The organism is Amycolatopsis thailandensis, assembly GCF_002234405.1.
Taxonomy (GTDB): Bacteria; Actinomycetota; Actinomycetes; order Mycobacteriales; family Pseudonocardiaceae; genus Amycolatopsis; species Amycolatopsis thailandensis.
In genome coordinates this window covers 1-57,425 of the sequence record NZ_NMQT01000062.1, presented here as the reverse complement: position 1 = coordinate 57,425, position 57,425 = coordinate 1, and the positions used below count along the sequence as shown (strand labels likewise).

Genomic DNA, 57,425 nt, shown 5'->3' with positions numbered 1-57,425 from the left:
TCCACACCTGCGCCGCCGCGCCCGGCCGCAACTGCCGGACGAGGTCGGGCAGCGCGACGTGCAGCACCGTCGCGTCGACGGCGACGAGGAAGAGCCCGGCGCCGAGCACCGCCAGGAGCGGCCAGGCGCGGTCGACCGCTCGCTCGGCCCGGGCCGTGGTCACAGGAGTCCCGCCAGATGCCGCGCCACGACGTCGACGTGCGGAGGGTCGACCACCGACAGGTGATGCGCCTCGACCGGCACGATCTCCAGCTCCGGGCACAGCTCCGCCCAGCCCGCCGCGAGATCCGTGCGCGAGTACCGCGGCTCCATCGCGAGCCCGGCCGCGTACTGCTCGACCGCCCGGTAGAGCACGACCCGGCCGTCGTAGCGGCGAGGTGTGGCACGTTCGGCCGCCAGCGTGTCCAAAAAGGACTGACGCTGATGCCGGAGCACGCCGGGGCTGAGCAAACCGGCCTCGGCCACCCGTCGCATGGTCAGCTCGATCTGCTCCTCTTCGGGCAGTGGCGCCAGTTCCTCGTGGCCCAGCCGTACTTCACGGCCGTAGGTCCCTTCGACGTAGCCGGTGAACCGCAGGAACCGCCGGGCGGACGACGCGCGCGGGTCCAGATCCGGCTCCGGGAGCGGGAGCATGGTGTCGATCAGCGCGACGAATTCGACCTCCTCGCCTTCCTCCGCGAGGCGTGCCGCGACACCGTAGGCCAGTGCTCCGCCGAACGACCAGCCCGCCAACCGGTACGGCCGATCCCGGCGCTGTTCCCGCACCAACGGCAGGAGTTGCTCGACCCGCTCCTCGATACTGACACCGGGAACGCGCTCGAACCCGACGCACGGCACCGCGGTGGGCAGCCGGTCCAGCAGCGGCCGGTACACGGTGCAGGTGCTGCCGCCGGGGTGGAACAGCAGCAGCGGCGCGATCCCTTCTTCGCCAGGAGTGAGGACGTGGACCGGTCCCCGCTCCTCTCGGGTGTCGAGGACGGCGCGGGCGACGTCGGCGATGGCTGCGAGGGAGTCGTGCCGCCGGAGTTCGGCGGCGTCGACAGGCGTGTCGAGTTCGGCGCCGAGCCCTTCGGCGAGCAGGTCGGCCAGCCGATCGGGTGTGTCGCTCTCGCTCAGCCGGACATGAGTGCCGCCCGCGTCGGTTCCGGTGTGCTCGTGCCACAGCCGCAGCACCAGGCGGTCGGCCGCGTCCCAGGCACGGCCTCGGGCCGGACGTGGATCCTCGTCTTCGCGCGGCGCGAGGTCGCGGCCTAGGTCGGCGAGGGTTGCGCCCCGGAGCACGGCGACGGCGTCGGGTTCGGTGCCGAACTCCCGGCGGACGGCCTCCCTGATCCGGTTCGCCATCAGGGAATCCAGCCCGAGTTCGACGAGCGGGACGTCGGCGTCGATGCGGTCGGGCCGCAGCCCCATGACGGCGGCGACGATCTCGGTCAGCCGATCACCGCCGCCGCTCCGCACGGGTTCGGGTTTCGGCGCGCGCGCCGCGAACGACGGCGGCTCCTCGGCGGCGGTGTACCAGTGCCGTTCGTGCCGCCACGGCATCGGCGGGACGTCGACCAGACGGGCGCCGTCGTCCGGATCGGCGGTGGTGATGCGCGTGCCCGCGCAGTACAGCTCGGCCGCGGCGGCACCCAGCGCGCGGACCTCGTCCTGACCGCGGCGCAGCGTCCCGGTGACGACGGCGTCGTGGATCCCCTCGGCCGCGAGCGTCCGCGCCACCGAGCCGCGCAGGATCGGATGGGGTGACACTTCGAGGAAGACCCGGTGCCCGTCCGCGGCGGCGGCCGCCACGGCCTGCCGGAACCGGACCGGACGGCGCAGGTGCGTGGCCCAGTACCCGGCGTCGAAGTCCGGCAGCTCCCGCGGATCGGTGAGAACCGTGTCGTACCAGGGCACCGTCGGACGGCGGCCGCCCAATTCGACGAGCGCCTCCCGGAGCGCGGGCAGTACCGGGTCGACGCGGGCGGAGTGCCCGGCGACCTCGACCGGCAGCCGCCGGGCGGTCAGCCCGGCCGACTCCAGTTCCGCGACGAGCAGGTCGAGCACGGTCGCGTCCCCGGCCACGGTCAGCTGACCCGGCGCGGATTCGACGGCCAGTTCGATGTCCGGGTACAGCTCCAGCTCCTCCGGAGCCAGCTCCACCGCGGCCATCGCGCCGCCCGGGCCGATGGTGCCCAGGAGCCGCGCGCGGGTCGCGACCAGGTGGACGGCCTCGTCGGGAGTGAGCACGCCGCTCACGACGGCGGCCGCCGCGGAGCCGAGGGAGTGCCCGACGACGGCCGCGGGCCGGACACCGAGCGCCTCCCACTGAGCGGCCAGCGCGATCTGCGTACCGAAGATCGCCGTCTGGGTTTCGGGCAGGGACAGGGGACCCGCGGTGGTGAGCAAGGCGCGCAGCGAGCGGCCGGTGTGCTCGGTGAACAGGTCGTGCAGCTTGTCGACCTGGGCGGCGAAGGCGGGCTCGGCCCGCAGTAGTCCCTGTCCCATCCCCGGCCATTGAGAGCCGTGCCCGGAGAACACGAACACCGGTCCGTCGGTGCTCAGGGCGGTGCCGGTGACCGCTCCGGCGGGCAGCGGATCGGCCTCGGCACCGACCGCGCGCAGCAGTACGGCCAGTTCGGCGGTGTCCCCGGCGACGACCGCGGAGCGATGCGGCCCGCCGTTGTCGCGCCGGGACAGCGTGTGCGTGACGTCCGCGAGGAGGAGCGACGGTGTGGCCTCCAGCCAGCTCGCCAGCTGCGTCGCGCGTTCGGTCAGCCTGTCGCGGGTGCGGGCGGACAGCAGCCCGATCCGGACGCCCGCGCGGTCCGCGGCCGGTTCCAGCGACGGCGCCTGTTCGACGACGACGTGCGCGTTGGTCCCGCCGAACCCGAACGCGGACACCCCCGCCGTGGCGCGGCCGGACCGGCGCGGCCACGGCGTCGGCTCGGTCACCACCTTCAAGCGCAGGTCGTCGAACGGGATGTGCGGATTGGGCGCGGAGAAGTGCAGCTGGGGCGGCAGTTCGTCGCGGGACAGCGCGAGCACGACCTTGATCAGCCCGGCGATTCCCGCGGCGGCCTCGGCGTGCGCGATGTTCGTCTTCACCGAGCCGATCAGCAGCGGGGCGTCGGCGGGGCGGTCCTTGCCGAGAACCGCGCCGAGCGAGCGGGCCTCGATCGGGTCGCCCAGCAGCGTGCCGGTGCCGTGCGCCTCGACATAGTCCACAGTGGACGGGTCGAGCCGGGCACCGTGGTACGCCGTGCGCAGCATGTCCTGCTGCGCGACGGGGTTCGGTGCCGCCATGCCCTGTGACCGACCGTCGGAGTTGACCGCGGTGGAGCGGATCACCGCCAGCACCCGGTCGTCGTCGTACTCGGCGTCCGCCAGCCGTTTGAGCACCACGACACCACAGCCTTCGGCGCGCGCGATGCCGTCGGCGTCCGCGGCGAACGTCTTGCACCGGCCGTCCCCGGCGAGCAGCCCGGCCGCGGCGAACGCGGCCGTCGGCCCGGGCAACAGCATGAGGTTCACCCCGCCCGCCAAGGCCAGATCCGCCTCGCCGTCGCGCAGCGCGCGGACCGCGTGGTGCACCGCGACCAGCGAAGACGAGCACGCGGTGTCCACCGCCATGCTCGGTCCGCGCAGGTCGTAGACGTAGGAAAGCCGGTTGGCCGAGATGCTCCCGGCCGCGCCGGTGGCGGTCCACAGATCGACACCGCCGCCCGACATCGTGAGATGCCCGTAGTCGTGCGTGGAGATCCCGGTGAACACTCCGGTCCGGCTGCCGCGCAGGGAGGCCGGGGCGATCCCGGCGTGTTCCAGCGCGGCCCAGGCGACCTCCAGCAGCATCCGCTGTTGCGGGTCCATTGTGGACGCTTCACGCGGGGTGATGCCGAAGTGCTCGGCGTCGAACCCGGCCACGTCGTCGAGGAAGCCGCCGACGACCGGCGCCGCGTCGGCGTTCCAGCGGCCCGGCGGCGCGGTCCGGACGGCGTCCCGTCCGCCGCGCAGCAGGTCCCAGAACTCGTCGAGGCCGTTCGCCCCCGGCCAGCGGCAGCCGAGACCGACCACGGCGATCGGGTCGGTCCGGCGGCGATCGGTGCCCGTCGGTTCCGGCTCCGGTTCGGCGCCGCCGGTGAGGGAACGGGCGAGGTGGTCGATGGTCGGGCTCTCCCACAGCAGGGTGGCCGGGAGCGGGGTGCCGAGCAGGTCTTCGAGATCGGCGGCGATACCGACGGCCTGACGGGAGGACAGGCCGTAGTCGCTGAGCGGACGGTCGGCTTCTAGCCGGGAGGGGTCGACGCCGGTGTGTTCGGCGACCGTGTCGAGCAGCCAGCGGCGGAGAGTGGGGGTGTCGAACGACGGGTTTCTCATCGCACCAAGGCCTTTCCGTAGTCGCCGGCGAGGTAGCGGTCGCGGCAGGCGCTCCGCGCGATCTTGCCGCTGGAGGTCCGGGGGACCAGGCCCGCCGGGACGAGCACGACGTCGCGCAGCGCGAGGCCGTGCGCGTCGGAGACCAGCCGCCGGATCGACACGGCGAGCGTTCGTTCGTCTTCCGTGGTCAGGGCGGTGTGACCGCGGTGCTCGGCGACGATGACCGCCGCTTCGGTGTCCGTGCCTTCGACGGCGAACGCGGCGACACTGCCCGGACGGATGTCGCGGTCGGCCGCGGCCGCCGTCGCTTCGACGTCCTGCGGATAGTGGTTGCGGCCGTCGACGATGAGCAGGTCCTTGATCCGGCCCGCGATGTAGACCTCGCCGTCATGCCGGACGCCGAGGTCGCCGGTGCGCAACCAGGGCCCTTCCGGGAGCCCGTCGTGCTCGCCGGTCAGCCGGGCGCCGAAGGTCTCGGTGCTCTCCAAGGGTTTCTGCCAGTATCCGGTGCCGACGTTGGGTCCGTGGACCCAGATCTCACCGACCGAGCCGTCTTCCAGCGCGACGCCGGTCTCCGGGTCGACCAGCGCGACCCGCTGCCCCACCGGGACACCGCAGGCGACCAGCCGGAGTCCGTCGTCCGCCAACCGTGCCGTCCCCGCTCCGAGCGCGGCGCGGTCGAACGTGGTGACGCGCGGCGGAACACCGGAACCGGTGGTGACGAAGACGGTCGCTTCGGCGAGCCCGTACGAGGGGCGCGTCTTCTCCGGCCGGTAGCCGGAATCGGCGAAGGCGGCGTGGAAGCGGTCGAGGACGTCAGGGTTGATCGGCTCCGCGCCGTTGACGATCCCGGCGACGCGGTCGAGGCGGAGCTTGGCACGGTCCTCCCCACGCACCCGGCTCGCGGCGTAGTGGAACGCGAAGTTCGGGGCGGCGCTCCAGCTTCCGTTGAAGTCGCCGAGCAGTTCCAGCCAGCGCACCGGACGTTCGATGAAGGCCAGCGGATCCATCAGCGCCGACCGCATGCCCATCGCCAGCGGCGTGATCAGGCCGAGCACGAGACCCATGTCGTGGAACAGCGGCAGCCACGACACCGTGGTCCCCGCGGCCGGGTCGATGCCGAGCCCCTGAACCGCCTGGCTGACGTTGGCCAGCACGTTCGCGTGGGTCAACACCACTCCGGCCGGGCTGCGGGTCGAGCCGGAGGTGTACTGGAGGTAGGCCACGTCGTCCGGGACCGGGTCCGGAGCAGGCCACGAGCGGGCCGGGCCTTCGGACGGCTTGTCGGCCGCGACGACGGCGACGCGCTCGCCGCCGGGCAGGCCGGCGAGGAATTCGCGGACCGCGTCCTCGGTCGTGGACGTGGTGACGACCGCGGTGGGGGAGCAGTCGGTCAGCACCGCGGCGAGCCGTCCGGCGTGCCCGGGCAGCCCGGGGTCGAACAGCGGCACGGCGATCGCGCCGGCGGTGATCGCGCCGAGGAAGGCGACCACGTAGTCGGCGCTCTGCGGGCACAGCACGGCCACCCGGTCACCAGGCCGGACGGGCAGCGCGCTCGCGACGGCGTCGACGCGGTCCCGGAGCTGCTTCCAGGTCAGGGTCCGCCGCCGTCCGGCGCGATCGGTCGCGAAGTCGGCGAAGGTCAGGGCGGGCCGGTCGCCGTCGGTGTCCGCCCAATGCCGGAGGCAGGCCTGGAGGGTGGGGCCGGCCGTGGCGGGCAGGTTTTCGGGGGCCGGGGACATGGCTTCTCCTCGGGGTCGGGGTGCGGCGGGGTCTTGCGGGGATTCAGCGGCCGAGCGGTCCGGCGGCGTGCTGCCAGGCGGCGATGGCGAGCGCGTCCAGGTCGAGGCCGGTCGTCCCGGCGTCACGGACTACGACCAAGACGTCGTCGGCGGCGATGGCGACGGTGCGCAGGCGCAGCCCTGGCAGCTCGGGGGGCTGCCCTGGCAGCGTCAGGAGTTGTTGATAGGAAAGGGTTTTCGCGCCCGGAACGGCGGGCGCGGGATGGACGGTGACGGTCGACAACGCGGTACCGGCCGCGTCGTCGACCGTCACCTTCGAGCACCGCCCCGCCTGCGCGGCCCATGCCGCCAGGTCGGGCGGGTCCGTCAGGCGGACGACCAGTTCGGACACCTGGCCGCCGGGGACGGCGGACTGGAAACCCTGGCCGGCGGCGCCGTCGCCGACCAGCCTGCCGTGGACGACGTCCTCGCAGCCGCCGATGTCGACCCGGCTTTCTTCACGGTCCTGGTCGGACTGTGCCGCGGTCAGGTCGAAACCGTCGCGCGCGGACGCGTGCGGGACGCTCTCGGGCGGCAGCAAAGCGGCGGGCGGAACGGCGGGAGAAGGTGGCGTCGCGGCCGCCTGAATCGATTCTCCGGACGCGCCGGAAATGGTGGCCACGGCTGCGGCGGAGACGACGAGCGCACGAATTCGGGCAGTCATGAATAGCCCTTTCGGAAGGGTCCTGAGGGGGTCACGGTCCCTTCGGTGGGACGCAAGCGCCGGGGTCGCTTCAGGGGATGCCGAACCCGGGCGGCACGACGAAGGCTACGACGGGAAATCGAATACCGGAAGGCATCAAGAGAACGTAAATGTCCTTCGTGTACTGGGTGTGACCTGCTGCTTCCGGACTTTTCGCTGGTGCACGACACGGTCTGGTACTGCCGTGCCAGTGTTGTTCACTGTCCGTGAGTGGCGGGTCACCCTGATGGGGGAGGTGGATGGTTTTCTTGTTTCCCTGGCATTCATATTGTCCTCCCGGATTGTGGGCGGGACAATTGCCTGGAGGGCACTCTTCCGCTTAACGTGTCGACACCTCCGGATTCCTTTTATGGGTAATCGCCGTCACATTTTCGAATTCTGTCGAACGACCGGGACAAAGGATCACGTATGCGCAATACTTCGAGGCGGCCACGGGTCGTCGCGGTGCTGGCGGCCGTGGCGTGCTTGCTGCCGAGCGTCACCGTCGCCCCGGCGCGGGCCGAGAGCGGCGTCCCGGACGCCCGCGCCGACGACGGGTCGCACGTCGTCGCCCAGACCACTGTGGACGGTGACCCGCGGATGCTGGATCTCACCGTCCGCTCGGTCGGCGTCGGGAGTTACGCGATGGTGCGGCTGATCCTGCCGTCGCGGTGGGCCGCCGAACCGGACCGGAAGTGGCCGGCGGTGTACCTGCTCGCCGGGGAGACGCGGCTCCAGGACTATCGCGGCTGGACCGCCAACACCGACATCCGGAGCCTGGCCGACGACTCCGGTGCCCTGGTGGTGATGCCGGGCTCCGGTTCCGCGGGATTCTTTTCCGACTGGTGGAATTACGGCAAGGACGTCGTCCTGAACCAATGGGAGACCTTCACCGCCGTCGAGATCCCGCAGCTGATCGATCGCGGCTATCGCGGGGACGGGCGGCGGGTGGCGGCCGGGCTCTCGCTCGGCGGCTACGGCGCGGTGGAACTGGCCGCCCGAAGGCCGGGGGTGTTCCGGTTCGCCGGGTCGTTCAGCGGCAATCTCAATCCCACCGGCCAGTACGGCGAGCTGCTGACCAGCGCGATCGTCGCGTCGGCCCGGCAGGACCCCGAGGCGCTCTGGGGTGACCGGCGGCGCGAGGCGTCCCGCTGGGACGCGCACGATCCGCTGGTGAACGCCGACCGCCTGCGCGGAACCGAGCTGTACCTGTCGACGGGCAACGGCCTGCCGGGACCGTTCGACGGGAAGCTCCCGATCGACGTGCTGCCCGGCGCGATGCTGCTCGAATTCCTGTGCTCCGGCCAGACCACCGCGATGGCGGACCGGCTGAACCGCCTCGGCGTCCCGGTCACGACCGACTTCTACGGCCCGGGCACGCATCACTGGGCGTACTGGCAGGACCAGCTGCACAAGACCTGGCCGCGGATGCTGCGCGCCCTTTCGGCACCGGTGAAGGCGGGGGAGACGTCGTGAACCGTCCGTCCTTTGTGGTCACCGGGGCTTCGAGCGGGATCGGCCGGGCCTGCGTGACCGAACTCGTCCGCAGGGGCGCGCACGTCTGGGCCAGTGTGCGCACCGACGCGGACGAAACGGAACTCGCCCGTATCCATGGCGAAGCGGTCACCGTCCTGCGGATGGATCTCCGGGATCCGGCGTCGATCGTGGCGTGCGGGGAGAAGGTCGCGGCGGCGGGGCCGTTGCGAGGGCTGGTGAACAACGCCGGGATGGCACGGCCCGGGCCGCTCGAACACGTCCCGCTCGAAGATTTCCGGCAGCAACTGGAGGTCAACGTCACCGGCCAGCTCGCCGTCACCCAGGCGATGCTTCCCGCGCTGCGCGCCGAGCCCGCCGCCAGGGTGGTGACGGTCGGCTCGATGGGCGGGCGCATCGCCGGGCCGATGGTCGGGCCCTATCACACGTCGAAGTTCGCCCTGGTCGGCTTGACCGACAGCCTGCGCGCCGAACTGGCGCCGTCCGGGATCGACGTCGTCCTCGTCGAGCCCGGCGCGGTCGCCACCGCGATCTGGCCGCGTGCCCGCGCCGCCGCCGAAGAGGTGCGTGCCGCCCTGCCGGAGGCCGCGCGGGAAAGGTATGCGGCGCAACTGGACGAGGCCGAACGCGGTGCGGAGCGATCCGCGCGGAACGGCGTGCCGCCCGAGCGGGCGGCCAGGGTGGTGGTCCACGCGCTGACCGCCCGCCGTGTCGCGCCGCGCTACCTGGTCGGCCGGGACGCCCGCGTCGCGGCGGCGCTGGCGAACCTGCCGTTCCGTCTCCGCTACCGGTTGACGGCGGCGAAGCGGTGACCAGGCTCGTCGTGATCGTCGCTCCCGGCTCGCGGGGCGACGTACAGCCGTGCGTCGCGCTGGGGCGCGGGCTTCACGGTGACCGGGTCCGGGTGCTGGCGGCCGAGCGATTCCGGTCCTGGGTGACCGGGCACGGTCTGGAGTTCGCGCCGCTTTCGGCGGATCCCGGTGAGATCCTCGGTTCGGACGGCGGCCGCGAATGGACCGAGGGCGGGCGCAATCCCGCGACGTTCCTGCGCGGCCTGCGGGGTGCGCTGGCCCCGGTGCTGGAGCGCCTGCTGGCCGACGTCCACAAAGGAGCGTCGGGCGCGGACCTCGTGCTGGCCCCGACGCTGGGTTTCCTCGGCGCGCACCTCGGCGCCTCGCTCGGCGTCCCCGACGTCGAGCTGCACTATCAGCCCAGCATGCCGACGAAGACCTTCGCGCATCCGCTGCTTCCCTGGGCGGCGAAGGTCGGGCCGTGCGGCCGCCGGCTGAGCTTCCGTGCCGTCGACACCGTCGCTTGGCAGGTGCTGCGGCCCGAAGTGGATCGCTGGCGGGGCGAGGAACTCGGTCTCCCGGCGGCCGGTTGGCGCGGTCCCCGGCGGGCGGAAACCCCCGTGCTGTGCGGGTTTTCCGACGCCGTGGTGCCCCGGCCGAAGGACTGGCCCGCCAGGGTCCACGTCACCGGGTACTGGTTCCTCGATACTCCGGCCGAGTGGCGGCCGGAGCCGCGCCTGCGTGATTTCCTCGCCGCCGGGCCGCCGCCGGTCTACGTCGGTTTCGGCAGCATGCGGCCGTCGGAGGCGGAGCGGACGTTCGCCGCCGTCCGCACCGCGTTGCGCCGGGTGGGGTTGCGCGGCCTGCTCGCCGCCGATGTCGAGTCCGAAGACGATCTGCTGGCGATCCAGGACGTCCCGCACGAGTGGCTTTTCCCGCGTACGGCGGCGGTGGTGCATCACGGCGGCGCCGGAACGACCGCGGCCGCGTTGCGCGCGGGTGTCCCGGCGCTGGTCTGCCCGGTCTTCTCCGATCAGCCCTATTGGGGTGACCGGGTGTCCCGCCTCGGCGCGGGACCGCGTCCGCTGCCGCTGCGGGAGCTCACCGCGGACGCTTTGACCGCGCGGCTGCTGGAGCTGTCCGGCAACCTCCTCTTCCGGCGCGGGGCACAGTACGTCGGCGCGCGGCTGCGCGAGGAGGACGGGGTGGCGCGGGCGTGCGAAGTGCTGCGACGGGTGGGTTATTGAGAGGCAAGGCGAATATGGCGTGATCGAGTCTCCTGCCGAGCAGAGCTTTCGGCGGTCGGCCCTGAACTGGTCCTTGGGAGCAGAACGCGACCTCGACCGTCGACAAGAGACACTCCTCCCGGCCGGGACGACCGTTTTGGGTGCTTTGCGTGGCTTTGTGAAGGGGTCGTGAGTGATAAAGAGGGTTCTAACCCTCTTTATCACTCACGACCCCGCGAAGAACAGCCCATACAGATACAAATCGGACGCTCAACCGTCGCTCGGTGTCCCATGTGGACACTCGGTGGATTTCGTTGCGAGGTACGTGGCGAGGCGGCCGAAGCAGGACTGCCAGCCCTCGACGTGGCCGTCGCGATCCGCCACTGTCTCGAAGATCTCTTGGTGGAACGACATTTCGGTTTTGCCGTCGTGGTCGGAGAGGGTGACCGTGACGAGCGTGTCGTGTCCTCGCGCGCCTTCCGGCTCCTCCCAGGCGAAGCTGAAGACGAGCCGCTCCGGCGCGACGATCTCGTGGTAGACGCCCGAGGCCCACAGGTCGGTCTCGCCGTCACTGATGCAGATACGCCAGCGGCCGCCTTCGGTGAGGTTGACCGTGCAGGACCTGGCGCTGAAGCCGGCCGGACCCCACCAGTGGGCGAGATGGTCCGGATCCGTCCAGACCTGGAAGGCGAGCTCGCGGGGCGCGTCGAGGAGGCGCGTGATCGTCAGGTCGCTCATCGGGATTCTCTTCCGCAGGGTATTCAACCGTCTGGTTGAACTCTAGCGTTCGTGTCAAACCGCGTTTAGCGGAGGTCGTGAGTGGCGATTCGGGCCCTTCGCCCTGTGGGCGGGCGGGCGTGAAGGGTTTGGGACCGTGGACATCCCTCATCGATAAACCCCGGCTTCGTTGAAGCGCCGGGATGGAGCTTGTGTCGGCTGCCGGGCGTGGGCAAGCGGGATTTCGGGTGTCTCGGTCCAAGGTCACGACGGCTCGCGCGACGGTGGAGCGCAGGTCAAACGTAGGTGCACAAAACCTCAGGCCTCCTTGAGGGAGCCAAAGTCCCTCAAGGGGGCCTTCACGGACATGCGCCGGGTGCGAAGGTCGAGGTTCCTCGGCTGAGCCGAGGGAAGGGGGCCTTCACGCGGCGGTCCTGTGGCTACTGGTGCATCTGGGGTGAACGTGGCGATCACGCTGTCAGTGAAGGCCTCCTTACCTACCTGAAGGTAGTGAAGGAGGCCTTCACGGACTGCCGCCCGACCCCAGGCGGAGGTGGTCAAACCGCATTTAGAGGACTAACTGCGACGGGGAGACACTCGAGCATCGTCGCCGCAGGGAAGTGCGAAAGTCGCCATAACTGTCGGTGTGGACCCGTACGGTCCCAGGCATGACTCTGCGCTCAGCACTCTGGCTGCCGATCTTCGACGAGCTGGCCGATCCGGCGATCATCGCGCGCCTCGCCGCGGAGGCCGAGGAAGCGGGCTGGCACGGCCTGTTCGTCTGGGACCACGTCCGCTGGAACGAGCCGGTGCGCGCCATCGCCGACCCGTGGATCACGCTCGCCGCCGTCGCGTCCGCCACGGAAAAGCTCGTCTTCGGCCCGATGGTCACGCCGCTGGCGCGGCGGCGCCCGGTCAAGCTCGCCCGCGAGACGGCCACTTTGGATCGGTTGGGCGGCGGAAGGCTGATCCTCGGCGCGGGGCTCGGCAGTGATCGCTTCGGCGGCGAGTTCTCGAAGACCGGCGACGAGCTGGACGACCGCAAGCGTGGCGAGATGCTGGACGAGTCGCTGGAGATCCTCACCGCCGCCTGGTCGGGCGAGCCCGTTCGGCACCACGGCGAGCACTACACGGTCGACGACATCACTTTCCTGCCTCGTCCCGCGCGGCCGGTTCCCGTGTGGCTGGCGGGTTTCCCCGGGAAGACGAAGCCAATGCGCCGGGCGGCTCGGTACGACGGGTTCTTCCCGGTGAACCTGCCGCACGCGGACGAGTTCGCCAAGGCGGTCGAGACCATCACCGCGCTGCGTGAAGACCACACGAAGCCCTACGACTTCGCCATCGGCGTCCCCGCGGGCACGGATCTCGATCCGTACGTGAAGGCGGGCGCGACCTGGTGGATGGCCGAATTCCCGTGGGACGACCTGTCCGTCGACGCGGTGCGAGGCGTACTCAGGGAGGGTCCCGCTTGACCCGGTCTTTAATAACTCTTTACCGAGTGCGATACTGGACCGACGAGGGGAGTACTTCCCAAGGGTCTGCCCGGTCAGTACGGACACTCCGCCAGTGTCCCCGGGAGGCCGCCCCACCGGGGTGAAGGAGACCTCGAACTTCGAGTTCGAGGAGGCTCCATGTCCGAATCCGTGGGATCGCCGGGGTTGTGGGCGATCAGTATCGCCGTCCTGCTGGCACTGCTCGTCGCCGATTTCGCCGTGACCCGCAAACCGCACGAGGTGTCGATGCGGGAGGCCGCCGGCTGGTCGGTCTTCTACCTCGCGCTCCCGGTCGTGTTCGGGCTCTGGTTGTGGCTCGAATTCGGCGGTGGCCAGGCGGTCGAGTTCATGACGGGGTTCGTCGTCGAGAAGTCCCTGTCGGTGGACAACCTGTTCGTCTTCATGCTGCTGCTCGCCGCCTTCGCGGTCCCGCCGGCCGTACAGCAGCGTGTCCTGCTGTACGGCATCGTGGGCGCGCTGGTGCTGCGCGGCGTGTTCATCGCGGCCGGAGCCGCGATGCTCTCGGCGGGTACCTGGGCGTTCCTCGTCTTCGGCGCGATCCTGCTCGCGTCGGCGGTCAAGATCCTGCGTGAGGCCCTGTCGAAAGACGAAACCGAGAAGGACCTCTCCCAGCTGCGGTCGGTCCGGTTCCTGCGACGGCTGATGCCGGTCACCGACGACTACCGCGGCACCCGGCTGACCGTGCGCGAACACGGGCGCCGCGCGCTCACCCCGCTGGCTGTCGTGGTCGTCGCGGTCTTCGCCACCGACGTGGTGTTCGCGGTCGATTCGGTGCCCGCCGTCTACGGCATCACCGAAGACCCGTACCTCGTGTTCGCCACCAACGCCTTCGCCTTGCTCGGCCTGCGCGCCCTGTACTTCGTGCTCCACTCCGCGCTGGCGAAGCTGGTCCACCTGAACCACGGTCTCGCGATCATCCTCGCGTTCATCGGGGTGAAGCTGGTCCTGCACTGGGCGCACGGGGTCTGGCCCGCCGTGCCGCAGGTCCCGACCCCGGTCTCGCTGGGCGTGATCATCGCCGTCCTCGTCACGGTCGCGTTCACCAGCATGTACGCGCGCCGCCGCGAAGCCGCCAGGACGGCACAGGAGTGAGCGATGATCACCGGACTCGTCGTCGGTTTCCTGATCGATCTCGCCGTCACCGCGCTCTTTCTCGGCGCGTTGCTCCTGGTCTTCGCGGCGATGCGGCCACCCCGGCCGCCGCCGTGACCCCGGCGGTGGGTGTGTCGGGACGTCCGAACCGGCGGCCTGTCCGGTACGACCGGTACGCTCCCGTTGGTTGAGAAGACAGCCGTCTTCTGTTCGCGCGCCGGAAAACCGGTGAGGAAAGGTGGCTGTCCGTGTCCAACGCCGTGCGCCACGGCGAGCAGTCCCCACCTCGTAGACCCTCATCGCAGCTGGATCGTCTCCATGTCCTGCTCATCGAGGACGACGACGGCGACGCGCTCCTGGTCGAAGAGATGCTCGCGGACGCGGCCGAGAGCCTCGAACGGGTCGTCCTCGAGAGGGCGACCACGCTCGAGCAGGTCCTCGCGCGGCCGATCACGGCCGACTGCGTGCTCCTCGATCTCCAGCTGCCGGACGCGACCGGCCTGACCGGGTTGACCCGGCTGCGGCAGCACGCGCCGTCGACGGCGGTGATCGTCCTGACCGGTCGCGAGGACGAAGCGCTCGGCGTGTCCGCGCTGGGTGCCGGCGCGCAGGACTACCTGGTCAAGCATCACGTCGACGGCCAGCTGCTGGCGCGGACCCTGCGCTATTCCTGGGAACGCAGCCGTGCCGAACGCGTCGAGCAGCAGCTGCTCCAGCATCAGCTGCTGGCCAGGGAGAACGCGCGCCTCGAACGCGGCCTGCTGCCGACCCCGCTGGTGACCGACCCCCGGCTCGGGCTCGCGGTGCGGTACCGGCCCGGCCGGAACGGGGCGCTGCTGGGCGGCGACTTCTACGACGCCGTCGAACTCCCCGACGGCACCCTGCAGCTGGTCATCGGGGACGTCTGCGGGCACGGCCCGGACGAGGCGGCGCTCGGCGTCGCGCTGCGGATCGCGTGGCGTTCGGTGGTCCTGGCCGGGCTGCCGATGGCGGAAACGCTGGCGATGGTGGAAAAGATGCTCCAGCACGAGGCGCTGGGCCCGTTGTTCGCCACCGTCTGCATGATCACCGTCGCACCGGACCGCCGGTCCCTGCGGATGACGCTCGCCGGGCACCCGCAGCCGCTGCTGGTCGACGACTCGGGCGGCAGGCTGCTGTCCAGGGAGGCGCTCGGCCCGCCGCTCGGCGTCGCGCCCGGCACCGGGTGGCGGGAGCTGACGGTGCCGATGGGCCCGCGATGGTCGCTGCTGCTGTACACCGACGGCCTGTTCGAAGGGCGCGTCGAGGGCAGCGGGGAACGGGTCGGGCTCGAACGGATGGCCGCCACCGCGCTGGACAGCCTGACCGCCAAGGGCGGCTCCGACGAAATGCTCGACCATCTGATCAGCGAGATGGACCTCCTGCACGGCGGGCCGCTGGACGACGACGTCGCCCTCGCCCTGCTCACGTTCGATTCCGGGGAGCCGCCTCGATGAAGCCCGCTTGGTCGATCAGCCGCTGGGCCGCGCTGTCCGGGGTGATCGCCACCCTGCTGCTCGGCGGCGCGATCGTGGCCGGGTCGCTGGCGTTGACGAACCTCACCGACTCGCGCGCCAGGCTCCTGGACGTGACCGGTCCGCAGGTGCTGCAATCCACCTCGCTCTCCACGGCGATGCTGAACCAGGAGACCGGCGTCCGCGGCTACATCCTGGCCGGACGACGCGAGTTCCTCGAGCCCTACCAGGACGGGTTGAAGGCGCAGGACAAGGCCGTCGCCGAGTTGCGGCGGCTCGGCGCCACCCCGGGCACCGCCGTCGGCGACGACCTGGGCAAGGTGCTCGACGCGGCGACGATCTGGCGCCGGGCGGTCATCGAACCCGTGCTCGCCGGCGCTCCTGCCACCGGCGCGCAGGTGGACGCGAGCAAACCGCTGTTCGACGAGGTCCGCGGTTCGCTGAGCGTGTTGCAGAATCGCCTGGAAGCCGAACGGCTGGACGCGCGGGAGGATCTGTCGTACTCCGCCGACGTCCTGCGCGCGATGCTCATCGTGATCGCGGTCCTGCTCTGCGGTGCGCTGGCGCTGATCTTCCTTGTCCTGCACCGGAAGCTGATCAAGCCGATCCGGCGGCTGGCCGTCGAGGTGCGGGACGTGGCCACGACCGACATCCACCGCGAGGTCCGCGGCTCGGGCCCCAAGGAGATGCGCGAACTGGCGTCCGATGTGGAATCGCTGCGCTCGCGGATCATCGCGGAGGTCACGGATCTGGAGCGCGCGCAGGAGACGATCGCCGTCCGGACCCGCGAGCTGGAGCGATCGAACTCGGACCTGGAGCAGTTCGCCTACGTCGCTTCGCACGATCTGCAGGAGCCGCTGCGCAAGGTGGCCAGCTTCTGCCAGCTGCTCCAGAAGCGGTACCAGGGGAAACTGGACGAACGCGGGGACCAGTACATCGGTTTCGCCGTCGACGGCGCGAAACGGATGCAGGCGCTGATCAACGACCTGCTCGCCTTCTCCCGCGTCGGACGCCGTCCGGGGGAGAACGTCCTGCTGGACACCGGGAACCTGCTGGACACCGCGCTCGGCAATCTCGAAGACGCGATCACCGAATCCGGCGCCCTGATCACGCACGGGGACCTTCCCGCGGTGCTGGGGGAGAAGTCCCTCCTGACCGCGGTCTTCCAGAACCTCGTCGGCAACGCGATCAAGTTCCGGGGGGAAGAGCCGCCCCGGATCGAGGTGTCCGCCGAGCGTGACGGCGCGGACTGGCGATTCTCCGTCAGCGACAACGGAATCGGCATCAACGACGAGTACGCCGAGCGGATCTTCGTGATCTTCCAACGCCTGCACGGCCGCGGCGACTACCCGGGCACCGGGATCGGCCTCGCCCTGTGCCGCAAGATCGTCGAACACCACGGCGGGAGGATCTGGCTGGACACCGCCGTCACAGCCGGGACCCGGTTCTGCTTCACCCTGCCCGCAGCCCAGACCCCCAGCGAAGGAAACGAGCAAGCATGACCGACTCCCTGGAACCGATCCACATCCTGCTGGTCGAGGACGACCCCGGCGACGTCCTGATGACGCAGGAGGCGTTCGAGCACCACAAGATCCGCAACACGCTTTCGGTCGTCTCCGACGGTGAGCAGGCCTTGCAGTTCCTGCGCCGCGAAGCGCCGTACGAAGACGCGGAACGGCCGGGCCTGATCCTGCTCGACCTGAACCTGCCCCGCAAGGACGGCCGCGAGGTGCTCAGCGAGGTCAAGGCGTCGCCGGAGCTGCGCAGCATCCCCGTCGTCGTGCTCACCACGTCCGAGGCGGAAGAGGACATCCTCCGCAGCTACGACCTGCACGCCAACGCCTACGTCACCAAACCGGTCGACTTCGACCGGTTCATCGACGTGGTGCGGCAGATCGACAACTTCTTCGTCACCGTGGTGAAGCTTCCCCGCTGACCCTGCCTGTCTCAGGGGAAGCGGATCGCGGTGATCCCGGCCAGCACGAAGAACACCAGCACCACCAGGGTTCCGCTCTGCCCGCCGGACGAGCTGGTCACGACCTGCTCGACGGCGCCGGTCAACCGCACGCCGCAGTCCGCGACGACGGTGTGCCTGCCCGCCTCGATCCGGGTGAACTCGACGGCCGTGGTGAAACCTCCGGTGACGTCGGCGTAGGCGCCGCCGACCCGCTCGCCGTCCGACGTCAGGGTGACCCGCTCACCGGGCAGGCAGCCCTTGCCGGTCGCCGACAGTTTCTCGCCGGGCTGCACGCTCGAACGGTCGAGGACCAGGTCGTTCGCCTTCAGCGGGGTGCTGCTAGTCGACGGGACGTCCGTCGACGGTGGGGGAGTGTCCGTTGTGGACGGCGTTGTCGTCGTCGTGGGCGAGGTCGTCGTGGTGACGGGGGTGGTCGGCGTGGTGGTCGTCCCCGGTCTGGTCGGGGTGGTCACCGGAACCGACGGTTTCGTGGTCGGGGGCACCTTCGTCGTCGGGGGCGAGGTGGTCACGGTTCCGGTCACCCGGAAGGTCGCGTTCCCGGTCAGCGGCTGACCGGTCCGCGCGTTCGTGCAGTTGCCCGTGACGGTGTAGCTGTCCGGTGTCGCGTTGCCCGGCACCGTCGCACCCACCTGTCCACTCGGGGCACTGACCGACGTGATGGCCGCGCCTTCCCAGGTGAAGGAAATCGGCCCTTTGCACGGGGAGAAATTCCAGGAAATGGTGAAAGAACTCCCGGCGGGTCCGCTCGAAGGTTTCAAACCAACCGTCGATTGATAAGGGGACTGTTGCGCGTTTCCCGCTCCCACAAGGGAAAGCAGGAACAACAACCCGGTCACGGCGCCGAATATCAGGCGAACCACGATACGCATTGGGACGTCCCTCTCCGGTAAGTACTCGCTGTAGCATTCCGGACCAGTCGGATTACGCAAACAGGGGATACGCAAAATGGGACGTGTCATCGCGGCAGGGGTTGCGTTGGGGCTGTGCGCTGTCCTCTCGGGCTCGCCACCGGCCACTGCGGACAGTGGCGGGTTGGATCTCGCCGTCACTCTCGACGAACGGCCCATCACCAACGCCACGGTGATGATCGATCCGGCGAAGCAGATCGAACTGACCGTCACGGCGTCCAACAGCGGCGGGACGCCGGTCAAGGTCCGCAGCGTGCGGGTGTCCGGCGTCGCGCTCGCGCTGACCTTCTTCGCCTACGACACCACCGCGCCGTTCGAGGTCCCCGCGCACAGCCGGGTCACCAGGACCTTCGTGCTGGACATGGCCGACCTCTCCGGCCAGGCGATCGGGCTGCTCCCGTCCACGGTCGAACTGCTCGACGCCCAGCGCGGCACGCTCGGCGAGGCGGCCACGGTCGCCGACATCCGCGGGTCCTTCTGGTCCGTCTACGGCGCTTTCGGCCTCGCGATGCTCGTGCTCACCGTGCTGGCGTGGCTGACCGCGCTGCTCGCGCTCGCCCGCCACCGGCTGCCCGTCAACCGCTGGCGACGCGGCCTGCGCTTCCTGCCCGCCGGGTTCGGCACCGGGCTCGTCGCCGTCGTCTCGCTGTCCGTGCTGCGGCTCGTCCCGCCGGAACCGGCGATCGAGATCCCGGTGGTCCTCGGCGCCGCCGTCATCGCGTTCCTGCTCGGCTACCTGACCCCGCATCCGGCGCCCGTGCCCGACAACGACGAAACGGTCCGTTTCCCCGACGCCACCAAGGAATTCAAACCGTGAGCGCACCCGCCGAGGTCGTCGCGGCGCTGCCGCAGTACGAGATCGGGGCCGCGATCGGGCAGGGCGGGATGGGGGTCGTCTTCGCCGGCGTCCACCGTTCGCTGCGCCGCGACGTCGCCATCAAACAGCTGCCGTGGGACGTGCTGAACCACGCCGTCAGCAGCGAGCTCTTCGACCGCGAAGCGCGAGTGCTGGCCAGCCTCGACCACCCGCATATCGTGCCCGTGTACGACTACGTGCGCACCGGCCGCGAGCACCTGCTGGTGATGGAGCGCCTCGACGGCGGCACGGTGCACAGCCGGTTCCAGAGCGGGGGAGTCGGCCCCGAGCAGGCCTGCGCGATCGGGCTGGCGATGCTCGCCGGGCTCCACGCGGCGCACGAAGCGGGCGTCCTGCACCTGGACGTCAAGCCGAAGAACCTGCTCCTCAGCACGCAAGGCGTGATGAAGGTCGCCGACTTCGGCATCGCGAAGGTGATCAGCGAGGGCGCCACTCTCGTCACGCACGGCGGCGAAGTCCTCGGCACGCCCGCCTACATCGCGCCGGAGCAGGCGCTGGGCAACGCGCTGAGCCCGGCGGCCGACGTGTACTCGGCCGGCACGGTGCTCTACGAACTGCTGTCCGGGAAGCTGCCGTTCGACAACACGCGGGGCGCGATCAGCATGATGCGCCAGCACATGTTCACCGACCCGCGGCCGATCGACGGCGTGCCCGCGCCGATCGCCGGGGTCGTCATGCGCAGCGTCGCGCGCGAACTCGACTCCCGTTACCGCGACGCGGAAACCTTCGCGGCCGACCTCGCCTCCGCCGCCACCGCCGTCTACGGGCAAGGCTGGCTGGAACGCTCCCGGGTGCCGGTCCGGCATCTCACCCCGCGGGTGATCTCGGCGCTCAGCACGCCGGTCGCCGCGCCGGCCCCGGTCGGGGACGGTCCGACCCGGCCGGTTCGCCGTCCCACCCCGGATCCGACGCTGTCGGCGACCCGCGCGACGTTGGAACCCGAGTCCCGGGCCGACGGCCGCCCGGGGGCGGCGCTCTGGTTCCGGCTCGTGGCGGCGCTCGCCGCCGTCGCGCTCGTGGTGCTCGTGCTGCTCACCCCGGAACGGCTGTCACACGAGGCCACGGCGCTGAAGATCGACGGCGCGGACGCCTCTTCGGCGACCGTGGACCTCAGCAAGACGTTCGCGGTGACCGGCCCGGGAACCCCAGGGGACCTGACGCTCGAGCTTTCGGCGGCGGGCATCCCGCTCGGTTCGGCGTCGGCGGTACCGAAGCCCGACGGCGACGGCTTCCGGGCCGACCTCAGGTTTCCCGGGCTCACCCGGTGGATCGTCGGCGGCGCCGTCACCGCGACGGTGACGACGGACGGCGTCCCCCAGTCCTTCACGGTCGTCACCCGGCAGCACCCGCTCGCGAGCGCGCTCGGCGCGGGCAGCCTGATCCTGGCGCTGTTCGCCTTGGCGTATCTGGAATCCGGGCTGCGGACCCTCCGCAACGGCCATCGCTGGCGAGGTGCGCTCGTCGGCGGACCGGTGCTCGGCCTGCTGTTCGGCGCGACGGTGTGGCTGTGCGTCTCGGCCCTGCGAGTGCACGAGCCCGCGGTGGCGTTCGGTGTCGGCTGCGCGATCGCGGGTGCGGTGGCCACGGGCTTCGTGGTCGCGGCCGCCCGCGTCCGGTGCACGCGCTGAACCCGGGGAGGTACGCGTCCGGCCGGTCGCCTGTTCCCGGTCCTTGTTCCCAATGCCGCATTCGAGACGCTCAGCGACACAGATGCGACATTGGAAACCCCGCTAACGTCACGAAGTCGCCATCTCTGCCCTCGATAAGAGCGTCGGGTGACCCACCCGGGGGCGGCCCGTCGCGCGGGCCGCCCCCGTTCCGGGATCAGGACTTGCGGTGTTTGCCCTCGTCGTCCGTGACCTCGAACTGTTCCTTGCGGACCTTGCCGGAGATCGTCTGGTCCTCGGTGACGGTCTCGGTCTTGAGCCTCGCCCGCTCGACCGCGACGGTTTCCTTGTTCACGACCGGCTTCTCGGCGTGCAGCACGACTTCCTGCTCGTCCTCGGCGATCTCGGCCTTCCCACCGGAGGCGCCGGTGATCGGCTCCCGTTCGATGCGGACCTCTTCGTGGCTGACCGGCACGGTGACCTGCTGCTCCTCGGTGACGACGTACTTGCGCAGCCGGACGTGGCCGGTCTCGACCTGCTCGGTGCCGACGTTCAGCCGCTCCTCGGAGCGCGTCATGGTGTGCTCGGCGTCCCGGTCCTGCTTTCCGGTGCCGGCGTCCATCCCGGCCTTGCCCCGGCCCGTGCCGCCCATGGCTCCCTTGCCCGTCCCGGCTCCGGCGGTGTCCATGCCGGGGCGGCCCCGGCCCTGCGTCCGGTCGTCCATCCGGCCGTCCGGCGAGGTCCGCGGCATCGGCAGCCCGTAATGCTTGTACAGCTGCGCGCTCTCCTCCTGGGACAGGTGGCCGTCGGCTTCGATGCGGGGCGCGTCCGAGACAGCGTCCTTGTCGACGCGGACGTGCACGCCGTCCTTGTCCGTGTGCGCGCCCGAGAGCGGGACGAAACTCTCCTTGGTACCGAACAGGCCCGTCTTGACCGTGATCCATTCCGGTTGATGCGTCGAGTCGGCGAGGTAGACGGTGCCCACCTTCCCGAGCTTGTTGCCGGTCGGGTCGACCACGGCACTGTCGATGAGTTCCTGCGGCTGCATGGTCTTCGCCATCGGTCCTGGCTCCTCTCGAACGATGCTGCTGAGAAGGCCACCGTCGGCCGGTCAAGTGATCATGGCAACCGTCGTGGTGCTCCTGTGGGTGACCCCGGAAAGTGCGGGTTTGCGGCCGCGCTCGCGGGTTAAGAGCGGGGTTTCGTCGCACGTGAGAGCGGGTGCCCGCGGCGTGACCGGGCGGGCTGGGGGATGGTGCGAAGGTGTGAATTTCGCATCCGCCGAAAATCGGATGCGCCGCCCTTCGGGCCTGTCCTACTCTCTCGATCGTGATGCAGCAACTGCTGTTCCTCTGAGGAACGACGCCTCCACCGGTACCCGCGAGCCGCGGTACCGGAGCTTCTTCCTGCTCATCACTTTTCATCGGAGGCAGTTCCTTCATGTCATCCCGTCTTTCGCCCGCGCCTGTGCGCGCGGCACACGTCCGCCTGTCCGGCGTCCACCTGTCTTTCGGGGGACGGCCCGTGCTGTCCGGGGTCGACCTCGTCGCCGCGGCGGGCGAGCGCGTCGCCCTCGTCGGGGAGAACGGCCGCGGCAAGACCACTCTTCTCCGCGTTCTCGCCGGTGAGCTGGCCCCCGACCAGGGCGAGGTCCACCGCTCGGGTTCGGTCGGCGTCGCCGACCAGCAGATCCCGCTCGGCGCGACCGACACCGTCGGCGCGCTGATCGACCTCGAACTGGCCGAAGTCCGCGGCGCGCTGGCCCGCCTGGAAGCCGCCACCGAGGCGATCGGCGCCGGTCGTCCCGGTGCGGACGACTTCTTCGCCGCCGCGTTGGCCGACGCCGAGGTCCTCGACGCGTGGGACGCCGACAGGCGGGTCGAGGTGTCACTGGCCGCCTTGAACGCCGTCGACGACCGTGACCGTCCACTCGGGACACTGTCGGTCGGGCAACGCCACCGGGTCCGGCTGGCCTGTCTGCTCGGCGCGGGACATCCCGTGCTGCTGCTCGACGAGCCGACCAATCACCTCGACGCCGCCGGGCTCGAACACCTCACCGAGCGGCTGCGCGCCCATCCGGGGGTGGTGGTCCTGGTCAGCCATGACCGGGCGTTGCTCGCGGACGTGGCCACCACGGTGGTCGACCTCGACCCGTCGAGCGACGACAGGCCGCGCGTCTACGGCGGTGGCTACGCCGCCTACGTCGAGGCCCGGCGAGCGGAACGTGCTCGCTGGGAGGCGTCGTACGCCGAGCAGATCGCCGAGCGGCAACGGCTGGCCGACGACCTGAGCGCGGCGCGCAACCGGTTGCGCGACAACTGGCGTCCGCCCAAGGGCACCGGCAGGCATGTCCGCGCCACTCGCGCGCCGGGGCTGGTCCGCGCGGTCCACCGACGGCAGGAGGACCTGGCCGAGCACGTGGTGGCGGTCCCGCCGCCGCCCGTCCGGTTCGTCATGCCCGAGTTGCCGGAGCGGCGCGGCGCGACCCTGCTCCGCGCCGCCGGGGTGACGGTGGCCGGACGGCTCACCAGCCCGGTCGATCTGGTGTTGGAAAGCGGTGATCGGCTGGTGATCACCGGACCCAACGGCGCGGGCAAATCGACGCTCCTGACCGTGCTCGCCGGAGAACTGGAGCCGGAGACGGGCACGGTCACCCGCTCCCGGTCGGCCAGGATCGGGCGGCTGGCGCAGGAATCCGACCTGCCCGCCAGGCGGACGGCGACGGAGTTGTACGACGAACAGCTCGCCAGGGCCGGGACTTCCGGGCCGGGGCTGGGCGAACTGGGTCTGCTCGGCGGCTACGACCGACGGCGACCGGTGGCGCAGCTGTCGGTCGGCGCGCGGCGGCGGCTGGATCTCGCGCTGGTGCTGGCCCGCCGTCCGCATGTGGTGCTGCTGGACGAGCCGACCAACCACCTGTCCGCGACCCTCGTCGACGAGCTGACCGCCGCGCTCGGGACCACGCCGGCCGCGGTGGTGATCGCCACGCACGACCGGCAGTTGTCGCGGGACACGCAGTCCTGGCCGCGGCTCGCGTTGTGATCCGTCAGCCGCGGTGGGCGAGGGTGTAGCGCACGGTCTGCGCCAACACCACGCTCCCGTCGGGTTCGCGCAGCGGTTCGAGCTCCGCGAGCACGGCCTGGCGCACGGCGTCGAGGCGGTCTTCGGGGACCAGTTCCCAGAACATCCGCTGGCCCTGTGACCAGGACCAGTCGATCCAGTGCCGGGGGTCGGCGAACTTCACCGGGTAGACACGTTCCTCGGACGTGACACCGGTGAAGCCCGCCGACTCCACGGCCTGGCCGAAACCCTCGACGGAGGCGAACAAACCGGCCCTGATGGCCAGTGTCCAGGCCAATTCCGCCGGTACGAACGGTTTGAACACCTCGCGCACGCCCGCCCACCGGGGATCGTCGGCGCCGAACGTCGTCACCCCTATCCGGCCGCCGGGTTCGACCAGGCGGTGCCACGACCGCAGGGCGGCGACCGGATCCGGCAGGAAGAACACCACGAAGGACGCGAGGAGTACGTCGAACCCGGCGTCGGGCAGCCTGGGTTCTTGGGCGTCCATAAGGGAAACCGAGGCGTTGGTTCCCCGCTCCCGAATGTCTCTCGCGGTGCGCTCGATCATTTCGGCGGAAAGGTCTATGCCCAGTACGGATCCGTCCGCGCCGACCCGCTCGGCCGCCGGGAACAGCACCGCGCCGCGTCCACAGCCGACGTCCAGCACCCGTTCACCGGGGACGAGTTCGACCCGGTCGAGCAGTTCCCTGGCGAACACGCGGAAGAAGTCGACTCCGAGGGCGTCGTAGGTCTTCGCCGTCCTGTCGAACAGGAGCGCCATCGCCTGCCGGGTGTCCGTGGTCATGCGCAGGACGATGGCCCGGCGAAAACCGTGTTGTCAACGGAAGACCCGGATTTGTCACGGCGCTCTGGGCGGTGACGACGGGAATTCGTGCCGGGGTGTCAAAGTCCCCTTCAGCCCTCTTCAGAAGGCGCGGGAAACCTGGGTGAGGACGATCAGCCCGCAGATGATCAGGTTCTTGATCTTGTGGTCCACCAAGATGGCCACGAATTCGCGGATGGTGGCGCTCGGCCAGAAGTACCAGGCCGTCGGCGATCCGATGACCTGGCCGTTCACCTTGGCGCGGCGGGCGATGAGGGCGGCGCGGAGTACGTGGAAGTTGTTCGTGACCACCGTGCACCGGTAGTCCGCCTTCTGCTCCTTCATGATCTCGGCGCTGAAGGTGAGATTCTCGAACGTCGTCCGCGACCGGTCCTCCAGCAGGATCCGTTCCCTCGGCACCCCGTTTTCGACGAGGTACCCGGCCATGGCGTGGGACTCCGGCAGATCCTCGTCGGGGCCTTGTCCGCCCGAGGTGACCACCATCGGTTCGCGGCCGCGGCGAGCCTCGGCGTCCACGACGCGTTTGGCCCGGTTCAGGCGGCCGGCCAGCAACGGCGGCACCCGATGACCTTCCAGTAGTCCCGAACCCAGCACCACGATGAAGTCCACGCCCTTCTCGGTGCGGATTCGGCCGTAGACGATCGAATAAAGAAGGAAACAGACGAAGAGGAACGAGACGTAGACGAGGATTCCGTTGAGGCTGCCCCGGACGATGTCGAGGGGCTCCCAAGCCAATTGCGTGACCGTCACGTTGAAAACGATGAGCGCGCAGATGCCGAGACCCGTCAGCAGCGAAAGCACGTTGGCCAGACGGCGTCCTTCGCGGCGGAGCATGGTGATCCCGTTGCAGATCAGGAAGATCGTCAGCGCGAGAACCGTCGGGATGATGAGCAGGATCACGCCGAACGCGACGAGGCTCGCCGCCTCCGGCGACGCCGAGGCGAGTAGCGCGATGAAGGTGATGCCGAGGAACAAAAGCGCGAAGAAGAGATAGAAACCGTTTCGCAGACGACGTCGGTCGCGAAGGAAACTCACCAGGAAAGCCGCGCAGCACAGAGCGGCGATGGCGAAGGGAATTGCGGCGGCCCTCACGGGATCTCCAGCTTCGACGGGTTCGGCGTGGTCGCCGGTGGACCGGTCACGCGGTGCGGCGGAATTAAAACACACGGCCGAGCCATCGCGGTCGCCCGCGGTCGGCGTGTCGCCTTCCTTGTCCGGCAGTGGCCGTTCGGGAGCGGCTCTCCGGCCGCTGGACACCGGGAGGCCGCCCCCGCACACCCCGCCGGGTACCGCGGTTGACCGGCTGCGCCGATGGTGGTGTCCGGCTATTCGGGGATGTGCAGCCATCCGAATTCACCGGGGTCGGGGATATCGCCGCGCTTGTCGACATCTTCACGGATTCGTTCGAGCCACTCGCCGGACGTGCCCTGCCACGTCTCGAAACCAGGATCATGCGCAGTAAGGTCGCCGACGCACACGTTTCGAGCGAACAGGTCCTTGAACATTCCTTCGGCAACTTCGGTGATCTGCCGCAAACTCGCTCCGGCGCCCAAGAGATTGCTTGCCGAAACAAATATGTAGTTGATGGGAACCCAGTCACCTTGAGCGTACTCGGTAAAGTAGTCGAGTTCTTCCTGGTACTTCTCGTCTGCGTTCATCAGTAGCTCACTTTATGTGGAAACGTTTCATGTCAACGCCTGACACGCCGTTAATGTCAATAGTGGCGCCCCCTGAACCGCTGTATGTTCGGTAGACGACCTGCTGCTTGGGGTCAGTGCTGATCTCCCAGAATTCCACAGTTCCTTTCGGTGTTTCATAAACCTTGGTCGGTGCGCCGAGGTTGTCGTGGAAGTGTTGCCGGACTTGGTTGAGCTGCGCCTCGTCGATGAGGCGTACTCCTTTGCTGTCCTCCACCCCGAGCAGATTGCCACGATTGTCCGTGATGCCCTGCTGAACTCTCTCAACCCGGGCTTCGGGTGTGCTGGCGGGGGTGCCGGGACGATGTTCGGCCGGTGCGTCCGCGTCGTGATGTTTCCGCCCGGCCAAGTCTTTGAGGAGTTTTCCCGACCCGAGGCCCACGAGCAGGCCGCCGGTGATCTTGCCGAGGGCGCGGTCGCCGTGGCCGTTGGCCAGTCGTCCCAGGCGGTGATGGCTTTGAAGGTTTCGACGGGGTGCATGACGTTGTGCGCCATCGCCGCGACCGTTCCGCCCGGGTCGGAGATCGCACCCCAGAGGGCTTCACCGGCGCCGGAGATCGAGTCCCGGATACCGCCGTAGAAATTGGCGTCCGCTTGCCTGCGGGAGTCTTGCGGGGCCAGCGACGCCTCGACCCGCAAGGCTTCCGTGCAGCGGTCACCTGCTTCGGCCAGCTGACGGCGTGCCCGCTTCAGGATGTCGCGGGCTGCCTGCCGGTGTGCCTCGCCGGGGTCGGTGAACGCCGGTGGTTGGACGACGGTGGGATCTCCGCGTTCGGCGTTGGCCCGCGTTCGGGTCTGCGCGTCGGCTACCGCGCGGTCGTATGCCTGTTCGGCCTGCTCGGTAGCGGTATCGCCGCGCTGCCATTGGGCGATCGCTTCGGCGGCTTGGCCCTGTGCCCACGCCAAAGTGTCGGCGTAGGCGGTTAGGGCTTGAGCGGCGTTGTCGAGCGAGTCGTCGGCTTGCATCCATCGCGGGACTTCAGTCTGGTGGTCCTCGTGAAATCGGTCCGAGGCCGGGCCACGCCATCCGCCGGTATCGATCCGCTTCAACGCATCGCCGACCGCGCCCGCCGAGCTCGCCCGCGCCTCGAGGACTCGGGCGTTCTCGTAGACCGCCGGCGGGTCGCCGGGAATCAGTGCTTTCGGGTCGGTTGTCTGGCCCAGTTCCGCCATCAGCGGCCACCGAACCGGGGCGCCACGTCCGGTGTGATCGCGTCGATGCCCGGATCGGTCTTCAACGCGCCGGTGTTGTCGTGTTCGACCGCGCGGTATGCCTGAGCGGCGTTGCCGAGCAGGGTTCCGAGGTCGTTCGCGCGGTCCGACAGCGCGTCGATCCCGACGCTCCAGCTACCGCAGAATTCGGCCAGAGCGTCGTGCACGCCGTCGTGGCCGTAAAGCGGTGGCTCGCCACACAAGCCACGTAGCTCGAAGCTTTCCTGGTCGTGCACGATCTGGCTCATGTTCTTCGAGGCGCCTTCCAGTACCTCGATCTCGACGTGAAAGCCTGGACCATCCATCTCGGAGCCCCCCTCCATTTCCGGTCTCGGCGTCGCTATCCGGTGATATCGGGACGCGGCGGCCGTTTCCCTGCTTGCTTCCATGTCCTCGCGATGACGTCCGGGGGCGCCATGCGCGACAAGATGGGGAATCGATGGTCTTCATGTGGATCAACCATCAGACCGATGCCCGGCGGGACGAGTTCCAGCAGATCGGCTCCGGTCGTGGACAGGTAGTCACAATCCCAGGCATGGCGGGCCAGGCGTTCCAGCGTGGAGAACACCAGCATCCACCGGCCGCGCTCGCCTAGATCTGTCACCCACAGTCCAGGCTTCTCGGGCCGCTGCGCGTACACGATGGCACCGGCGAAGACGTCCGTTAGTTCACCCGGCCCTCGCTTGCCGTCCCGCACCTCCTGCGCGACGACTGCCAGCCTCGCCTCCGGAGTTACGGCAATCAGTGTACATACTGCAACGGAGCGTAACCGTACGTCTGACCAGCTTCCGCAGATCAGCCACGACCTCGGACGGACTCACTTCACCAGCTCACCGCTGGCGCCGCACCGGCCGCTCGTCCCAGACCGGCTCCGGGGTTTCCCGCACCTGGCCGTCCGAGCCGAACACGAGGTACCGATCGAAAGAGCGCGCGAACCACCGGTCGTGCGTCACCGAGATCGTGGTGCCTTCGTACGCTTCCAGCGCCTGCTGGAGCGCTTCCGCCGAAGCGAGGTCGAGGTTGTCGGTCGGCTCGTCCAGCAGCAGGGCGGTGGCCCCGCCGATCTCCAGCAGCAGGATCTGGAACCGCGCCTGCTGGCCACCGGACAGTTTTTCGAACCGCTGGTCGCCCTGGCCGTCGAGTTCGTACCGGCGCAGGATGTTCATCGCGGGCCCGCGGCCGCGCGCGTGGTCGGTCCAGAGGATGTCGACGAGCGTGCGCCCGAGCAGTTCGGGATGGGCGTGCGTCTGCGCGAAATGCCCGGGGACGACCCGGGCGCCGAGCTTCCACAGCCCGTCGTGCGCGACGTCCTCACCGGCCAGCAGCCGCAGGAAATGCGACTTGCCGGAGCCGTTCGAGCCGAGCACCGCGACCCGTTCGCCGTAGAAGATCTCCAGGTCGAAGGGTTTCATCAGGCCGCGGAGTTCGAGGCCTTCGCAGGTGACGGCGCGGACGCCGGTCCGGCCGCCGCGCAGGCGCATGGTGATCTTCTGGTCGCGCGGGGGAGCGGCGGGCGCTCCGGCCTCCTCGAACTTGCGCAACCGGGTCTGCGCGGCGTGGTAGCGCGAAGCCATCTCGTCGCTGCGCGCGGCGTACTGACGCATGTCGGCGACGAGTTTCTTGAGCTGGGCGTGCTTTTCGTCCCAACGACGGCGGAGTTCTTCGAAACGTTCGAACCGCTCCGTGCGCGCCTGGTGATAGGTGTCGAAGCCGCCGCCGTGCACCCAGACGTCGCCGCCGGCGGGGCCCGGTTCGACGCTGATGATCTTCTTCGCCGCGCGCGCGAGCAGTTCCCGGTCGTGCGAAACGAACAGCACGGTCTTCTGCGTCTCGCGCAGCCGCGCCTCCAGCCACTGCTTGCCGGGGACGTCGAGGTAGTTGTCCGGCTCGTCGAGCAGGAGGACGCCGCAGCCGCCGAGGAGTAGCGCTTCCAGGACCAGCCGCTTCTGCTCACCACCGGACAGGGTGCGCACCTCGCGCCAGCGCGCCTTCTCGTACGGCAGGTTGAGCGCCGCCATCGTGCACTTGTCCCACATGACTTCGGCTTCGTAGCCGCGAGCGTCGCCCCAGTCGCCGAGCGCCTGGGCGTAGGCCATCTGGGCCGCTTCGTCGTCGCGCTCCATCAACGCGAGTTCGGTCTCGTCGACCGCTCGGGCCGCTGAGCGGAGCGCGTCCGGCGACACCGACACGAGCAGGTCCCGCACGGTCCGTTCGTCGCGCACCGACCCGACGAACTGGGGCATCACGCCGAGCCCGCCGCTGATGGTCACCGAGCCGCCGTCGGGGGCGAGTTCGCCCGAGATCAGCCGCAGCAAGGTGGTCTTGCCCGCCCCGTTGGCCCCGACGAGCGCGCAGACGTTGCCCTCGCCGACGCGGAACGAGACGTCGCCGAGCAGCAACCGCCCGTCGGGCAGGTAGTACTCGACGTGCGCGACTTCCACGTGGCCCATGCCGCCAGACTGCCCGCGACCGCGGAAATCACGCAACGCAATATTTCCGGTAGTGTCGGTGACGTGGAGCGAACCTACTTCGGCGTGCGGCTCAAGCTGATGCTTGCGCTGTTCCTGCCCGAGTTGTTCGTCGTGCTCCCGGTCGTCGGCGGGGTCAACCCGCTGAGCCTGGTCACCGCGCTGACGGCGTCGCTGACGGTCGCCAATCCGCTCGGCCTGGCCGCCGCCCTGACAGCGTCCCTCGCCGTCGTCCTGCTCGCGCTCGCGGCGCACTTCCGCCCGGAACCGGCGGCCGCCGCGATGAAGGTGCGGGCCATCAGCCTGCGCGAACGCGCGCAACTGTTCTTGAGTCTTCGCGACCCCGACGCGCGCGGCCGCGTCCGGCCACGAGCTCCGTCACCGGGCATCTTGGCTGCCTGACCCTCTCTGGGCCGTGTCCTGCCGTCGAACAGACTCACAGGACACGACTTGGTCCGAAGGTGAGGCAGTCACTCCTGCCCACGCACCTTCAAACGACGGAGTGACCCGTTCATGTTCGATGTCTTCCTGTACCCCGTTTCCGCCATTCTCTGGTTCTGGCACAAGGTTTTCGGCGCTGTGGCGAGTCCTGACTCGGGCCTGGCCTGGGTGCTGTCCATCGTGTTCCTCGTCTTCACCCTGCGGCTTCTGCTGGTCAAACCCGCTCTGAGCGCGCTGCGCGCGGGCCGTCGCATGCAGGCGCTCGCGCCGCGGATGCGCGAGATCCAGGAGAAGCACGGCAAGGATCGTCGCCGGATGGCGGCGGAGATGCAGAAGCTGCACGCCGAAAGCGGAGCCAACCCGCTGGGTGGTTGTCTCCCGGCGCTGATCCAGCTGCCGGTGTTCTTCTCGCTGTACTGGGTCCTGCGCGATTTCGCCCCGGGCGCCCAGTCGAACCACGTTTTCGATCGCGCCGGGGTGGAGTCCTTCCTCAACGCCGATCTGTTCGGCGCGAAGCTCGGCAATTGGCTTTCCCAACCGGCGTCGGAGCTGGCCGCGTTCGGCACCGACCACGTCCACATGATCGCCGTCGGGGTGCCGCTGATGCTGATCGCCGGCCTGGCCACCTTCTTCTCGATGCGTTCCGGGCTCGCCCGGCAGACCGCGACCGCCCCGCAGGCGGCGGGGATCACCAAACTGATGATGTACCTGGCGCCGCTCGGGATGCTGGTCTCGGGCGCGTTCTTTCCGGTGCCGATCGGTGTGCTGCTGTACTTCCTGGCCACCAACGTGTGGACGCTGGGGCAGCAGCACTTCCTCACCAAGGTCGTCGACCACGAGGAGTCGGCACGTCAGGGACCGGTCCCGCCGGGCGGCTCTACCCTCGCCGCATGAAGATCCGGACAGCGATGCGTTTCGGGGTGACCGCGGTCGTCGCCTGCCTTGTCGCGGGGTGCGGGTCGAATCCGCCGGAGTCGGCGTCCGCGCCGTCCTCGGCGGCCCCGTCCCCGGCCGGCCCGGATCCGGCGCTGGTCTCCTGGGCGGGCGGGTATTGCGCTGCCGTCAAGGACATGCGGTTGATCGTCTACAGTCTGGCGAAAAGCTTCGACATCGAGTCCGAGGCGGATCTGCCGAAGGCGGCGGCGTCGCTGGAGAAGCTGGACACCGCGCTGACAGCGGCGATCGGCGGGCTCGAGAAACTGCCTCAGGCCGGGCCGCCCGCGCAGGAGGCCGATACGCTCGCGTCCGGTGAGCTGGCCTTCTATCGGAAGCTGCACGGGAAGGTGACCGAGTACCGCACCCTGCTGCCGAGAGCGGGTGTCGAATACGCCAAGGCCGCCCTCAACCTGAGCGGGGCCGACCTGGTTTCGCACGTGCCCTCGGTCGAAACCGCCAAGGTGCCGGGGCTCGACCAGGCGATGAAGGCGGACAAGGCCTGCGAGCTGGTGGGCTAGATCACCGAAAGTCGGGCGAAGAACTGTTCGGTACCGGCGTGTCGGGCAAAGCCTGATCGGGAATCATCGCGCTCGCCCGGGAACTGTTCCCGGGCGGGTGGGTGTTCCCGGCGCCGTCCGGCGCCGGGAACGCGTTTTTCAGCGGGTTCGCAGGTAGCGGCCAGTGAGCGAAGCGGGCTCCTCGGCCAGGGCCGACGGCGTGCCTTCGAACACGACCGTCCCGCCGTCGGAACCCGCGCCGGGCCCGATGTCGATGACATGGTCGGCGTGCGCGATCACCTGCTGGTCGTGCTCGATCAGGACGAGGGTCGCGCCGTCGTCGACGAGTTCGTCGCAAAGGACGAGCAGCCGGTCGACGTCGCTGCCGTGCAGCCCGGCGGTGGGTTCGTCGAGGACCAGGCGCAGGTCGTCGGCGGGGCCCGCGTCCGCGAGGTGGCGGGCGAGGAGGAGGCGTTGCCTTTCGCCACCGGACAGGGTGTCGAGGCTCTGCCCGATCGTCAGGTAGCCGAGCCCCACCCGGTCCAGCCAGCGCAGTCGTTGCCCGATGGCGGACCGCTCGCCGAACAGGGCGGCGGCGTCCGCGGGGTTCAGTGCCAGGACGTCGGCGATGGACCGGCCGTTCAGGCGCGCGGCGAGCGCCTCCGGGTTGAACCGGGTGCCGCCGCAGGCGTCGCAGCCGGTCTGGACGTCGTCGAGGAAAGCCAGGTCGGTGACGATGACGCCTTTCCCTTTGCAGAGCGGGCAGGCGCCCCGGCCGTTGGCGCTGAACCACGATGGATGTTTCCCCGTGGCCTTGCCGAAGGCGTCGCGGACGGGCTCGGCGACACCGAGCACCGTGGCGGGGGTGGACCGGATGCCACCACGCAGCGGGGCCTGGTCGACGACGACGAAACCGGGATGCTGCCGGGGGAGTTCGCCGGTGATCAGGCTGCTCTTGCCGGAACCGGCGACCCCGGAGACGACGGTCAGGACGCCGAGCGGCACGTCGACGGTGACGTCACGCAGGTTGTGGCTACGGGCACCCGAGATCGTCACGCTTCCCCGGGCGGTACGGGGTCGTTCCCGGAAGTGGAGCGGCGTACGGAGGGAACGCCCGGTTTCGGTGCCACTGCGGGCGAGTGCGCCGGGGCCGCCTTCGAACTGGACGCGCCCGCCGCTGTCACCGCCGGCCGGTCCGAGGTCGATGACGTGATCGGCGGCCGCGATGACCGCGGGATGGTGCTCGACCACGAGAATCGTGTTGTGCGCGTCGCGGAGCTTGGTCAGCAGCTCCAAGAGCCGGTGCACGTCGTGCGGGTGCAAGCCGGTGCTGGGTTCGTCGAACACGTAGCAGACGTCGCTGAGCGCGCTGCCGAGGTGACGGACGATCTTGACGCGCTGGGCCTCGCCGCCGGACAGCGTCCTCGATTCCCGCGACAGACTGAGATAACCGAGGCCGACGGACGCCAGCGCGTCGAGCCGCTCCCGGATCGCCCGCACCAGCGGCGCCACCGACGGATCGCGCACTGTCGCGACGACGTCGCGCAGATCGCCGACCGGCAAGGCCGACCAGTCCGCGATGGACCGCCCGTCGATCAGGCTGTCGCGCGCCGCCTTGGCGAGGCGGGTACCCGCACAGTCCGGGCAGACGCCGCGGGTGACGACTCCGGCGAGCCCTTCCTGTTCCTCGGCGGTGAGGCGCGACGGCGTCTTGCGCAGGTACGACTCCCGCAGTCGCGGGACGACGCCGTCGAAGAGGCCGTGCTTGGGGTATTCGGAACCGGGGTTGTCGAGGGGAAGTCCTTCGGCGTGCAGCAAGGTTTCGACCTTCGTGGCCGGTAACCGTTGCAACGGGACGTCCGGGTCGACGAGTCCGGAGTGGACGAGCCGCTTCCACCGGTAGGTCCCCGGGGCGAACGTCGGGAAGCGCACGGCGCCGTCGCGCAGGCTGCGCGAGCGGTCGAGCAGCCGGTCGAGATCGATGTCGTCGACCACGCCGAGCCCTTCACAGCGCGGGCACATCCCGCTGGGATCGTTGAACGAGTACGCGGGGGAGAACCCGGCGCCCGGTTTTCCGAGGCGGGAGAACAGCAACCGCAGCAGCGGCGCGATGTCGCCCGCCGTGCCCACAGTGGACCGCGCGTTGCCGGTGAACCGACGTTGATCCACGATCGTGGTGAAAATCAGCCCGTCGATCCGGTCGACGTCGGCGGGCGGATGCTGCGGGAGCCGGTTGCGGACGAAAGCGGGATAGGTCCCGGTGACCAGGCGCTCGGCTTCGGCCGCGATCGTGTCGAAGGCCAGCGAAGACTTCCCCGATCCCGATACGCCGGTGAACACCGTCAGCCGATGTTTCGGCACGCGCACCGACACCTCGCGAAGGTTGTTCGTCCGCGCGCCTTCCACCGTGATCCATCGTCCGCGCTCATCTTTCGCCATGACGTCACGCTACGATGAGATGTGGCCGGTTTACGGCCACAATTATCGGGAGGAGTCGTGACCGCACCACGGGAACGGATGCTGCGGCTGTTGTCGCTGCTCCAGACCGGCCGGGCTTGGCCCGCCGCCGAACTCGCGACGGCCATGGAAGTCCCGCCTCGCACCCTTCGCCGGGACATCGACCACCTCCGCGGCTTGGGCTATCCCGTGGAGAGCAGCCGTGGCCCGGGAGGCAACTACCGGCTCGTCGCCGGGGCCGCGCTGCCGCCGCTCATGCTGGAACACGACGAGGCGATCGCCACCGTGCTCGGACTGCGCCTGGCCGCCGCGGGCGGGACCGGCATCGACCTGACCGCCGAATCGGCGGACCGCGCCGCCGCGAAACTCCGGCGCGTTCTCCCGCCGGCGCTGCGACGGCGGACCGACGAGATGCTCGCGGCGGTCGAATTCGGGGGCGCTGAACAACCGCGGGTCACTCCCGACATCCTGAACGTCCTCGCCGCGGCGATCGCTTCCCGCCGGTGCCTCGAGTTCGCGTATACGGCGAAGGACGGCCCGTCGTCCCGGACGGTCGAACCGATGCGCCTCGTGCAGCTCGGCAGGCGGTGGTACCTCTACGCCTGGGACCTCGACCGGCGGGACTGGCGGAGCTTCCGTCTCGACCGGATCGCCTCGCCGAAGCCGACCGACGTGGCGTTCGAACCCCGTGACCTGCCCGTCGACGACGTCGCGAGGCATCTCCAGGACCGCTTCCACAGCCCGAAATCGCTCCGGATCACGCTGACCCTCGACGTCGGCGCGGGTGAGGCCGCGGCCCGGCTTCACCGGGTCGACGGGAGCTTCGAAGCGCTCGGCGAGGACAGGTGCCGATACGTCGCGTACGTCGATTCCTTCGAATGGCTGGCTGTTGTCCTGACGCTCACCGATATCGCTTTCACGGTGGAGGAACCGGCTGAGTTCGGTGCGTATCTTGCCCGGATCGGGCGGCGGCTGCTGCGGGGGAGCGACCTGGGTGATCCGAGCGTGGAGGATTCGGGACGTTCAACGTCCTGAATCCTCCACGCTCGACCGTGTCACCGTTGACGCCGGCGGGCAGACCGAAACCAACCCAAGCCCCGTAGGCAGACAAATGCCGGTCCACCAGAATCCGAATCGGCACTCACGACCCGCTGGATCAGACGTCGGCCTGGGGCCACTGCTGGCCCCGGGTCCACGACTCCAGCACCATCAGCGTCTTCGTGCCCGTCACCTGGTGATGCCGCCTGATCTCGTCGATGGTCCGCTGCAGGTGGCCCATGTCCCGGACCCGCAGCCAGACGAGCGCGTCGGGGTCGCCCGCGATGGTGAACACCGCCTGGGCCTCCGGCATGCGGGTGGTCGTGCGGACGATCTCGCCGACCTTGGTGGTCCCGGTGAAGCGCAGTTCGGTGAACGCCTCGATGCCCCAGCCGAGTTTGGCGTGGTCGATCTGGACGGTATAGCCGGTGATGACACCGTTCTCCTGCATGCGGTCGATGCGGCGTTTGACCGCCGCGGTCGACAGCGTGACGCGGGCGCCGATATCCCCCAGGGTGCGCCGGGCGTCTTCCCGGAGCAGTTCGAGGATCTCGCGATCGGTCTCGTCGATGAGCAGGTCCGCCATGAGCCGAGATGGTACGCAGACGCAACGGATATCGGCCAGCGGAGAAGAAGGGTCAGATTTTTTGCGCGCTGGGGATCAATAGACTGCCGCTTGTTGCGACGGCCCGGCGCGGTCGGGTCTCCTGTCGTGACGTCACGCGGGGGTGCCGAAGGAGGCAGGTCTGGTGGAGCAGTTCACGTTGGAGGACCGCTATCTGCGGGAGGACGGCACCGTCTATCTCAGCGGGGTCCAGGCGCTGGTCAGGATGCTGTTCGACCGGGTGCGCCACGACCGCGCCGCCGGGGCGTCGCCCGCCGTGTTCGTCTCCGGGTACGAGGGTTCCCCGCTGGCCGGGTACGACCTCGAACTCGGCCGCCGCTCCGTCCTGCTCGACAAGCACGACGTGGTGCACCGTCCGGGCCTGAACGAGGAACTCGCCGCGACCGCGGTCATGGGCAGCCAGCTCACCTCGTCGGTGGGCTCGTCACCCGGCGGGGTCACCGGCTTCTGGTACGGCAAGGCGCCCGGCCTGGACCGGGCGACGGACGCCCTGCGGCACGCCAACCTCGCGGGCACCGATCCGGCGGGCGGCGCGGTGGCGCTGGTCGGCGACGACCCGAACGCCAAGTCCTCGTCGGTGCCCTGCGCCTCCGAGCTCGCGCTCGCCGACCTCGCCATGCCGGTGTTCTTCCCGTCCGACTCCCAGGACGTGCTCGACTTCGGGCTGCACGCCGTCGAGCTGTCCAGGGCGAGCGGGCTGTGGTCGTCGATGAAACTCGTGGCGAACGTGGCCGACGCCGCGAGCACCGCCCACGTCCGGCCGCGGTGGACGGCGCCGGAGCTGGCCAAGGGTTTCACGCCCTACCGGCACAAGCCCACCTCGCGGCTGCTCGGGACCACGCTGATGGCGCTCGAACGCAGCCTCTACACCGAACGCGTGCCGCTCGCCGTCGAGTACGTGCGGGCGAGCGGGATCAACCGGATCGTCCAGGAAGGGCCCGCGGACCGGATCGGCATCGTCACCGCCGGAAAGTCCTATTTGGACTTGATGCAGGCGCTGCGGCTGCTCGGCCTGGACGCGGAAGCGTTGTCCCGGCACGGGATCCGGATCCTCAAACTCGGTGTCATCCACCCGCTCGAACCGTCGATCGTCCGCCGCTTCGCCGATGGCCTGAGCGAGATCGTCGTGGTGGAGGAGAAGCGCTCCTTCGTCGAGGCGGCGATCAAGGAGGTGCTTTACGGCACCGCCGGGGCGCCCGCCGTGTACGGCAAGACCGGCCCCGACGGCCGGACCCTGTGCACCGAACTCGGGGAACTCGACCCGGACGCCGTCGCCAGGGTGCTGGCCGGGCGGCTGAGCGAGCAGCACGAGATCCCGTCCGTGACGGCGTGGCGGCAGCAGCGCCGCCGTGAGCGCATCTCGATCCCGTTGCTGACCAGGACGCCGTACTTCTGCTCCGGCTGCCCGCACAACTCGTCGACCAAGGTGCCCGAGGGGACCGTGGTGGGTGGCGGCATCGGCTGTCACGCGATGGCGCTGTTCATGGAACCGGAACAGGTCGGTGACGTCGTCGGTCTGACCCAGATGGGCGGCGAGGGCGCGCAGTGGCTCGGGATGGAGCCGTTTGTCGACGCGAAGCATTTCGTGCAGAACATCGGCGACGGCACGTTCACCCACTCCGGCAGCCTCGCGGTGCGGGCGGCGGTGGCCGCCGGGGTGAACATCACGTACAAGATCCTCTACAACGCGACCGTCGCGATGACCGGTGGCCAGGACGCCGTCGGCGGGCTCCCGGTGGAACGGCTGGCGTCGCTGCTCCTGGTCGAAGGTGTCGCCAAGGTGGTCATCACCAGCGACGAGCCGAAACGGTTCCGCGGGACGCGCATGCCCGACGGCGTCGAGGTCCGACACCGTGACGAACTGCTGAGCACACAAGAGGAACTGGCCGGCATCTCCGGCGTGACCGTGCTCATCCACGACCAGGAATGCGCCGCGGAGAAGCGCCGCAAACGCCGTCGCGGAAAGCTGGAGACCCCCGCCACCAAGGTCGTGATCAACGAACGCGTCTGCGAAGGATGCGGTGACTGCGGCGAGAAGTCGAACTGCCTGTCGGTGCAGCCGGTCAGCACCGAATTCGGCCGGAAGACCACGATCCACCAGTCGTCGTGCAACGTGGACTATTCGTGTCTGGCGGGGGACTGCCCCTCGTTCATGACGGTGGTGCCCACCGGGCGGAAACACCGGCGGCGGGCCGGGGAGATCACCGCGGCCGAGTTGCCCGCGCCCGAGACCGGCGGCACCGACTTCACCGTGCGGATCACCGGGGTCGGCGGGACCGGCGTGGTCACCGTCGCGCAGATCCTCGCCACGGCCGCCGTGATCGAGGGCAAGCAGGTCCGGACCCTGGATCAGACCGGGCTCGCGCAGAAGGGCGGCGCCGTCGTCTCGGATCTGAAGATCACCGCCGGGCCGACACCGCAGGCGCCGAAGCTCGCGGCCGGGGAATGCGATCTCTACCTGGCCTGTGACGTCCTCGTCGGCGCCGACCCGGCGCATCTGACGGTGGCGGACCCCGGCCGGACCACCGCCGTGGTCTCCACGACCGAGGTGCCCACCGGGCGGATGGTCGTCGACACCACCGTGTCCTTCCCCGACGCGGCCGCCGTGCGCGGGGCGATCTCGGAGAACTCGGCCAGGACCGTGGCGCTGGACGCGCGAGCTCTGGCGGAAACCCTGTTCGACGACGACCAGTTCGCCAACATCCTCCAGCTCGGCGCGGCGCACCAGACCGGCGCCATCCCGCTGGACGCGGCCAGCCTGGAGCGCGCGATCGAACTCAACGGGGTCGCCGTCGCGGGCAACCTCCAGGCCTTCCGGCGGGGTAGGCAACTCGTCGCCGATCCCGACGGGCTGCACACGGCTGTCGCCCCGCCCGCCGTCGCCGCGGCTCCCGCTCCGTCTGCGGCCACTCTTCGCGCCCGCGCGCTCGTGCAGGCCCAGCAGGGTTCGGAACTCGCGCGACTGCTGGACATCCGCGTCCCCGAACTCGTCCAGTACCAAGATGTCCGCTACGCGCGGGAATACGCGGAATTCGTGGAACGGATCCGGGTCCTGGAAGGGGATTCGACCGCCGTCACCGAGGCGGTGGCGCGCAACCTGCACAAACTGATGGCCTACAAGGACGAGTACGAGGTCGCGCGGCTTTCGCTCGACCCCGCCGTGATCGCGGGCATCGAGGCGGAGTTCGGGGTGGGCAGCCGCTATGCCTACCGCCTGCACCCGCCCGTGCTCCGCGCGCTCGGGATGAAGCGGAAGATCGCGCTGGGCCCGAAGTTCCGCCCGGTGTTCGTCGCGCTGCGCGCCGCCCGGAAGCTGCGCGGCACGCGCTGGGACCCGTTCGGCAAGGCACACGTCCGGAAGGTGGAGCGGGAACTCGTCACGCAGTACCGGGAGACGATCCTCGCCGCGTTCGGCACCGAAGCCGCCGATCGCGGCAGGCTGCTCGCGTTGGCCGAGCTGCCCGATCTGGTTCGCGGTTACGAGGACGTCAAACTGGCGAACGTCGAGGCCTACCGGCGGGAACAGTCCGCGCTCCTCGCCGATCTCGTACCCGGAAAGACCCGGATCAATTCCTGACCGGTGATTTCCGTTGTTTCCGCGGTCTTCTTTCCCGTATTCCTTCCTGGCTGAATCCGGGCCCCGGCGAAGACCATCTTGACCGGGATTATGACCATTCCCGGGCGGCCGAATGGAGGTTGTGGCTTTCTCGGTGGTGGCAAGACTGGAGATCATCGCCACCGCGGAGGAGGACGGATGAGACTCGACAGAAAGGTGGTGGCCGCCGTCGCGGCCACCATGCTGATCGCGACGCCGTTGACCGGTTCGGCGTCCATGGCCAGCGATCTGATCAAGGCGGATCCACCCGCGCCGGTCTGCTCACCGGGCACCACGGTGAAGACGGACGACGGTCCGGTGTGCGGCGTCAAGGGCGCCGAAGTCACGTCGTGGCAAGGGATCCGTTACGGCGCGCCGCCGACCGGGGAACTGCGCTGGAAGGCGCCGCGCAGGCCCACTCCGTGGACGGAGACCTTCGCCGCGACCACCGAAGGCAACCAGTGCGCGCAGCCGGCGAGCGTGGGCCCGGCCACGGACAACGAGGACTGCCTCAACCTGACCGTCCGTGCGCCGGCCAAACCGGGGCCAGGGCCGCTCGCGGTGATGGTGCAGATCCACGGCGGCGGGTTCCTGCTGTTGAAGCCGCAGGACGCGAGCCGCCTGGTGACCGGGGGCAACGTCATCAGCGTGGAGGTCAACTACCGGCTCGGGATCTTCGGGTTCCTGGCCCACGAAGGTTTCGGTGAGCACGCCGGGAACTACGGATTGCTGGACCAACAGGCCGCTTTGCGCTGGGTGCAGCGCAATATCGCGCGGTTCGGTGGCGACCCGCACAACGTGACGATCTACGGTGCTTCCGCGGGTGGTTCGAGCGTCTGCGCCCATACGACCGCGCCGAGTTCGGCGGGATTGTTCCAGCGCGGCATCGCCCAAAGCGGGGAGTACAACTCGCTGCTCGGCGTGGATACCGTCTGGCAGGCACAGGATTGCAAGTCGAAACTGCCCACCGAGGAGCAGGCGCACCGCGCGGGCGCGAAGTTCGCCGCCGGTGTCGGCTGCGGCGTCGAGGCCGAGGCCGCCGCGTGTCTGCGCAAGGTGCCCGCGGCCGCCCTGCTCAAACAGGCGGATCACGGACGGGAGCCCGGCAACGGCACGATAGCGCCCATCGTGGACGGGAAGTTCCTGCCGATGTCGCCGGGGGAGGCGTTCGCCACCGGGCGCGTCAACGACGTGGCACTGATCCACGGTGTGGACCGCGACGAGACCCAGCTGCCCTCCGCGTCCACTCCGGCCGACTACGAAAAGCTCGTGCTGCAGCAGTATGGCGAGCACGCACCCGCCGTCCGCAGGACTTACCCGCTGAAGCGGTTCCCGACGCCCGCGCCGTTCCTCGCCTACCGGACCCTCGTGGCCGACTCCAATTCGGTCTGCCCCTCCGTGCTCAACAGCGAACGGCTGTCGAAGCACATCCCGGTGTTCGCCTACCAATTCGACGACACGGACGTTCCTCCGCAGTTCTTCCTCGACCCCACCAAACCGAACGGCGCCTATCACATCGCCGAAATGCTGTTGCTGCTCCCGGGCGGCGACAAGCTCACCCCCAATCAGCAGGTCCTGTCCGACCAGTTGCTCACCCAGTGGACCGGATTCGCCCGCACCGGCAATCCCACGGTGGACGGGGCACCCCGTTGGGATCCCTACACCGAGGACAATCCCGTCGTCATGGCGCTCAACGCCGCCGGTGACAGTCAGCTCACCACCGAGATTCCACGGCAGCACCACTGCAAGAAGCTCTGGGACCCGCTGACGCCGTTCAACGCGAGTCACTAGCCGAAAAGGACTTGCGCGGGCGGGAAGAGCTGTCACGATCGACGGACTTCTTCCCGCCAGGCCGTACTTGGCCGGGGTGGTCGTGAGTGGCGATCGGGGTTGTATTGAGAGGTAGGTCAAATGTGGTGTGATCGAGTCTCCTGCCGAGCAGGGCTTTCGCGGCCCGGCCTGAACTGGCCTGCGGGAGCAGATCGCGACTTCGGCCGTCCACATGAGACATCGCTTCCAGCTGGAACGCCCGTTTTGGGTACTTTGCGTGGCTTCGCTAAGGGGTCGTGAGTGATAAAGATGGTTAGAACCCTCTTTATCACTCACGACCCCACGCAGAAAGGCCCATATGGGCATAAATCGGACTCTCACTCGCCACTAAGTGTCCCATGTGGACACTCGGGCCGCGACCGGCCCGCAGGCCAGTCCGAACCCTCTTTGTCACTCACGACCACCCCGACCGGCCAGGACACGGCCGTCCGAGCAAGGATCCCGGATTTGAGCAGCATTCCCGACCTGGGGCCCGTGCCCCAGCGCATCACCGCCGACGCGGCGCAGGTTCGCCGGTTGATCGGGGACCAGTTCCCGGAGTGGGCCGGCCTCCCGGTCCGGCCCGTTGCCAAGGGCGGCTGGGACAACTTCACCTTCCGGCTCGGCGACGCGATGGTGGTGCGTCTGCCGAGCGCGGCCGAGTACGCCCTGGCCGTCGACAAAGAACAGCACTGGCTGCCGCGGCTCGCCCCGTCACTGCCTCTCCCCATCCCGATCCCGGTGGCGAAGGGGAGTCCTGGGGCGGACTACCCCTTCCCGTGGTCGATCCATCCGTGGCTTCAGGGCGAACCCGCGACCGCGGACCGCATCGCCGACCCGGTCCGCTTCGCCCTCGACCTGGCCGGGTTCCTGGCGGCCTTGCAAGGCATCGATGCCGCGGACGGCCCCCAGCCGGGTAAGCACAACTGGTTCCGGGGCGCCACGTTGCGCACCTACGACGCGACGGCGCGGCGCGCGCTCACGGCGTTGGACGGCCACATCGACGTCGACGCGGCCCGTGAGATCTGGACGACCGCGTCGGACACTCCTTGGGACGGGAAGGACCGCTGGTTCCACGGCGACGTGGCTCAGGGAAACCTCCTGCTCGACGGCGGGGAGCTGGCGGCCGTCATCGACTTCGGGACCTGCGGCGTCGGCGACCCCTCGTGCGACATGGCCATCGCCTGGACGCTGCTGACCGCCGACGGCAGGCAGGCGTTCCGTGAGCGGCTGTCCGTCGACGACGCGACCTGGGCGCGCGGACGTGGCTGGGCCCTCTGGAAGGCGCTGGTCGCTTGTGCTCAGACCCGGGGCCGGTCCGATGAGGAATCCGTGAACGCGCGTCGCGTCCTTTACGGAATCTTTTCCGAATACGCCTCCGATCATCGTTGAGGGCAAAAGTACCGCCGAATTCCCGCCTTTCGGCTGTTCGTGTGGAACGTGATCGTGGCACGAGCAATTTCTGACGCGATTGCTTTACGGTCGCACCGGGGTCCGCACAGCGCAGGTGAACCGGAATCAGGAATGGGGAGTCGTCATGATGAGGAATCGTGTGCCCGCGGGACGAAGACGGGCGTTGTCGTTGGCGGCGGCGGTCGTCGTGGTCACCGGCTTGACGGCGGGGACGGCGCGAGCCACCACGGTCGGGCCGGTGGATCTCGGCACGCTGCCGGGCGACGACGAGAGTACGGTCCTGGCGGTCAACGAGGCCGGGGTGATGGTGGGGCTTTCGCAGGCGGGCTCGAACCCGAGGCGCGATCATCCGGTGCGCTGGGACGCCACCGGACAGATCACGGCGCTGCCCACACCGGGCGGCACCGAGGGCCAGGTGCGCGATATCAACAGCATCGGTGTTTCAGCCGGCTACGTGCTGACGGCGGGCACCGCGGTGCCGACCAGGTGGGACGCCGCGGGGCAGGCGACGCTGCTCCAGCTCCCGGCCGGCTATCACAACGCCCTCGCGTGGGCGATCAGCGACACGAACGTCGTGGTCGGGAGCTGGTCTACCCCGGGCAACCAGTACCACGGCTTCCGCTGGGACCCGGATGGCACGGTCACCGACCTGGGCGCCCTTCCCGGCGAGACCTGGAGCATGGCCGAGGACATCTCCGCCGACGGCTCCATCATCACCGGCGGCGCCAACCGCGCCGGGGCGAACCAGGCCGCGCGGTGGGTGAACGGCGGTCCGCTCACCGAGCTGGAGCCGCAAGCCCTGAACAGCGGGACACATGTGATCAACGACAGCGGCGTGATCGCCGGGACCGTGCGTGACACCAGCGGCGGGCCCACCATCCCCGCGAGGTGGGACCAGGCAGGCGTGCGGCATCCGATGGAATGGCCCAGTCCCCACGTGGTCTGGGTCTACCAGATCGGCTCCACCGGTTACGTGGTCGGCTCCGGCTATCTGTACCCGCCGAAGCGGTCGGCCTTGCTCTGGGACCTCGACGGTCACGTCACCGCCCTGCCCGACGACGGCAAGGGCGCCGACGCCGAATCGGTCAACGCGGACGGCACCGTGGCGGGCACCTTCAAGAGCCAGGCGACGGTCTGGTTCCTCAACGGGGAACGCAGGCAGCTCGGTACGTTGCCCGGCGGCACCGGCAGCCGGGGCTACCGGATCACCGACAGCGGTCGCGTCGTCGGGACCGCGTACACCGCCGCGGGCAAGGGCCACGCGGTGTACTGGACGCTCGACTGACCGACCCCAAGTCCGTGAAGGACTCCTTGAGGGACCCAGAGTCCCTCAAGGAGTCCTTCACGGACCGTCCTTTTCGGACCTCCTGAGGACCACCGGATCGGGTGATCATCGAAGTGCGCCGGCCCCCCGGCCTGTCTTACGTTGGATGCCCGACGTGAGGGAGACTCGATGACCACGACCGCCGAGGTCGGCAGACCGGACGTCACCCCGCCGGTACTGAGCCGCAAGCGCAGGAACGCGGTGTTCGCGGCGGTCATGCTCGGGATGTTGCTCGCGGCGCTCGACCAGACGATCGTGGGGACAGCGCTGCCGACGATCGTCGGGGATCTCGGCGGGGCCGGGCATCTGTCGTGGGTGATCACGTCCTACCTGCTCGCCGAGACGATCATGACCGTCGTCGTCGGGAAGCTCGGTGACCTGTTCGGCCGCAAGCTGATGTTCCAGCTGTCGGTGATCGTGTTCACGGTGGGCTCGTTCTTCTGCGGGTTCGCCGACGACGTGATCTGGCTCATCGTGGCCCGCGCGGTCCAAGGGCTCGGCGCGGGCGGTCTGATGGTCACCGCGACCGCGCTCGTGGCCGACGTCGTGCCGTTGCGCGAGCGGGGCAAATATCAGGGCATCCTCGGTTCGGTCTTCGGCGTCGTCACGGTGCTCGGCCCGATGCTGGGCGGGTTGTTCGTGGACCACCTGTCGTGGCGGTGGGCGTTCTACGTCAACGTCCCGATCGCGGTCGTCGTGCTGATCGTGGCGGCGAGCGCGATGCCGAGCGTGAAGGCCGCGGCGAGGCCGGTGATCGACTATCTCGGCATCCTGCTGATCGGGCTGGCCGCGACCGGGCTGACCCTGGTCACGAGCTGGGGCGGCACGCAGTACGCGTGGGATTCGCCGACGATCATCGGGATGTCGATCGGCTCGGTGATCCTGCTGGTGCTGTTCGTCCTCGCGGAGAAGCGCGCGAAGGAACCGACCCTGCCGATGCGGTTGTTCCGGAACCCCGTCTTCACCGTTTCGGCGATCCTGAGCTTCGTCGTCGGGTTCGCGATGCTCGGTGCGCTGTCGTACCTGCCGACGTATCTGCAATACGTCCACGGCATCTCGGCGACCAGTTCGGGGGTGCGGATGCTGCCCATGGTGATCGCGCTGCTGGTGGCCGGCATTTTCGCGGGCAACATCGTCGGGAAGACGGGGCGGTACAAGGTCTTCCCGATCGCCGGCGGGGTCGGGCTGACGCTGGGCCTGTACCTGCTCTCACGGTTGACCCCGACGAGCGGGTTCTGGGAGATGTCCCTCTACTTCGCCGTCCTCGGCCTGGGAATCGGCTTGAGCATGCAGGTTCTGGTCATCGTCGTGCAGAACACCGCCGACTACCGCGACCTGGGCGTGGCGACCTCCGGCGTGACGTTCCTCCGGTCCTTGGGTTCCTCGTTCGGAGCGGCCGTCTTCGGCACGATCTACGCCAACCAGCTCGCCCCGAACATGGCCGCGGCGGGCGCGGAACACCCACTGCCTGCCGGAATCGACCCGAGAGCCGTGCAGGTCCCGAACGCGCTCCACGCCTTGCCTGATTCCGTGTCGGCGCCGTATATCCAGGCGTACAGCGATTCCTTGCACACGGTGTTCCTCTATGCCGCACCGGTCGGGCTCGTGGCGCTGGTGCTCGCCTTCTTCCTCAAGGAGGTCCCGCTGCGGGACACCTCGCGAGCCGCGGCGCCGGATCTCGGCGAGGGTTTCGCGATGCCGGAGTCGGGCAACGGAGACCAGGACCTCGAACGCGCCGTCGGCCGATTGCTGGCACGCGACGGAAAAGCGGCTTCTTCCGGAGTCCTCATGAAGTCCGGCTGCGAACTCGACACCGGCGGGCTGTGGTGCCTGGGGCAGGTCCGGCTCCGGGAACGACGGGACAAACCCACGTCCTTGACCGTGATCGGCGATCGCTACGGCATCCCGCCCGAGGTGTTCGAAGCCGCCTTCGCGCGCCTGGAGTTCACCGGGCACCTGGTCTTCAAGTCCGGGGAATGGGCCACCACGGAGGCGGGGCGCGCCGAACTCGAAAAGCTCATCCGGGCGTGGAAGAACTGGCTGGCCGAGCGACTGCGGGACTGGGGCCTGGAAGGACACGACGAACTCGACGCGGCGCTCGGCCGGGTCGCGAACCGCATCCTGGACCAGGCCGCCGAAGACCAGCCGAGCGGGAAGCACGCGGCCGCCGTCTGAGCGATGCCGCGGCTTGGAGGCAACGTTGCGAAAGTGGCTTTCGCAACGTCACATACCCAGGATCCCTCAAGGAGGCCTTCACGGACTTCCGTAGTCCCGCAGGAAAAGGCTTCGGTTGGGGGCTCCGGAGGAGAGTCCGTCGTTGGGCAGTCCGCGAACGGTGGTGCGCGGCCAGCGCGTCCGGGGCGGGGCCGCCGAGCATCCCGGAGCGCAGTTCGGACGGCAGTGCCTCGACGGTGACGATCAGGTTGACCATGCCGCGCTTCTGACGGCGATCACCGTGATCGTCCCATTGAGCATCGAGGCCGCCCGGGGCGCCCGGATCACGACGACAGCGGGGAATCTGTTCCCGGGCGTGCTGATCACCGGCACGTTGTCAGGCGTTCTCCATTCCGCGATCCGGGCGGGCCGGCTGGTGCGCTGAGCTACGTCGTGGTGGTGACGACGGTGGCGGCCACCACGGCGGTGGACACCGCGACCGCCGCGGCCGTGCGGACCACGGCGGCGTTGACGGCCTCGGCGCCCCAATTGCCGTGCTCGATCTCCTTCGCGCGCTTGTAGACCTTCGCCGACCACGCGAGAGTGGGCCGGAGCGCGGGCAGCGCGCCGCTCGCGGACAGCAAGGCGGTCACCGCGGCGGTGCGCGGGTCGGGCGTCTCGCCCTCCACCAGCACGGCGCGGATCTCGTCCCGGAGCGCCGCCTCGTGCCGCGTGTCGGCCGCGGGCAGGCGGGTCATGGGGAACAGACCGAGGACGCGCTTCTTCTCGCGCCGGATGAGGCCGCGTTCGATGAGCCTGTCGGTCAGTGTCTTCCAGAGGTCTCCGCCGATCGCGAGCAGCAGCGGCTGCACGCGCTGGGTCTTCGCGGCGATCTGGTCGTACGCGGCCTGAAGTACCGGGTCGGGCAGGGGACCGTCGCCCACCGCGATGATTTCGGGGCCGTTCAACGCGGAAGGCTTCCCCGTCTCGACCCTGCCGAGCAGGGCGAGTTCGGCGAGGACGGCACCGCCGAGGGTGTAGGGCAGGGTGCCCGCCGCCGCGGGGGTCCCGGTCTCGTCGTCGAGCAGCAGCAAGAGCAGGTCCTCGACGATCAGCAGGTCGTTCTGCACAGTTCTCCCCGTTCTCCACGACGTCCACGGAGGCGTGGACGTCCTTCGATCGTCTTACGGGGATGGCGAAGGGACCAGTGACACAGCGTCATACGTCATCGATTCGCTCGAATGGCTGGACTTCGAAGGAGGGTGCCGGGCCGGTCCTGGCGCGGACCGGCCCGGCACCAAGGGAGGTCAGGCCGGTTCCGCCACGCAGACGCGATCGTCCTCCGGCCGCTCGCCCGTGGTCAGGAACGCGGTAACCGTGTCGTTCGCGCACTTGTTCGCGCCGATCAGGTAAACGCCGTGGCCGCCTTGGTCGGCGGTGACCATCCGGGCCCGGTCACCGAGGGCACGCCGCATCTGTTCGGCACCGGCCAGTGGCGTCGCCGGGTCGCGGGTGTTCTGCGCCAGCAGCACGTTCGCCGGACCCTTGTCGCCGACCCGCACAGGCCGTTCGGCGGGCTCGGACCGCCAGAACGCGCACGGGCGGATGTTCGCCCCGGCCGCGCCGAACATCGGGAAGCGCTTCCGGTCGACGGAGACGTCGTGCAGGTAGCTGCTCACCGACCTCGGCCAGCGCGAGTCGTTGCAGATCGCGTAGAGGTGACTGGCCACCTTGTTCTCCAGGCTCTGCGGAGCGTCGGACGCGGCCGACGTCGGTGGCGGCTGGTTCGTGTCGAGCGCGTGCCAGATCGCGGCCAGTTCGGGCATCCGGCTGTCCCGGTACAAGGAACCGAAGGTCGCCAGCCGGAACAGGTTGCCGTCGTAGCCCTGTACCGGTGTCTTGTCGAGACGGCCGGCGAGGTCGAAGTACTTCGCGGTCACCGCTTCCGGGGTGGTGCCCAGACCGTATTCGGGACGCGCCGCGGCGAACTCGGCGAAGTCAGGGAATCGCTTCTCCAGGCCCGGACCGAACAGCCGGCTGCCCGTCCGGTCCAGCCCACCCGGGACCAGGTTGCTGTCGAGCACGATCCGGTCGCTGCGGTCGGGGAACAGTGTGGTGTAGACCGCGCCGAGGTGGGTGCCGTAGGAGTAGCCGAGGAAGGAGAGCTTGTCCTCGTGCAGCGCCTCGCGGATCCGGTCCATGTCGCGCGCGGTGGCCGCTGTCGAGACGTAGGGGAGCATGTTCGCCGTCTTGGACTTGGCGCACTGCTCGGCGACGGTCTTCGAGTTCCGGGCGTGCGTCACCACGTCGGACGCGTCACGCGCGAACGGCGGGATGTTGCCCCGGTACTGCTGCTCCGTCGTCAGGTCGCAGGTGACCGGGGCGCTTCGGCCCACCCCGCGCGGGTCGAAACCGATGACGTCGTAGCTGTCCAGGACGCTTTGCGGCAGTTTGAGATCGACGAGCCCGCCCGGGAAGTCGAGACCGCTGCCGCCCGGTCCGCCGGGGTTGGTCAGCAGGACACCCCGGCGCTTGTCGGGATTCTTGCTCGCCAGGCGGGAGATCGCGAGCTGGATCTGCTCTCCGTCCGGGTTCCGGTGGTCGAGCGGGACGTCGATGGTGCCGCACCGCAAGCCGGGTTTGGCGACATCGGCGGGACACTCGCCCCACTTCGGGCCGGTTCGAGCGAGTCCCGGTGGTGCGAGCACCACCGCGGCCGTGGCCGCGGCGACGACGATGGTCAAGGCTCTCCGCATGGCTTCCCCTCGGGTGACAAGTCGGGTGTCCGTCCGATTCGAGTAGAGACCGTGCCCTCGGGGCATGGTCAAGAGAGACCTTCGCCATCCGGTGATCTCGCTTGACTGTGCCCCAGGGGCATGGTGTCCACTTCGGGGGATGGCCTGGAGCACACGTGAGCTGGCGGACCTGGCCGGCACGACACTGAAGACCGTCCGCTACTACCACCGGATCGGTCTGCTGGACGAGCCGGAACGAGGGGCGAACGGGTACAAGCGCTACCGCGTCACGCATTTGATCCGGTTGCTGCGGATCCGGAGGCTCGTCGATCTCGGCGTTCCACTGTCCGACATCGAGGCGATGGAGGAGTCCGACGGGAACGCGGAACGGACGCTGCGCGCGCTGGACGCCGAACTGAAGGCGAGCATCGAACGGCAGGAGCGCATGCGGGAGGAGCTGGCGTTGATCCTGGACCGCCGCAGCCTCGTCGACCTCCCACCGGGCTTCGACGGGAACGTCGCCGAACTGTCCGAGGTGGAACGCTCGATGCTGATGGTCTTCTCGCGAGTGCTGGACGCGGAGACGATGGACGTGATGCGGGAGTTGCACGCGGCGCCTCGTCCTCCGGCGCAAGCGGAGTTCGACTCGCTATCGGCCGACGCGGACGAAGCCACCAGGCAACGGCTGGCCGAGGAGCTCGCGCCGGTCGCGCGCGACCAGATCGAGGCACAGCCGTCCTTGACGGACGTCAGGACCCGGGTGGCGATGACCGAACCGACGGTCCTCCGCGGCCTGGTCGAGCTGTACAACCCGGCCCAGCTGGACGTCCTGAGGCGACTGAACGTCCTCCTCGGAATCGCGCCCTGAAGGAAGAGAAAGGACCATGAAGAATCTCAAACGACGGTGGCAGCTCGGCAAAGTCAGGCCCGGCGACGGGAGCGCGCTCCCCGAGTACCGGCTCTGGCAGCTGTTTTCCCGGTCGATGCTCTTCCTCGATCTCGTGACGCCGTCCGGGGAAACCCGCGTGTACGCGGTCGACGTCCGGCACATGGTCGAGGCGAAAAGCCGGCAGCAGCACGAGAACGCCGTCGGGAAGAGCCCGGCCGCGCTGTACCGGGACGGGGTCCAGATCCATCGGTCCAATCTGCCGACGGCGTTTCCGGTGCCCGGCGGTGTCATCGAAGTCGCCACCAGCGCGTTCGGGATGAAACGCGTCCACTTCGTCGCCGAAGACGGCACCGAACGCGCGCTACGCCCACACGATCGTTCGCAGGAAGGACTCCGGGCGCGATTCGGGCGGCGCTTTCCGCGCACGAGCGCGGCTGTCGGCGTGGTGACCTTGCTTGTCCTCCTGACAGCGCTCGTCATCAGCCTCATGCATGGTGCCGAGGCCGTCACCCGGGTCCCGGCGATCGCCGAGCTCGTCGGCAGGTTCGTCTCGCCGGTCGATCTGCCCGCGTGGGGGAACGTCGTCCTGACCGTCGCCGGTGCGCTTTCCGCCGTCGAACGCGCCACGAGACTCCGGTTCAACCGGTTGCTCGACACCGTTTCTTCCTGACCGGGGCGGGGCCGGGGTCGCGACCAGTGTCATGAGGGGTCCCCATAGGACGAAAAGTGTCCTATGGGGACCCCTCATGACACGCTTCACGAGTAGTAGCGCGTCACCGATTCCGCGACACAAGCCGGTTTCTGCGAACCTTCGAGCTCGAACGTGAAGGCACGCACCATTTGCACGCCGTTGCGCGGCACCGCGGTCACTTCCAGCACGGACGCGTGCAGCCGCACCCGGCCGCCGACCGGGACCGGCGCGGGGAACCGGACCTTGTTGAGCCCGTAGTTCAGCGCCATGCCGACACCGGTGACGCGCAGCAGTTCGGCGAACATCGGGATGCCCCAGCTCAGCGTCATGTAGCCGTGGGCGATCGTGCCGCCGAACGGACCCGCCGCGGCGCGAGCCGGATCGGTGTGGATCCATTGGCCGTCACCGGAAACCTCGGCGAAGGTGTCGATCAGCTCCTGCGTCACGCTTCGCCAGGCCGAAGTGCCGAGATCGCGTCCCGCCAGCGCCTGGATCTCCTCGATGCCGTTCGCGGTGATCATCGGGTCACCGCCGCGGCGGCCGGGGCGGGCTCTTCGGCGCGCTCGTCGTAGTTGGGCCGCTTCAACAGCGCCAGCATGCAACCGAGGGTCAGCAGGACCTGGAACACCGCGAACACGATCACGGCGGTGATCGAGCCGGTGAGGTTGAGCAGGAACTGGCCCACGATCGGTGTCGTGCCGCCGAGCAGCGTGCCGCAAAGCTGGTAGCACAGCGAAATGCCGGTGTAGCGCACGTGCGCGGGGAACCGGCTGGCGAGCATGCCCGCGAGCGCGGCGTAGTAGAGGCAGTGCGGGACGGTCGCGACGACGACGCCGACCATCGCCGAGGCGTAGTCGCCGGTGCTGATCAGCAGGAACATCAGCGGCATGAGGATCAGTTCGGGCAGAAGCATGATCGAGACCGCGCGGCGCCAGCTGGTCATCTTCGTGACGATCACCGCGCCCCACGGCTGCACCAGGATCTGGGTGATGTTGGCGACCAGGATGATGGTGAGGAAGGAGCTGCGGCTGAAGCCGATGTCCGAAGTCGCCCACGAAAGCGCGAAGGTGGACTTGAAGTAGGTGGCGGAGAGGCCGATGGTGCACGCGCCGATGCCGAGCACGATCAGCATCGGGTGGTTGCGGAGCACCTCGGTGAGTGGCAGCTTGGCGACCTTCTTGGCCTCGATCAGGCCCGCCATGGCCGGGGACTCGGTGACCTTCAGGCGGATGAACAGTCCGACCACGACCAGCAGCGCGGAAGCGAGGAACGGGATCCGCCAGCCCCAGCTGACGAAAGCCGCGTCCGGCAGCTGGCTGATGGCGAGGAAGCTGACCGTGCTGAGCGTGTTGCCCACCGGAGAACCCTGCTGCGCGAAGGCGCCGTAGAGGATCGACTTCCCCTTGGGCGCGTGTTCGGAGGCGATGAGCACGGAACCGCCCCACTCACCGCCGAGCCCGATGCCCTGGATCATCCGGATCACCACGAGCAGGATCGGCGCGGCGATCCCGATGGTCGCGTAGCCGGGCAGCACGCCGATCAGGGTGGTCGAGATGCCCATCAGCAGCAGCGTGATGACCAGCGTCTTCTTGCGGCCGAGTCGGTCGCCGATGTGGCCGAAGATGATCCCGCCGAGCGGCCGGGCGAGGAAGCCGACCCAGAAGGTCGCGAACGCGACCAGGGTGCCGATCGCTCCGTCGAGTTCGGGGAAGAAGACCTTGTCGAACACCAGCGCGGAAGCGGTGCCGTAGATGTAGAAGTCGAACCACTCGATGGTCGAGCCGATGAACGCCCCGATTCCCGCGCGTTTCGCGGTCGCATTCGCCGCACCCATGCCGTCTCCTTGGATCGCCGTTGTTCCCGGGCACGGCGACCCCCGGCGCCAACGTCCCTGTTCTGGCCGGAACCCTGCCAGCCGTCACCGAGACACGTCCAATACTGAATAGGCCACTCAGTAAGTGCTCTCCAGTATCAATCGCCGCTGGGCGCAGGCGTGGGCAGCGCCTCCTCGGCGACCGCGAGCACGGTCCGCAGCGCGGCGGACGGGTTGTCCGCGCGCCAGGCCAGCGCCGCGTGCAGGCGCATCGCCTTCCCGGCGAGGCGCCGGTAGACCAGCCCGGTCTGCTGGATGTGCTGGCAGGAGGTCAAGGTCAGCGTCACGCCGACGCCGGCCGCGACGAGCGCCAGGATCGTGTACGAGTCCGGCGCCTCCTGAACCACTTTCGGAGTGAACCCGCCCTCGGCGCAGGCCTTGACGGTGGCCTCGCGAACCGTGGAACCCGCGTTCGAGGGGAAGCTGACGAACACCTCGGACGCCAGCTCCTCGATGGGGATGCGCTCGTGCCCGGCCAGTCGGTGATCCGACGGCAGCGCGCAGATCAGCTCCTCCTCGTCGATCACCCTGGCCCGCACCCCCGGCTGGGTGACCGGCAGCCGGACGAAGCCGAGGTCCAGCGAGCCATCCGCGACGCGGTCGAGCGCCACGTTGGCGTAGGTCTGCCCGCGCATCACCAGTTCGAGCCCGGGGTGCGCGGCCCGGACCGCCCTGGTCAGCAGCGGCAGCGACTCGTGGCTCGACGCCCCGGCGAAACCGACGGTCACCCGGCCGAACTCGCCGCGCCCCGCCGCCTTCGCGGCACGAGTGGCCAGGTCGAGGTCGTCGAGCACGGTGCGGGCCGGAGCGAGAAAAGACTCGCCCGCGCTGGTGAGGCGCACCGACCGGGTGTTCCGTTCGAACAGCGCCACCCCGAGTTCGCGTTCGAGCTGGCGGATCTGCTGGCTCAGCGGCGGCTGTGCCATTTGCAGGCGCTTCGCCGCCCGGCCGAAGTGCAGTTCCTCGGCCACCGCCAGGAAGGCGTTCAGATGACGGAACTCCATGTCGCACCTCGATTATTCAGTACTCGATATCAATATGACCTTAATTCGGTATTGGACTCTGCACAATGCCACCTGGCACGGTGAACCCGTGACCGACAAGACCACCACGATGGCCGAGGCCGTCGCTGCCTTCGTCCACGACGGCGACACCGTCGCCCTCGAAGGGTTCACGCATCTGATCCCGACAGCGGCGGGGCACGAGATCATCCGGCAGGGCCGCCGCGACCTCACCGTGGTCCGGATGACCGCGGACATCGTCGTGGACCAGATGCTCGCGGGCGGCTGCGTGCGCAAGCTGGTGTCCTCGTTCGTCGGCAACTCTTCGGCGGGCTCGCTCGGGGAACTGCGGCGGCGGATCGAGCGCGCCGACCCCGAGCCGCTGGAGTTCGAGGAGTACAGCCACTACGGGATGATCGGCCGCTACCTGGCCGGTGCGCAGCGGCTGCCGTTCTACCCGGTGCGTTCGTACGGGGGAAGTGATCTGCCGTCGATCAACCCTGGTCTCCGCAAGGTGCGCTCGCCCTACGACGACGGCGAGCAGGTCTACGTGGTGCCGCCGGTCAACCCCGACGTCACGATCGTCCACGCTCAGCGGGCGGACCGTTCGGGCAACACCCAGGTCTGGGGCCTGACCGGGATCCAGGCCGAAGCCGTGTACGCGGCGAAGAAGGCCGTGGTGGTGGTCGAGGAGGTCGTCGACGACGACGTCATCCGCCGCGATCCCAACCGCACGCTCATTCCTTCGCACGCCGTCGACGCCGTGGTGGCCTGCCCTCGTGGCGCGCATCCGTCGTTCGCGCAGGGCTATTACGACCGCGACAACGCGTTCTATCGCGGCTGGTCGGCGATCAGCGCGGATCCGGCGCGTCTGCGAGAGTGGCTGGCGGAGTGGGTGCTCGGCACCCGGGATCACCCGGAATACGTGGCGAAACTGGGCGAGGGCCACTGGGCGGGGCTCGCCGTCGACGACGCGCTGAGCCTGCCGGTGAACTACGGGAAGCGAAGGGAGAACGCGCGATGACGTCCACAAAGGACATCACCTCGTCCGAGCTGCTCTCGGTGGTGGCTTCCCGGGAACTGGCAGGGAAACGCACCGTGTTCGCCGGGATCGGCCTACCGACGCTGGCCGCGTCGCTGGCTCATCTGACGGTCGCGCCGGACCTGGAGATCGTCTACGAGTCCGGGGTCTGCGGCGCGCATCCCACGCAGCTGCCGGAAACCATCGCCGACGCCGTGCTGATCACCGGCGCCGAGGCGGTGCTGTCGATGCCCGCGCTCTTCGGGAACGTCTTGCAGGGCGGGCACATCGACGTCGGTTTCCTCGGCGCCGCGCAGATCGACCGATGGGGGAACCTGAACTCGTCGGTGATCGGCGACTGGGCCGACCCCTCGGTGCGGTTGCCCGGCCCGGGCGGCGCGATGGAGGTGATGGCGAACTCCGGCGAGGTCTTCGTCGTGATGCGCCGCCACGACCCACGGTCCTTTGTGGACAAACTGGACTTCTGTACTTCACCCGGACCCGATCGCGCGCTGGCCGACGGCATCCGGCCATTGGGGGCGGGGGTCACCAGGGTGATCACCGAACTCGGCATCCTCGCGCGGCGAGGGGTGGGCGAACCGCTGCGGCTGGTCGCCGTCCACCCCGGCGTGACGGCCGGCCAGGTGCGCGCGGCCACCGGCTGGCCGCTGGAGGTCGACGCCGACCTGGCCACGATCGAACCGCCCGCGGCCGCCGAACTCCGGCGGCTGCGCGAAGAAGTCGACCCCGGTCGCGTCTACCTGCGCTGAGGAGTGAACATGCGGATCAGGGTCATCGGAACCGGCGTGATGGGCCGGGGGATCGCGCAGTGGGCGGCGACGGCGGGGCACACCGTCGAGCTCGCCGACGCGCGGCGCGAGGCTGTCGGCGAGGCGATCGACTTCGTCGCGCGGCTGCTCGACCGCGCGGTCGTCAAAGGACGCATGACGGAATCGGAGGCGGGCGAGGTCCGCTCCAGGCTCGTGCCGCTCGACGTGGTTTCGGCGCCGGGCGACGGCGTCGACCTGGTGATCGAAGCCGTCCGAGAAGATCTGGACACCAAGGCCGAGTTGTTCACCAGCCTGGAAGCGGTGCTGCCGTCCACGACGATCTTCGCGACGAACACGTCCTCGCTGCCTGTCACCCGGATCGCCGCGACGCTGGCCGATCCGTCGCGGCTGGCCGGGTTGCACTTCTTCAACCCGGTACCGCTGATGAAGATCGTCGAGGTGGTGCCGGGGGCGTCCACCCGTCCCGACATCCCCGGAGTACTGGCCGAACTGGTGCGCGCGTCCGGCCATCGCGCGGTGACGGTCGCCGACACTCCCGGCTTCCTGGTCAACCACGCCGGGCGCGGGCTGGTCACCGAGGCTTTCGCGCTCCTGGAGGACTCGGTCGCCGAACCGGTGGTGATCGACCGGATCGCCCGTGACGTACTCGGGCTGCGGATGGGCCCGTTCGAGCTGATGGACCTGACCGGTCTCGACGTGACGGCCGCCGTCATCGACTCGATCTGGACCGGGTTCCGGCATTCCGACCGGCTGCGGCCCTCGTTCCTCACCCCGAACCGGGTGGCCGCCGGGCTGTACGGCCGCAAGAGCGGGCGCGGGTTCTACGACCACCGGCCCGGCGCCGAGGTCACCCCGGAAGAACCGGTCACCGCTCTTGAGTGTCCATTGTGGATCGCCGGATCGGGGCCGGACGCCGACGCCTTGCGCGCGGCACTGCCGGCGGCGTCGGACGAGTTGACCCCCGAAGCCGTCGTGCTGGTCCCGACGTGGGGCACCACGGTTTCGGCGGCGATCGCCGCGCTCGGGCTGCCCGCATCCCGCACGTTCGGCGTCGATCCGCTTTCGCTGACCGTTCGCCGCCGGGTGCTGGCCGTGACCCCGGCATCGGACCCGGACGCGGTCCGCGCGGCCGTCGGTGCCTTGGGCGCCGGGTCGGTCTCCGTGGTGCGCGACACCGCCGGTTCGGTCGCGCAGCGCCTGCTCGCGTCGATCGTCTCGGTCGCCGCGTCGATCGCGGAACGTTCGCTGGCCACCCCGGAGGACATCGACCTGGCCGTCACGGCCGCGCTCGGCTACCCCGCCGGACCGCTCGCGTGGGGCGATCGCGTCGGCGCCGTCCGCCTGCTCGAACTCCAAGACCGGCTGCACGAGAGCACCGGCGACCCGCGGTACCGGCCGACGCGCTGGCTGCGGGAACGCGCCGAACTCGGCCTGCCCCTGACCGCGCCCGCCTACCCGCTGGAGAAGGAAACACCGTGATTTCACCGGATTTCGGCCTGACCGAGACACAACGCGACATCCGCGCCATGGCCGCGCGGTTCGTCGACGAGGAGATCGTCCCGCACTCGGCGGAGTGGGACCGCGCCGAACAGGTCGATCGCGGCATCGTGAAACGCTTGGGAGAGCTGGGTTTCCTCGGCCTGATGGTCCCCGAGACCTACGGCGGGGTGGACGCGGACATGCTGTCCTACGTGCTGGTGACCGAGGAACTGGGGCGCGGCGACTCCGCGGTGCGAGGGATCGTCTCGGTGTCGCTCGGCCTGGTCACCAAGACCATCGTGACGCACGGGACGGACGAGCAGCGGGCGCGGTGGCTGCCGCGCCTCGTAAGCGGTGACGCTCTCGGCTGCTTCGCCCTCACCGAGCCGGGCACCGGCTCCGACGCGGCGTCGGTCAGCACCCGCGCCACCCGTGACGGTGGCGACTGGGTCCTCGACGGCGGAAAGATGTTCATCACCAACGGAACCTGGGCGCAGGTGGCGCTGACCTTCGCCCGCACCAGCGAACGCGGCCTCACCGCCTTCCTCGTGCCGACCGACTCGCCGGGCCTGACCGCGCGGGAGATCCACGGCAAGCTCGGCCTGCGCGGCCAGGCGACCGCCGAGCTGACCTTCGACGGCGTGCGCGTGCCCGACTCGGCGCGGCTGGGCGAGGTCGACCGCGGTCTGGGCATCGCGCTGGGCGCGCTGTCCCGCGGCCGGGTCTCGGTCGCGGCGGGCGCCGTCGGGCTGGCGCAGGCGGGCGTGGACGCCGCCGTGCGGTACTCCACCGGGGGCACCCAGTTCGGCCGGCCGATCGGGTCAGGTCGGCAGAGCAGACGCCTTAACTCCAGTCA

At 69.4% G+C, this 57,425-nt stretch carries 50 protein-coding genes (1 of these 50 running past the window's edge); 29 read left to right on the top strand and 21 right to left on the bottom strand.

Going from position 1 to position 57,425, the window contains the following annotated elements; translation table 11 throughout:
* The 4 genes in view from CFP71_RS18265 to CFP71_RS18250 are tightly spaced (at most 43 nt apart) and all read right to left on the bottom strand, a layout consistent with a single transcriptional unit that may run on beyond the window.
* Positions 1-163 carry the start of an MFS transporter gene (locus CFP71_RS18265; protein ID WP_093935072.1) on the bottom strand. The gene continues 1,328 nt to the left of window position 1, outside the view, so 163 of the gene's 1,491 nt are visible here — the first part of the coding sequence; it begins with the start codon at positions 161-163; its stop codon lies beyond the left edge, outside the window.
* The gene (locus CFP71_RS18260) at positions 160-4,356 is read right to left on the bottom strand and encodes a type I polyketide synthase (RefSeq protein ID WP_093935071.1); all 4,197 of its coding nucleotides are present in this window, start codon (positions 4,354-4,356) and stop codon (positions 160-162) included. Before CFP71_RS18260 ends, CFP71_RS18265 begins: the two co-directional genes overlap by 4 nt.
* A complete protein-coding gene (locus CFP71_RS18255) occupies positions 4,353-6,098 on the bottom strand; it encodes a fatty acyl-AMP ligase (RefSeq protein ID WP_093935070.1) in 1,746 nt (581 codons plus the stop codon). The genes CFP71_RS18260 and CFP71_RS18255 overlap by 4 nt, the downstream gene beginning before the upstream one ends.
* A 43-nt stretch (positions 6,099-6,141) precedes the next feature.
* Positions 6,142-6,801, bottom strand: coding sequence for a hypothetical protein (locus tag CFP71_RS18250; protein ID WP_093935069.1), 660 nt, complete (start codon positions 6,799-6,801; stop codon positions 6,142-6,144).
* Positions 6,802-7,248: 447 nt separating this feature from the next.
* Here CFP71_RS18250 and CFP71_RS18245 point away from each other — a divergent pair, with 447 nt between their 5' ends.
* The 3 genes from CFP71_RS18245 to CFP71_RS18235 are packed head-to-tail and all read left to right on the top strand — an operon-like array spanning position 7,249 to position 10,351.
* Positions 7,249-8,295 carry an alpha/beta hydrolase gene (locus tag CFP71_RS18245; protein WP_093935068.1) on the top strand — a complete coding sequence of 349 codons (1,047 nt, stop codon included), beginning with the start codon at positions 7,249-7,251 and terminating at the stop codon, positions 8,293-8,295.
* Positions 8,292-9,125 carry an SDR family NAD(P)-dependent oxidoreductase gene (locus tag CFP71_RS18240; protein ID WP_093935067.1) on the top strand — a complete coding sequence of 278 codons (834 nt, stop codon included), beginning with the start codon at positions 8,292-8,294 and terminating at the stop codon, positions 9,123-9,125. Before CFP71_RS18245 ends, CFP71_RS18240 begins: the two co-directional genes overlap by 4 nt.
* Entirely contained in the window at positions 9,122-10,351 is a 1,230-nt protein-coding gene (locus tag CFP71_RS18235; protein ID WP_093935066.1) for a glycosyltransferase, read from the top strand. The genes CFP71_RS18240 and CFP71_RS18235 overlap by 4 nt, the downstream gene beginning before the upstream one ends.
* Before the next feature lie 249 nt (positions 10,352-10,600).
* Here the strand turns inward: CFP71_RS18235 and CFP71_RS18230 are convergent, their stop codons facing one another.
* Positions 10,601-11,068 carry an SRPBCC family protein gene (locus tag CFP71_RS18230; RefSeq protein ID WP_093935065.1) on the bottom strand — a complete coding sequence of 156 codons (468 nt, stop codon included), beginning with the start codon at positions 11,066-11,068 and terminating at the stop codon, positions 10,601-10,603.
* 647 nt (positions 11,069-11,715) lie between these two features.
* On the opposite strand from CFP71_RS18230, the gene CFP71_RS18225 reads away from it, so the two are divergent.
* The 5 genes from CFP71_RS18225 to CFP71_RS18205 all read left to right on the top strand — a co-directional run bounded on the left by CFP71_RS18225 (position 11,716) and on the right by CFP71_RS18205 (position 17,082).
* Positions 11,716-12,519, top strand: coding sequence for an LLM class flavin-dependent oxidoreductase (locus tag CFP71_RS18225; RefSeq protein ID WP_093935064.1), 804 nt, complete (start codon positions 11,716-11,718; stop codon positions 12,517-12,519).
* 159 nt (positions 12,520-12,678) lie between these two features.
* On the top strand, positions 12,679-13,653 hold the full coding sequence (locus tag CFP71_RS18220) for a TerC/Alx family metal homeostasis membrane protein (protein WP_093935063.1): 975 nt from the start codon (positions 12,679-12,681) through the stop codon (positions 13,651-13,653).
* 248 nt (positions 13,654-13,901) lie between these two features.
* The gene (locus tag CFP71_RS18215; protein ID WP_093935062.1) at positions 13,902-15,128 is read left to right on the top strand and encodes a PP2C family protein-serine/threonine phosphatase; all 1,227 of its coding nucleotides are present in this window, start codon (positions 13,902-13,904) and stop codon (positions 15,126-15,128) included.
* Entirely contained in the window at positions 15,125-16,648 is a 1,524-nt protein-coding gene (locus tag CFP71_RS18210) for a sensor histidine kinase (protein WP_093935061.1), read from the top strand. Before CFP71_RS18215 ends, CFP71_RS18210 begins: the two co-directional genes overlap by 4 nt.
* The gene (locus CFP71_RS18205) at positions 16,645-17,082 is read left to right on the top strand and encodes a response regulator (RefSeq protein WP_020634700.1); all 438 of its coding nucleotides are present in this window, start codon (positions 16,645-16,647) and stop codon (positions 17,080-17,082) included. The genes CFP71_RS18210 and CFP71_RS18205 overlap by 4 nt, the downstream gene beginning before the upstream one ends.
* An 11-nt stretch (positions 17,083-17,093) precedes the next feature.
* Here the strand turns inward: CFP71_RS18205 and CFP71_RS18200 are convergent, their stop codons facing one another.
* Positions 17,094-17,396, bottom strand: a complete 303-nt coding sequence (locus CFP71_RS18200; protein WP_208635982.1) for a hypothetical protein — start codon at positions 17,394-17,396, stop codon at positions 17,094-17,096.
* A gap of 40 nt (positions 17,397-17,436) precedes the next feature.
* Between CFP71_RS18200 and CFP71_RS44965 the strand changes: the two genes are divergently transcribed.
* The 4 genes from CFP71_RS44965 (at position 17,437) to CFP71_RS18185 (ending at position 20,537) form a co-directional block, all read left to right on the top strand.
* Positions 17,437-17,676 carry a hypothetical protein gene (locus tag CFP71_RS44965; protein ID WP_244199723.1) on the top strand — a complete coding sequence of 80 codons (240 nt, stop codon included), beginning with the start codon at positions 17,437-17,439 and terminating at the stop codon, positions 17,674-17,676.
* A gap of 54 nt (positions 17,677-17,730) precedes the next feature.
* Complete coding sequence (locus CFP71_RS44960) at positions 17,731-17,898, top strand: hypothetical protein (RefSeq protein ID WP_167406169.1); 168 nt, start codon at positions 17,731-17,733, stop codon at positions 17,896-17,898.
* Positions 17,899-18,069: 171 nt separating this feature from the next.
* Positions 18,070-18,849, top strand: a complete 780-nt coding sequence (locus CFP71_RS18190) for a hypothetical protein (protein WP_093935060.1) — start codon at positions 18,070-18,072, stop codon at positions 18,847-18,849.
* Entirely contained in the window at positions 18,846-20,537 is a 1,692-nt protein-coding gene (locus CFP71_RS18185) for a serine/threonine-protein kinase (protein ID WP_093935059.1), read from the top strand. The genes CFP71_RS18190 and CFP71_RS18185 overlap by 4 nt, the downstream gene beginning before the upstream one ends.
* Before the next feature lie 196 nt (positions 20,538-20,733).
* Here CFP71_RS18185 and CFP71_RS18180 read toward each other — a convergent pair whose 3' ends face one another.
* The gene (locus CFP71_RS18180; RefSeq protein WP_093935058.1) at positions 20,734-21,576 is read right to left on the bottom strand and encodes a DUF2382 domain-containing protein; all 843 of its coding nucleotides are present in this window, start codon (positions 21,574-21,576) and stop codon (positions 20,734-20,736) included.
* 380 nt (positions 21,577-21,956) lie between these two features.
* Between CFP71_RS18180 and CFP71_RS18175 the strand changes: the two genes are divergently transcribed.
* On the top strand, positions 21,957-23,558 hold the full coding sequence (locus CFP71_RS18175) for an ABC-F family ATP-binding cassette domain-containing protein (protein ID WP_093935057.1): 1,602 nt from the start codon (positions 21,957-21,959) through the stop codon (positions 23,556-23,558).
* A 4-nt stretch (positions 23,559-23,562) separates the two neighbouring features.
* Here CFP71_RS18175 and CFP71_RS18170 read toward each other — a convergent pair whose 3' ends face one another.
* The 7 genes from CFP71_RS18170 to CFP71_RS18140 all read right to left on the bottom strand — a co-directional run bounded on the left by CFP71_RS18170 (position 23,563) and on the right by CFP71_RS18140 (position 29,782).
* The gene (locus CFP71_RS18170; RefSeq protein WP_093935056.1) at positions 23,563-24,384 is read right to left on the bottom strand and encodes a class I SAM-dependent methyltransferase; all 822 of its coding nucleotides are present in this window, start codon (positions 24,382-24,384) and stop codon (positions 23,563-23,565) included.
* 120 nt (positions 24,385-24,504) lie between these two features.
* Positions 24,505-25,515 (bottom strand): YdcF family protein, encoded by a 1,011-nt coding sequence (locus CFP71_RS18165; RefSeq protein WP_093935055.1) that lies wholly within the window; start codon positions 25,513-25,515, stop codon positions 24,505-24,507.
* A 233-nt stretch (positions 25,516-25,748) separates the two neighbouring features.
* Positions 25,749-26,081 (bottom strand): hypothetical protein, encoded by a 333-nt coding sequence (locus tag CFP71_RS18160; protein ID WP_093935054.1) that lies wholly within the window; start codon positions 26,079-26,081, stop codon positions 25,749-25,751.
* A 27-nt stretch (positions 26,082-26,108) separates the two neighbouring features.
* Positions 26,109-27,293, bottom strand: a complete 1,185-nt coding sequence (locus tag CFP71_RS18155) for a putative T7SS-secreted protein (RefSeq protein ID WP_244199722.1) — start codon at positions 27,291-27,293, stop codon at positions 26,109-26,111.
* Positions 27,293-27,637 (bottom strand): hypothetical protein, encoded by a 345-nt coding sequence (locus tag CFP71_RS18150; protein WP_093935053.1) that lies wholly within the window; start codon positions 27,635-27,637, stop codon positions 27,293-27,295. Before CFP71_RS18150 ends, CFP71_RS18155 begins: the two co-directional genes overlap by 1 nt.
* Positions 27,638-27,672: 35 nt before the next feature.
* A complete protein-coding gene (locus CFP71_RS18145) occupies positions 27,673-28,029 on the bottom strand; it encodes an SseB family protein (protein ID WP_093935052.1) in 357 nt (118 codons plus the stop codon).
* Between the two features lie 133 nt (positions 28,030-28,162).
* On the bottom strand, positions 28,163-29,782 hold the full coding sequence (locus tag CFP71_RS18140; RefSeq protein ID WP_093935051.1) for an ABC-F family ATP-binding cassette domain-containing protein: 1,620 nt from the start codon (positions 29,780-29,782) through the stop codon (positions 28,163-28,165).
* Positions 29,783-29,845: 63 nt separating this feature from the next.
* On the opposite strand from CFP71_RS18140, the gene CFP71_RS18135 reads away from it, so the two are divergent.
* The 3 genes from CFP71_RS18135 (at position 29,846) to CFP71_RS18125 (ending at position 31,695) form a co-directional block, all read left to right on the top strand.
* Complete coding sequence (locus CFP71_RS18135; RefSeq protein ID WP_093935050.1) at positions 29,846-30,202, top strand: DUF6412 domain-containing protein; 357 nt, start codon at positions 29,846-29,848, stop codon at positions 30,200-30,202.
* Positions 30,203-30,313: 111 nt separating this feature from the next.
* Positions 30,314-31,135, top strand: coding sequence for a membrane protein insertase YidC (yidC, locus tag CFP71_RS18130; RefSeq protein ID WP_093935049.1), 822 nt, complete (start codon positions 30,314-30,316; stop codon positions 31,133-31,135).
* A complete protein-coding gene (locus tag CFP71_RS18125; RefSeq protein WP_143267108.1) occupies positions 31,132-31,695 on the top strand; it encodes a hypothetical protein in 564 nt (187 codons plus the stop codon). Before yidC ends, CFP71_RS18125 begins: the two co-directional genes overlap by 4 nt.
* A gap of 138 nt (positions 31,696-31,833) precedes the next feature.
* Here CFP71_RS18125 and CFP71_RS18120 read toward each other — a convergent pair whose 3' ends face one another.
* Positions 31,834-34,113: an ATP-binding cassette domain-containing protein gene (locus tag CFP71_RS18120; RefSeq protein WP_244199721.1), complete on the bottom strand. Its 2,280-nt coding sequence runs from the start codon at positions 34,111-34,113 to the stop codon at positions 31,834-31,836.
* A 57-nt stretch (positions 34,114-34,170) separates the two neighbouring features.
* Between CFP71_RS18120 and CFP71_RS18115 the strand changes: the two genes are divergently transcribed.
* The gene (locus CFP71_RS18115; protein WP_244199720.1) at positions 34,171-35,166 is read left to right on the top strand and encodes a helix-turn-helix transcriptional regulator; all 996 of its coding nucleotides are present in this window, start codon (positions 34,171-34,173) and stop codon (positions 35,164-35,166) included.
* 121 nt (positions 35,167-35,287) lie between these two features.
* On the opposite strand, the gene CFP71_RS18110 is transcribed toward CFP71_RS18115, so the two are convergent.
* The gene (locus tag CFP71_RS18110) at positions 35,288-35,755 is read right to left on the bottom strand and encodes an Lrp/AsnC family transcriptional regulator (RefSeq protein WP_093935046.1); all 468 of its coding nucleotides are present in this window, start codon (positions 35,753-35,755) and stop codon (positions 35,288-35,290) included.
* Between the two features lie 163 nt (positions 35,756-35,918).
* On the opposite strand from CFP71_RS18110, the gene CFP71_RS18105 reads away from it, so the two are divergent.
* The 6 genes from CFP71_RS18105 to CFP71_RS44200 all read left to right on the top strand — a co-directional run bounded on the left by CFP71_RS18105 (position 35,919) and on the right by CFP71_RS44200 (position 46,534).
* On the top strand, positions 35,919-39,371 hold the full coding sequence (locus CFP71_RS18105; RefSeq protein ID WP_093935045.1) for an indolepyruvate ferredoxin oxidoreductase family protein: 3,453 nt from the start codon (positions 35,919-35,921) through the stop codon (positions 39,369-39,371).
* Positions 39,372-39,548: 177 nt separating this feature from the next.
* Positions 39,549-41,180: a carboxylesterase/lipase family protein gene (locus tag CFP71_RS18100; protein ID WP_093935044.1), complete on the top strand. Its 1,632-nt coding sequence runs from the start codon at positions 39,549-39,551 to the stop codon at positions 41,178-41,180.
* A gap of 486 nt (positions 41,181-41,666) precedes the next feature.
* On the top strand, positions 41,667-42,590 hold the full coding sequence (locus tag CFP71_RS18095; protein ID WP_093935043.1) for an aminoglycoside phosphotransferase family protein: 924 nt from the start codon (positions 41,667-41,669) through the stop codon (positions 42,588-42,590).
* A 148-nt stretch (positions 42,591-42,738) separates the two neighbouring features.
* Positions 42,739-43,896: an HAF repeat-containing protein gene (locus CFP71_RS18090; protein WP_093935079.1), complete on the top strand. Its 1,158-nt coding sequence runs from the start codon at positions 42,739-42,741 to the stop codon at positions 43,894-43,896.
* A gap of 168 nt (positions 43,897-44,064) precedes the next feature.
* A complete protein-coding gene (locus CFP71_RS18085) occupies positions 44,065-46,110 on the top strand; it encodes an MFS transporter (RefSeq protein WP_093935042.1) in 2,046 nt (681 codons plus the stop codon).
* Positions 46,111-46,252: 142 nt separating this feature from the next.
* The gene (locus CFP71_RS44200) at positions 46,253-46,534 is read left to right on the top strand and encodes a hypothetical protein (protein ID WP_167406168.1); all 282 of its coding nucleotides are present in this window, start codon (positions 46,253-46,255) and stop codon (positions 46,532-46,534) included.
* A 1-nt stretch (position 46,535) separates the two neighbouring features.
* Here CFP71_RS44200 and CFP71_RS18075 read toward each other — a convergent pair whose 3' ends face one another.
* Positions 46,536-47,219: a GOLPH3/VPS74 family protein gene (locus CFP71_RS18075; RefSeq protein ID WP_093935040.1), complete on the bottom strand. Its 684-nt coding sequence runs from the start codon at positions 47,217-47,219 to the stop codon at positions 46,536-46,538.
* A gap of 177 nt (positions 47,220-47,396) precedes the next feature.
* Positions 47,397-48,845 (bottom strand): alpha/beta hydrolase, encoded by a 1,449-nt coding sequence (locus tag CFP71_RS18070; RefSeq protein WP_093935039.1) that lies wholly within the window; start codon positions 48,843-48,845, stop codon positions 47,397-47,399.
* 139 nt (positions 48,846-48,984) lie between these two features.
* Here CFP71_RS18070 and CFP71_RS18065 point away from each other — a divergent pair, with 139 nt between their 5' ends.
* A complete protein-coding gene (locus CFP71_RS18065; RefSeq protein WP_093935038.1) occupies positions 48,985-49,692 on the top strand; it encodes a MerR family transcriptional regulator in 708 nt (235 codons plus the stop codon).
* 16 nt (positions 49,693-49,708) lie between these two features.
* Positions 49,709-50,383: a hypothetical protein gene (locus CFP71_RS18060; protein WP_093935037.1), complete on the top strand. Its 675-nt coding sequence runs from the start codon at positions 49,709-49,711 to the stop codon at positions 50,381-50,383.
* Between the two features lie 86 nt (positions 50,384-50,469).
* Here the strand turns inward: CFP71_RS18060 and CFP71_RS18055 are convergent, their stop codons facing one another.
* The 3 genes from CFP71_RS18055 to CFP71_RS18045 all read right to left on the bottom strand — a co-directional run bounded on the left by CFP71_RS18055 (position 50,470) and on the right by CFP71_RS18045 (position 53,281).
* Entirely contained in the window at positions 50,470-50,925 is a 456-nt protein-coding gene (locus CFP71_RS18055) for a MaoC family dehydratase (protein WP_093935036.1), read from the bottom strand.
* Entirely contained in the window at positions 50,922-52,238 is a 1,317-nt protein-coding gene (locus tag CFP71_RS18050; protein ID WP_093935035.1) for an MFS transporter, read from the bottom strand. Before CFP71_RS18050 ends, CFP71_RS18055 begins: the two co-directional genes overlap by 4 nt.
* A 137-nt stretch (positions 52,239-52,375) precedes the next feature.
* On the bottom strand, positions 52,376-53,281 hold the full coding sequence (locus CFP71_RS18045; RefSeq protein WP_093935034.1) for a LysR family transcriptional regulator: 906 nt from the start codon (positions 53,279-53,281) through the stop codon (positions 52,376-52,378).
* 109 nt (positions 53,282-53,390) lie between these two features.
* On the opposite strand from CFP71_RS18045, the gene CFP71_RS18040 reads away from it, so the two are divergent.
* From CFP71_RS18040 to CFP71_RS18025, 4 genes are all read left to right on the top strand, one after another.
* Positions 53,391-54,302, top strand: coding sequence for a CoA transferase subunit A (locus CFP71_RS18040; protein ID WP_093935078.1), 912 nt, complete (start codon positions 53,391-53,393; stop codon positions 54,300-54,302).
* On the top strand, positions 54,299-55,069 hold the full coding sequence (locus CFP71_RS18035) for a CoA-transferase subunit beta (RefSeq protein WP_093935033.1): 771 nt from the start codon (positions 54,299-54,301) through the stop codon (positions 55,067-55,069). Before CFP71_RS18040 ends, CFP71_RS18035 begins: the two co-directional genes overlap by 4 nt.
* A 9-nt stretch (positions 55,070-55,078) precedes the next feature.
* Complete coding sequence (locus CFP71_RS18030; protein WP_093935032.1) at positions 55,079-56,569, top strand: 3-hydroxyacyl-CoA dehydrogenase NAD-binding domain-containing protein; 1,491 nt, start codon at positions 55,079-55,081, stop codon at positions 56,567-56,569.
* On the top strand, positions 56,566-57,425 hold an 860-nt coding region (locus tag CFP71_RS18025; RefSeq protein WP_143267107.1), incomplete at its 3' end, for an acyl-CoA dehydrogenase family protein. The genes CFP71_RS18030 and CFP71_RS18025, both read left to right, overlap by 4 nt.

Bases quoted from the DNA above. Each gene is read 5' to 3' on its own strand.
- CFP71_RS18260 (WP_093935071.1), bottom strand. From the start codon at position 4,356: ATGAGAAACCCGTCGTTCGACACCCCCACTCTCCGCCGCTGGCTGCTC.
- CFP71_RS18255 (WP_093935070.1), bottom strand. From the start codon at position 6,098: ATGTCCCCGGCCCCCGAAAACCTGCCCGCCACGGCCGGCCCCACCCTC.
- CFP71_RS18250 (WP_093935069.1), bottom strand. From the start codon at position 6,801: ATGACTGCCCGAATTCGTGCGCTCGTCGTCTCCGCCGCAGCCGTGGCC.
- CFP71_RS18245 (WP_093935068.1), top strand. From the start codon at position 7,249: ATGCGCAATACTTCGAGGCGGCCACGGGTCGTCGCGGTGCTGGCGGCC.
- CFP71_RS18230 (WP_093935065.1), bottom strand. From the start codon at position 11,068: ATGAGCGACCTGACGATCACGCGCCTCCTCGACGCGCCCCGCGAGCTC.
- CFP71_RS18225 (WP_093935064.1), top strand. From the start codon at position 11,716: ATGACTCTGCGCTCAGCACTCTGGCTGCCGATCTTCGACGAGCTGGCC.
- CFP71_RS18220 (WP_093935063.1), top strand. From the start codon at position 12,679: ATGTCCGAATCCGTGGGATCGCCGGGGTTGTGGGCGATCAGTATCGCC.
- CFP71_RS18210 (WP_093935061.1), top strand. From the start codon at position 15,125: ATGAAGCCCGCTTGGTCGATCAGCCGCTGGGCCGCGCTGTCCGGGGTG.
- CFP71_RS18205 (WP_020634700.1), top strand. From the start codon at position 16,645: ATGACCGACTCCCTGGAACCGATCCACATCCTGCTGGTCGAGGACGAC.
- CFP71_RS18190 (WP_093935060.1), top strand. From the start codon at position 18,070: ATGGGACGTGTCATCGCGGCAGGGGTTGCGTTGGGGCTGTGCGCTGTC.
- CFP71_RS18180 (WP_093935058.1), bottom strand. From the start codon at position 21,576: ATGGCGAAGACCATGCAGCCGCAGGAACTCATCGACAGTGCCGTGGTC.
- CFP71_RS18175 (WP_093935057.1), top strand. From the start codon at position 21,957: ATGTCATCCCGTCTTTCGCCCGCGCCTGTGCGCGCGGCACACGTCCGC.
- CFP71_RS18170 (WP_093935056.1), bottom strand. From the start codon at position 24,384: ATGACCACGGACACCCGGCAGGCGATGGCGCTCCTGTTCGACAGGACG.
- CFP71_RS18160 (WP_093935054.1), bottom strand. From the start codon at position 26,081: ATGAACGCAGACGAGAAGTACCAGGAAGAACTCGACTACTTTACCGAG.
- CFP71_RS18155 (WP_244199722.1), bottom strand. From the start codon at position 27,293: ATGGCGGAACTGGGCCAGACAACCGACCCGAAAGCACTGATTCCCGGC.
- CFP71_RS18150 (WP_093935053.1), bottom strand. From the start codon at position 27,637: ATGGATGGTCCAGGCTTTCACGTCGAGATCGAGGTACTGGAAGGCGCC.
- CFP71_RS18140 (WP_093935051.1), bottom strand. From the start codon at position 29,782: ATGGGCCACGTGGAAGTCGCGCACGTCGAGTACTACCTGCCCGACGGG.
- yidC (WP_093935049.1), top strand. From the start codon at position 30,314: ATGTTCGATGTCTTCCTGTACCCCGTTTCCGCCATTCTCTGGTTCTGG.
- CFP71_RS18125 (WP_143267108.1), top strand. From the start codon at position 31,132: ATGAAGATCCGGACAGCGATGCGTTTCGGGGTGACCGCGGTCGTCGCC.
- CFP71_RS18120 (WP_244199721.1), bottom strand. From the start codon at position 34,113: ATGGCGAAAGATGAGCGCGGACGATGGATCACGGTGGAAGGCGCGCGG.
- CFP71_RS18110 (WP_093935046.1), bottom strand. From the start codon at position 35,755: ATGGCGGACCTGCTCATCGACGAGACCGATCGCGAGATCCTCGAACTG.
- CFP71_RS18100 (WP_093935044.1), top strand. From the start codon at position 39,549: ATGAGACTCGACAGAAAGGTGGTGGCCGCCGTCGCGGCCACCATGCTG.
- CFP71_RS18090 (WP_093935079.1), top strand. From the start codon at position 42,739: ATGAGGAATCGTGTGCCCGCGGGACGAAGACGGGCGTTGTCGTTGGCG.
- CFP71_RS18085 (WP_093935042.1), top strand. From the start codon at position 44,065: ATGACCACGACCGCCGAGGTCGGCAGACCGGACGTCACCCCGCCGGTA.
- CFP71_RS18070 (WP_093935039.1), bottom strand. From the start codon at position 48,845: ATGCGGAGAGCCTTGACCATCGTCGTCGCCGCGGCCACGGCCGCGGTG.
- CFP71_RS18065 (WP_093935038.1), top strand. From the start codon at position 48,985: ATGGCCTGGAGCACACGTGAGCTGGCGGACCTGGCCGGCACGACACTG.
- CFP71_RS18060 (WP_093935037.1), top strand. From the start codon at position 49,709: ATGAAGAATCTCAAACGACGGTGGCAGCTCGGCAAAGTCAGGCCCGGC.
- CFP71_RS18055 (WP_093935036.1), bottom strand. From the start codon at position 50,925: ATGATCACCGCGAACGGCATCGAGGAGATCCAGGCGCTGGCGGGACGC.
- CFP71_RS18050 (WP_093935035.1), bottom strand. From the start codon at position 52,238: ATGGGTGCGGCGAATGCGACCGCGAAACGCGCGGGAATCGGGGCGTTC.
- CFP71_RS18045 (WP_093935034.1), bottom strand. From the start codon at position 53,281: ATGGAGTTCCGTCATCTGAACGCCTTCCTGGCGGTGGCCGAGGAACTG.
- CFP71_RS18040 (WP_093935078.1), top strand. From the start codon at position 53,391: ATGGCCGAGGCCGTCGCTGCCTTCGTCCACGACGGCGACACCGTCGCC.
- CFP71_RS18035 (WP_093935033.1), top strand. From the start codon at position 54,299: ATGACGTCCACAAAGGACATCACCTCGTCCGAGCTGCTCTCGGTGGTG.
- CFP71_RS18030 (WP_093935032.1), top strand. From the start codon at position 55,079: ATGCGGATCAGGGTCATCGGAACCGGCGTGATGGGCCGGGGGATCGCG.